General features: G+C 71.9%; 50 protein-coding genes. 39 read left to right on the top strand and 11 right to left on the bottom strand.

The genetic code is table 11. The features are described from left to right. Positions 1-386: 386 nt before the first annotated feature. The 9 genes from leuS (at position 387) to AC07CM_RS04340 (ending at position 11734) form a co-directional block, all read left to right on the top strand. Positions 387-3269 carry a leucine--tRNA ligase gene (gene leuS, locus AC07CM_RS04380; RefSeq protein WP_478874814.1) on the top strand — a complete coding sequence of 961 codons (2883 nt, stop codon included), beginning with the start codon at positions 387-389 and terminating at the stop codon, positions 3267-3269. 160 nt (positions 3270-3429) lie between these two features. Further along, the gene (locus AC07CM_RS04375; protein ID WP_478874813.1) at positions 3430-4170 is read left to right on the top strand and encodes a hypothetical protein; all 741 of its coding nucleotides are present in this window, start codon (positions 3430-3432) and stop codon (positions 4168-4170) included. A 72-nt stretch (positions 4171-4242) separates the two neighbouring features. Continuing rightward, a complete protein-coding gene (locus tag AC07CM_RS04370) occupies positions 4243-5088 on the top strand; it encodes a DegV family protein (RefSeq protein WP_478874812.1) in 846 nt (281 codons plus the stop codon). A 121-nt stretch (positions 5089-5209) separates the two neighbouring features. After that, positions 5210-6385, top strand: a complete 1176-nt coding sequence (locus tag AC07CM_RS04365; RefSeq protein ID WP_478874811.1) for a ComEA family DNA-binding protein — start codon at positions 5210-5212, stop codon at positions 6383-6385. Beyond that, the gene (locus AC07CM_RS04360) at positions 6382-8919 is read left to right on the top strand and encodes a ComEC/Rec2 family competence protein (RefSeq protein ID WP_478874810.1); all 2538 of its coding nucleotides are present in this window, start codon (positions 6382-6384) and stop codon (positions 8917-8919) included. Before AC07CM_RS04365 ends, AC07CM_RS04360 begins: the two co-directional genes overlap by 4 nt. 28 nt (positions 8920-8947) lie before the next feature. Beyond that, positions 8948-9790: an arylamine N-acetyltransferase family protein gene (locus tag AC07CM_RS04355; protein ID WP_478874809.1), complete on the top strand. Its 843-nt coding sequence runs from the start codon at positions 8948-8950 to the stop codon at positions 9788-9790. A 123-nt stretch (positions 9791-9913) separates the two neighbouring features. Next, entirely contained in the window at positions 9914-10159 is a 246-nt protein-coding gene (locus tag AC07CM_RS04350) for a hypothetical protein (protein ID WP_478874808.1), read from the top strand. Positions 10160-10245: 86 nt separating this feature from the next. Further along, complete coding sequence (gene holA, locus AC07CM_RS04345; RefSeq protein WP_478874807.1) at positions 10246-11235, top strand: DNA polymerase III subunit delta; 990 nt, start codon at positions 10246-10248, stop codon at positions 11233-11235. 103 nt (positions 11236-11338) lie between these two features. Beyond that, positions 11339-11734 carry a nuclear transport factor 2 family protein gene (locus AC07CM_RS04340; protein WP_478874806.1) on the top strand — a complete coding sequence of 132 codons (396 nt, stop codon included), beginning with the start codon at positions 11339-11341 and terminating at the stop codon, positions 11732-11734. A 217-nt stretch (positions 11735-11951) separates the two neighbouring features. Here AC07CM_RS04340 and rpsT read toward each other — a convergent pair whose 3' ends face one another. Beyond that, positions 11952-12218 carry a 30S ribosomal protein S20 gene (gene rpsT / locus AC07CM_RS04335; protein WP_478874805.1) on the bottom strand — a complete coding sequence of 89 codons (267 nt, stop codon included), beginning with the start codon at positions 12216-12218 and terminating at the stop codon, positions 11952-11954. Positions 12219-12443: 225 nt separating this feature from the next. Here rpsT and lepA point away from each other — a divergent pair, with 225 nt between their 5' ends. From lepA to AC07CM_RS04310, 5 genes are all read left to right on the top strand, one after another. Beyond that, on the top strand, positions 12444-14318 hold the full coding sequence (gene lepA / locus AC07CM_RS04330) for a translation elongation factor 4 (RefSeq protein ID WP_478874804.1): 1875 nt from the start codon (positions 12444-12446) through the stop codon (positions 14316-14318). Between the two features lie 261 nt (positions 14319-14579). Next, positions 14580-16454, top strand: coding sequence for an AMP-dependent synthetase/ligase (locus AC07CM_RS04325; RefSeq protein ID WP_478874803.1), 1875 nt, complete (start codon positions 14580-14582; stop codon positions 16452-16454). A 165-nt stretch (positions 16455-16619) separates the two neighbouring features. Further along, positions 16620-18527, top strand: coding sequence for a SpoIIE family protein phosphatase (locus AC07CM_RS04320; protein ID WP_478874900.1), 1908 nt, complete (start codon positions 16620-16622; stop codon positions 18525-18527). Positions 18528-18594: 67 nt separating this feature from the next. Beyond that, positions 18595-19827, top strand: coding sequence for a radical SAM family heme chaperone HemW (gene hemW, locus AC07CM_RS04315; RefSeq protein WP_478874802.1), 1233 nt, complete (start codon positions 18595-18597; stop codon positions 19825-19827). 27 nt (positions 19828-19854) lie between these two features. Next, positions 19855-20481: a hypothetical protein gene (locus tag AC07CM_RS04310; protein WP_478874801.1), complete on the top strand. Its 627-nt coding sequence runs from the start codon at positions 19855-19857 to the stop codon at positions 20479-20481. 45 nt (positions 20482-20526) lie between these two features. Here the strand turns inward: AC07CM_RS04310 and AC07CM_RS04305 are convergent, their stop codons facing one another. Both AC07CM_RS04305 and AC07CM_RS04300 read right to left on the bottom strand, forming a co-directional pair. Next, positions 20527-21330 (bottom strand): DUF3097 domain-containing protein, encoded by an 804-nt coding sequence (locus tag AC07CM_RS04305; protein WP_478874800.1) that lies wholly within the window; start codon positions 21328-21330, stop codon positions 20527-20529. Between the two features lie 34 nt (positions 21331-21364). Beyond that, the gene (locus AC07CM_RS04300; protein WP_478874799.1) at positions 21365-22087 is read right to left on the bottom strand and encodes an MBL fold metallo-hydrolase; all 723 of its coding nucleotides are present in this window, start codon (positions 22085-22087) and stop codon (positions 21365-21367) included. 161 nt (positions 22088-22248) lie between these two features. Between AC07CM_RS04300 and hrcA the strand changes: the two genes are divergently transcribed. From hrcA to AC07CM_RS04250, 10 genes are all read left to right on the top strand, one after another. Further along, positions 22249-23265 carry a heat-inducible transcriptional repressor HrcA gene (gene hrcA / locus AC07CM_RS04295; RefSeq protein WP_478874798.1) on the top strand — a complete coding sequence of 339 codons (1017 nt, stop codon included), beginning with the start codon at positions 22249-22251 and terminating at the stop codon, positions 23263-23265. Then, positions 23266-24402, top strand: a complete 1137-nt coding sequence (gene dnaJ, locus AC07CM_RS04290) for a molecular chaperone DnaJ (RefSeq protein ID WP_478874797.1) — start codon at positions 23266-23268, stop codon at positions 24400-24402. Positions 24403-24479: 77 nt separating this feature from the next. After that, the gene (locus tag AC07CM_RS04285) at positions 24480-25568 is read left to right on the top strand and encodes a nitronate monooxygenase (protein WP_478874796.1); all 1089 of its coding nucleotides are present in this window, start codon (positions 24480-24482) and stop codon (positions 25566-25568) included. Further along, the gene (locus AC07CM_RS04280; RefSeq protein ID WP_478874795.1) at positions 25565-26311 is read left to right on the top strand and encodes a 16S rRNA (uracil(1498)-N(3))-methyltransferase; all 747 of its coding nucleotides are present in this window, start codon (positions 25565-25567) and stop codon (positions 26309-26311) included. Before AC07CM_RS04285 ends, AC07CM_RS04280 begins: the two co-directional genes overlap by 4 nt. Before the next feature lie 17 nt (positions 26312-26328). Beyond that, positions 26329-26721, top strand: a complete 393-nt coding sequence (locus AC07CM_RS04275) for a VOC family protein (protein ID WP_478874794.1) — start codon at positions 26329-26331, stop codon at positions 26719-26721. Positions 26722-26826: 105 nt separating this feature from the next. Beyond that, positions 26827-27387, top strand: a complete 561-nt coding sequence (locus AC07CM_RS04270) for a hypothetical protein (RefSeq protein ID WP_478874793.1) — start codon at positions 26827-26829, stop codon at positions 27385-27387. Positions 27388-27432: 45 nt separating this feature from the next. Further along, positions 27433-30639 carry a S41 family peptidase gene (locus AC07CM_RS04265; protein WP_478874792.1) on the top strand — a complete coding sequence of 1069 codons (3207 nt, stop codon included), beginning with the start codon at positions 27433-27435 and terminating at the stop codon, positions 30637-30639. 120 nt (positions 30640-30759) lie between these two features. Next, the gene (locus tag AC07CM_RS04260) at positions 30760-31113 is read left to right on the top strand and encodes a histidine triad nucleotide-binding protein (RefSeq protein ID WP_478874899.1); all 354 of its coding nucleotides are present in this window, start codon (positions 30760-30762) and stop codon (positions 31111-31113) included. Positions 31114-31119: 6 nt separating this feature from the next. Next, positions 31120-32025, top strand: a complete 906-nt coding sequence (locus tag AC07CM_RS04255; RefSeq protein WP_478874791.1) for a ribonuclease Z — start codon at positions 31120-31122, stop codon at positions 32023-32025. Positions 32026-32045: 20 nt separating this feature from the next. Next, positions 32046-33038, top strand: coding sequence for an adenosine deaminase (locus tag AC07CM_RS04250; protein WP_478874790.1), 993 nt, complete (start codon positions 32046-32048; stop codon positions 33036-33038). On the opposite strand, the gene AC07CM_RS04245 is transcribed toward AC07CM_RS04250, so the two are convergent. Continuing rightward, entirely contained in the window at positions 33002-34234 is a 1233-nt protein-coding gene (locus tag AC07CM_RS04245) for an MFS transporter (RefSeq protein ID WP_478874789.1), read from the bottom strand. The genes AC07CM_RS04250 and AC07CM_RS04245 overlap by 37 nt on opposite strands. 538 nt (positions 34235-34772) lie before the next feature. On the opposite strand from AC07CM_RS04245, the gene AC07CM_RS04240 reads away from it, so the two are divergent. The 8 genes from AC07CM_RS04240 to AC07CM_RS04205 all read left to right on the top strand — a co-directional run bounded on the left by AC07CM_RS04240 (position 34773) and on the right by AC07CM_RS04205 (position 42702). After that, the gene (locus tag AC07CM_RS04240) at positions 34773-35669 is read left to right on the top strand and encodes a 5-dehydro-4-deoxyglucarate dehydratase (RefSeq protein ID WP_478874898.1); all 897 of its coding nucleotides are present in this window, start codon (positions 34773-34775) and stop codon (positions 35667-35669) included. Then, positions 35666-36955 carry a glucarate dehydratase family protein gene (locus AC07CM_RS04235; protein WP_478874788.1) on the top strand — a complete coding sequence of 430 codons (1290 nt, stop codon included), beginning with the start codon at positions 35666-35668 and terminating at the stop codon, positions 36953-36955. Before AC07CM_RS04240 ends, AC07CM_RS04235 begins: the two co-directional genes overlap by 4 nt. Positions 36956-37036: 81 nt before the next feature. Further along, positions 37037-38179: a carbohydrate kinase family protein gene (locus AC07CM_RS04230; RefSeq protein WP_478874787.1), complete on the top strand. Its 1143-nt coding sequence runs from the start codon at positions 37037-37039 to the stop codon at positions 38177-38179. A 199-nt stretch (positions 38180-38378) separates the two neighbouring features. Continuing rightward, positions 38379-39458: a PhoH family protein gene (locus AC07CM_RS04225; protein WP_478874786.1), complete on the top strand. Its 1080-nt coding sequence runs from the start codon at positions 38379-38381 to the stop codon at positions 39456-39458. Between the two features lie 12 nt (positions 39459-39470). After that, complete coding sequence (gene ybeY, locus AC07CM_RS04220) at positions 39471-39968, top strand: rRNA maturation RNase YbeY (protein ID WP_478874785.1); 498 nt, start codon at positions 39471-39473, stop codon at positions 39966-39968. A 17-nt stretch (positions 39969-39985) separates the two neighbouring features. Beyond that, the gene (locus AC07CM_RS04215; RefSeq protein WP_478874784.1) at positions 39986-41284 is read left to right on the top strand and encodes a hemolysin family protein; all 1299 of its coding nucleotides are present in this window, start codon (positions 39986-39988) and stop codon (positions 41282-41284) included. Continuing rightward, on the top strand, positions 41281-41640 hold the full coding sequence (locus AC07CM_RS04210; RefSeq protein ID WP_478874783.1) for an MmcQ/YjbR family DNA-binding protein: 360 nt from the start codon (positions 41281-41283) through the stop codon (positions 41638-41640). The genes AC07CM_RS04215 and AC07CM_RS04210 overlap by 4 nt, the downstream gene beginning before the upstream one ends. 42 nt (positions 41641-41682) lie before the next feature. Further along, complete coding sequence (locus AC07CM_RS04205; protein WP_478874782.1) at positions 41683-42702, top strand: S66 family peptidase; 1020 nt, start codon at positions 41683-41685, stop codon at positions 42700-42702. Here AC07CM_RS04205 and AC07CM_RS04200 read toward each other — a convergent pair. Then, a complete protein-coding gene (locus AC07CM_RS04200; protein WP_478874781.1) occupies positions 42687-44108 on the bottom strand; it encodes an MFS transporter in 1422 nt (473 codons plus the stop codon). The genes AC07CM_RS04205 and AC07CM_RS04200 overlap by 16 nt on opposite strands. Before the next feature lie 109 nt (positions 44109-44217). Here AC07CM_RS04200 and AC07CM_RS04195 point away from each other — a divergent pair, with 109 nt between their 5' ends. The 5 genes from AC07CM_RS04195 to AC07CM_RS04175 all read left to right on the top strand — a co-directional run bounded on the left by AC07CM_RS04195 (position 44218) and on the right by AC07CM_RS04175 (position 48819). Next, positions 44218-45078 (top strand): helix-turn-helix transcriptional regulator, encoded by an 861-nt coding sequence (locus AC07CM_RS04195; RefSeq protein WP_478874897.1) that lies wholly within the window; start codon positions 44218-44220, stop codon positions 45076-45078. Between the two features lie 28 nt (positions 45079-45106). Continuing rightward, complete coding sequence (locus AC07CM_RS04190) at positions 45107-45460, top strand: cytidine deaminase (RefSeq protein ID WP_478874780.1); 354 nt, start codon at positions 45107-45109, stop codon at positions 45458-45460. A 268-nt stretch (positions 45461-45728) separates the two neighbouring features. After that, positions 45729-46205, top strand: a complete 477-nt coding sequence (locus tag AC07CM_RS04185) for a hypothetical protein (protein WP_478874779.1) — start codon at positions 45729-45731, stop codon at positions 46203-46205. Positions 46206-46378: 173 nt separating this feature from the next. Then, the gene (locus tag AC07CM_RS04180) at positions 46379-47707 is read left to right on the top strand and encodes a beta-xylosidase (protein WP_478874778.1); all 1329 of its coding nucleotides are present in this window, start codon (positions 46379-46381) and stop codon (positions 47705-47707) included. Between the two features lie 92 nt (positions 47708-47799). Next, positions 47800-48819, top strand: coding sequence for a DUF916 domain-containing protein (locus AC07CM_RS04175; protein WP_478874777.1), 1020 nt, complete (start codon positions 47800-47802; stop codon positions 48817-48819). Here the strand turns inward: AC07CM_RS04175 and AC07CM_RS04170 are convergent. Together AC07CM_RS04170 and AC07CM_RS04165 are read right to left on the bottom strand one after the other, a co-directional pair. Further along, the gene (locus AC07CM_RS04170) at positions 48713-49051 is read right to left on the bottom strand and encodes a P-II family nitrogen regulator (RefSeq protein ID WP_478874776.1); all 339 of its coding nucleotides are present in this window, start codon (positions 49049-49051) and stop codon (positions 48713-48715) included. The genes AC07CM_RS04175 and AC07CM_RS04170 overlap by 107 nt on opposite strands. Then, positions 49048-50361 (bottom strand): ammonium transporter, encoded by a 1314-nt coding sequence (locus tag AC07CM_RS04165; RefSeq protein ID WP_478874775.1) that lies wholly within the window; start codon positions 50359-50361, stop codon positions 49048-49050. Before AC07CM_RS04165 ends, AC07CM_RS04170 begins: the two co-directional genes overlap by 4 nt. 174 nt (positions 50362-50535) lie before the next feature. Here AC07CM_RS04165 and era point away from each other — a divergent pair, with 174 nt between their 5' ends. Next, positions 50536-51489, top strand: coding sequence for a GTPase Era (gene era, locus AC07CM_RS04160; RefSeq protein WP_478874774.1), 954 nt, complete (start codon positions 50536-50538; stop codon positions 51487-51489). 26 nt (positions 51490-51515) lie between these two features. Here the strand turns inward: era and AC07CM_RS04155 are convergent, their stop codons facing one another. The 4 genes from AC07CM_RS04155 to AC07CM_RS04140 form a co-directional block, all read right to left on the bottom strand. Further along, positions 51516-52769: an MFS transporter gene (locus tag AC07CM_RS04155; protein ID WP_478874773.1), complete on the bottom strand. Its 1254-nt coding sequence runs from the start codon at positions 52767-52769 to the stop codon at positions 51516-51518. After that, a complete protein-coding gene (locus AC07CM_RS04150) occupies positions 52766-54106 on the bottom strand; it encodes a GH1 family beta-glucosidase (RefSeq protein WP_478874772.1) in 1341 nt (446 codons plus the stop codon). The genes AC07CM_RS04155 and AC07CM_RS04150 overlap by 4 nt, the downstream gene beginning before the upstream one ends. Before the next feature lie 73 nt (positions 54107-54179). After that, entirely contained in the window at positions 54180-54446 is a 267-nt protein-coding gene (locus AC07CM_RS04145; protein WP_478874771.1) for a protealysin inhibitor emfourin, read from the bottom strand. Positions 54447-54467: 21 nt separating this feature from the next. Next, positions 54468-55538: a M4 family metallopeptidase gene (locus tag AC07CM_RS04140; RefSeq protein WP_478874770.1), complete on the bottom strand. Its 1071-nt coding sequence runs from the start codon at positions 55536-55538 to the stop codon at positions 54468-54470. A 321-nt stretch (positions 55539-55859) separates the two neighbouring features. Between AC07CM_RS04140 and leuA the strand changes: the two genes are divergently transcribed. Further along, positions 55860-57581 carry a 2-isopropylmalate synthase gene (gene leuA, locus AC07CM_RS04135; RefSeq protein ID WP_478874769.1) on the top strand — a complete coding sequence of 574 codons (1722 nt, stop codon included), beginning with the start codon at positions 55860-55862 and terminating at the stop codon, positions 57579-57581. The last annotated feature ends 90 nt before the right edge of the window (positions 57582-57671 follow it).

Here is a 57671-nt window from a genome sequence, read left to right as displayed (position 1 = left end):
AGTTTCGGGAAAGCGGTCCCGCTGCCGAACTCTAAGTGGCGCCATACCGATCAGTACGAGGTTTGAGTTATTGCGTTGTTATCAAAGGACAATGCGACTGAGTCGATGTCCCTTAGTGGCTGTTACGCGAAGTAATCCTTGACCTTCGTTCAGTTCTGGTCGGGTTCGTGGCATGTCCACAAGGCATACGGAAGCGCGTCGCGGCTTGCTCAAGGCCTGCGGTACCCTATCGCCATGCGTGCCGTACGCCTTCTGCTTAGCGGGCCGCGCTGATCAGTACCGACCACCGGTCGAACCGTGTGGTCGGCATCGGCGCGGCGTCCCCTCCTGTGCGAGGGGTTTTTTCATTTCCGCAGGCAGAGACGATCGATGGAGCTTTGAGGATCATGAGCGAGACGAACCCCGCTGCCACCGCTGCGGCGTCGGCGGAGGCCGCGCCGCACCGCTACACGGCGTCTCTGGCCGCCGAGATCGAGGCACGCTGGCAGGACTTCTGGGACGCCGACGGCACGTATGCGGCCCCCAACCCCAAGGGTGACCTGGCCGGCGACGCCGCGCTGGCCGCGAAGCCCAAGAAGTTCATCATGGACATGTTCCCGTACCCCTCGGGTGCGGGCCTGCACGTCGGCCACCCCCTGGGTTACATCGCCACCGACGTCTACGCCCGGTTCCAGCGCATGACCGGCCACAACGTCCTGCACACCCTGGGCTTCGACGCCTTCGGCCTGCCGGCCGAGCAGTACGCCGTGCAGACGGGCACCCACCCGCGCGTGTCCACCGAGGCCAACATCGAGAACATGAAGGCCCAGCTGCGCCGGCTGGGCCTGGGCCACGACAAGCGCCGGTCGTTCGCCACGATCGACCCGGACTACTACAAGTGGACCCAGTGGATCTTCCTGCAGATCTTCGACTCCTGGTACGACGAGGAGGCGCAGAAGGCCCGCCCGATCTCCGAGCTGATCGACGGGTTCGCATCCGGTGAGCGCGCGATTCCGGGCACCACGCGCGCGTGGAGCGAGCTGAGCGAGACCGAGCGCGCCGAGGTCCTGGGCGAGTACCGCCTGGCCTACGCCTCCGACGCGCCGGTCAACTGGTGCCCGGGTCTGGGCACCGTGCTGGCCAACGAGGAGGTCACCGCCGACGGCCGGTCCGAGCGCGGCAACTACCCGGTCTTCAAGGCCAAGCTGCGCCAGTGGAACATGCGCATCACCGCCTACGCCGACCGGCTGCTGGAGGACCTGGAGGAGCTGGACTGGCCGGAGGCCATCAAGCTGCAGCAGCGCAACTGGATCGGCCGCAGCGAGGGCGCCCGCGTCGACTTCCCGATCGACGGCGAGCGCATCACGGTCTTCACCACCCGCCCGGACACCCTGTTCGGCGCCACCTACATGGTGCTGGCGCCCGAGCACCCGCTGGTCGAGAAGTTCACCCCCGAAGCATGGCCCGAGGGCACGCACGGGGTGTGGACCGGCGGCCACGCGACCCCGGCCGAGGCCGTCGCCGCCTACCGTGCGCAGGCCGCCTCCAAGTCGGACGTGGAGCGGCAGGCCGAGGCCAAGGACAAGACCGGCGTCTTCATCGGCGCGTACGCAACCAACCCGGTCAACGGCGAGCAGGTCCCGGTCTTCATCGCCGACTACGTCCTGATGGGCTACGGCACCGGCGCGATCATGGCCGTCCCGGCGGGCGACCAGCGCGACTTCGAGTTCGCGCGCGCCTTCGAGCTGCCGATCCACTGCATCGTCGAGCCGACCGACGGCCGCGGCACGGACACCTCGACGTGGGAGAACGCCTTCGGGTCGTACGACGCGAAGATCATCAACTCCTCCAACGACGAGATCTCCCTGGACGGCCTGGGCGTAGCCGAGGCCAAGGCCCGCATCACCGAATGGCTGGCGGACAAGGGCATCGGCGAGGGCACCGTCAACTTCCGCCTGCGCGACTGGCTGTTCAGCCGCCAGCGCTACTGGGGTGAGCCCTTCCCGATCGTCTACGACGAGGAAGGTGTCGCCCACGCGCTGCCCGAGTCGATGCTGCCGCTGGAGCTGCCGGAGGTCGAGGACTACTCGCCGCGCACCTTCGACCCGGACGACGCGGACACCCAGCCCGAGACGCCGCTGTCGCGCAACGAGGAGTGGGTCGACGTCACCCTGGACCTGGGAGACGGGCCGAAGAAGTACCGGCGCGAGACCAACACCATGCCCAACTGGGCCGGTTCCTGCTGGTACGAGTTCCGCTACCTGGACCCGCACAACGAGCGCAAGCTGGTCGACCCGGAGATCGAGCAGTACTGGATGGGCCCGCGCGAGGGTCTGCCGCACGGTGGCGTCGACCTGTACGTCGGCGGCGCCGAGCACGCCGTGCTGCACCTGCTGTACGCGCGTTTCTGGTCCAAGGTCCTGTACGACCTGGGGCACGTCTCCTCCGCCGAGCCGTTCCACAAGCTGTTCAACCAGGGCATGATCCAGGCCTACGTCTACCGCGACAGCCGTGGCATCGCGGTGCCCGCCGCCGAGGTCGAGGAGCTGGACGGCGAGTACTACTACCAGGGCGAGAAGGTCAGCCGCCTGCTGGGCAAGATGGGCAAGTCCCTGAAGAACGCGGTGACGCCGGACGAGATCGCCGCCGAGTACGGCGCCGACACCCTGCGCCTGTACGAGATGGCCATGGGCCCGCTGGACGTCTCCCGTCCCTGGGACACGCGCGCGGTGGTCGGCCAGTTCCGGCTGCTGCAGCGGCTGTGGCGCAACGTCGTCGACGAGAACACCGGCGAGGTCACCGTCACCGACGCCGAGCCCGACGAGGAGACGCTGCGTGCCCTGCACAAGGCGATCGACGGCGTGCGCCAGGACCTGGAGGGCCTGCGCTTCAACACCGCCATCGCCAAGGTCACCGAGCTGAACAACCACCTGACCAAGGCGGGTGGCGCGGTGCCGCGTCCGGTCGCCGAGCCGCTGGTCCTGATGGTCGCCCCGCTGGCCCCGCACGTCGCCGAGGAGCTGTGGCGCAAGCTGGGCCACACCGACTCGGTCGTCCACCAGGACTTCCCGGTCGCCGACCCGCAGTACGTGGTGGACGAGTCCGTGACCTGCGTCGTCCAGATCAAGGGCAAGGTCAAGGCCCGACTGGAGGTGCCGCCGGCCATCTCCGAGGAGGAGCTGGAGAAGGTGGCGCTGGCCGACGAGGCGGTCGTCCGGGCGCTGGGCGGTGCCGGCATCCGCAAGGTGATCGTGCGGGCGCCGAAGCTGGTGAACATCGTTCCGGCGTGACGGATCCCGTGTGACCGCGTGACAGTACGCCGGGTGCATCCGGTGTCGGGGTAGTCCCCTACGGGCAGGTTCGGGGTTTTTCTGGAACTCCGGGCCTGCCCAAAGCGTTTACCGTGGAGAGCGCGGCGGCTCGCACCGCACCCGCCGGAGGAGGAGCGTCATGGAAACAGTGATCACCGTGTTCGCCCTGCTCTTCCTGGTCTTCATCGGCCTCGGCGCGTACGCCACGGTCAAGGCGGTCGGCGTCGCCAGGCGCGGTGTGGACCGCACGATCGCGCAGGCCAGGCGCACGGTCGAGGACCACACCCTGCGCGCCAGGTCCTTCGCCCAGCCCGGGCCGGCCGGTGAGATCGCCCAGCTGCGGCTCACACTGCGCACCTCGATGCGCGCCACCCAGGACGCGCTGCACGCGGGCGTGTCCGAGGACGAGTCGCTGAAGGAGTCCCTCGGCCTCTTCGAGCGCCTCAGCGCGCACGGGCTCGAGCTGGACGCCGACCTCAAGCGCCTGGAGTCCGAGCCCGACCGGGCCACGCTCGCCGCGCGGCTGCCCGAGCTGCGCCGCCGCACCGAGCGCATCACCCAGTCCGCCGACTCCCTGCGCTGGGCCGCCCGCGACCGGGCCTGCCGCTTCTCCGACGACGACCTGGACGCGTTGAGCGCCCAGATCGACGTCGAGGCAGGCGCCCTTCGGCACTGGACGAAGGCGGAACCCACACCGGCGCCCCCGCCGTGGCCCACCGCCCCGGCCGCCGCCGAGGGGTCGGCTGCGCAGCAGCAGACCTGGCCGGAGACACCTGTGTCCCGCACCGCCGAGGAGCGGCCGGCCCCCGCGATCAACCCGCCGACGCAGCGCCCTGCCTACCCCTGGCAGAAGAAGCCGCGGCCCGAAAGCACCACATGACCGGGCCGCTCCCGGTCCGGCGGACAGGGGCCGGGCTGCCGTGCCCGCACTACGGCAGGTAACCTCCAGCTCATGTCCCGCCATGTCGCGATCGTCACCGATTCAACGGCCTACCTGCCGCCGCGGACGATGGAGCGCCACGGCATCACAGCGGTGCCCCTGACCGTGGTCCTCGGCGACCGGGCACTCGAAGAGGGCACCGAGATCTCGACCCGTTCCCTCGCCCAGGCACTGCAGAAGCGGCGCCCGGTCACCACCTCCCGCCCCAGCCCCCAGGTGTTCGCGGAGACCTATCGCCGGGTCGCCGAGTCCGGGGCGAGCGGCATCGTCTCCCTGCACCTGTCCGCCGAGCTGTCCGGCACCCACGACGCGGCGGTCCTGGCGGCGCGTGAGGCACCGGTGCCCGTACGGGTGGTGGACACCGGGATGGTCGCGATGGCCCTGGGCTTCTGCGCGCTCGCCGCGGCCGAGGCGGCGGAGGCGGGCGGCACGGTGGACGAGGCGGTGACGGCCGCCGAGAAGCGGGCCGCGGGCACCTCCGCCTACTTCTACGTCGACACGCTCGACTATCTGCGCCGCGGCGGCCGGATCGGCGCCGCGCAGGCCCTGCTCGGATCCGCGCTGGCCGTCAAGCCGCTGCTCCAGCTGGACGGTGGGCGCATCGAGCTCCTCGAAAAGGTCCGTACGGCGTCCAGGGCGATCGCCCGCCTCGAGGAGATCGTCGCCGACCGGGCGGGCAGTGCCCAGGTCGACATCGCCGTCCACCACCTCGCCGCTCCCGACCGGGCCTCCGCGCTCGCCGACCGGCTGCGGGAGCGGGTATCCGGACTTGCCGACCTGCATGTCAGCGAGGTCGGAGCGGTGATCGGCGCACACACCGGGCCCGGGCTGCTGGGCGTGGTCGTCTCACCACGCTGACACTCCGCTTCCCGGGCCCGCCGTCACTCGTCCGAGTGGCGGAGTTTTCCACAACTGTGCGGGTATCCCCGGGAATTGACCAAGATCATCGCGAATTGGCGAGATGCCCCATCCTCGTCGCATGGCACTTCGATCACGTTCACGCACAGCCACCCCGACCAGCGGACCGGGTCGCGGTCCCGCCTCCGACGGCCGTATCCGCCGCCCCACCGGCCGCCGCCGCGCCCGCCACCGCGTGCCCGCACCGGCGGAGGAACTGCGCCGGCGTGCGGAACTTCTCTTCGGTGAACGGGCCGTGGAATGGAGGGAGTCGGGCAACGCCCCACCGAACGGGCAGCCGCCCGCGAGCACGACGACGGTGACGGGTGCGGCGCCCGGCCTGAGCACGGCAACGGCCATGGGACCGGCGCCGAGGCGGAGCGCGGCCGACGTCAAGGGGCTGACACCGAGGCGGAGTACGGCTGTCACGGCGCCGCACGGACCGGGCGCGGCACGCACACCGTCCGCCGAGCCCGGATCCGTGCGGGCTCCCGAGGTGCAACAGGTCGGTCCCGAGGGCCGTTCGGAGACGGTGGAACCCCTCGTGCCGAGCCTGTGGGAACGGGCCGGACTCGCTCTGCGGGAGCGGTTGCCCGTCTGGGTACAGGTGCGGTGCGGGGTGGAGCGGCGGGGAGTGGTCGCGCTCGCCGTGGTGCTCGTGGCAGCAGCCGTGTTCGCGGTCCAGCACTTCTGGACCGGCCGGACGCAGACCGTGAGGGCTCCTCAAGTGGTGCGGGCCGAAGCGCCGTTCACCGGGAAGGACGAGGAGGCGAAGTCCGGTCGTGCCGTGAGCGCCTCCCCCACGCCGGGCGGGGAGATCGTCGTGGACGTCGGCGGCAAGGTCCGCAGGCCCGGCGTCCGCCGGCTGCCGGCCGGCTCGCGGGTGGCCGACGCGCTGCGGGCCGCGGGCGGGGTGCGGCCGGGCGTGCGCACCGACGGCCTCAACCGGGCCCGCTTCCTGGTGGACGGCGAGCAGGTCCTGGTCGGCGCCTCCGCACCGGCGGCGCCGGTACCGGCCGGGCCCGGCAACGGCGCGGGTCCCGGACCGGCGGGCGAGGGTCCCGTGGCCCCGGTCTCCCTCAACACGGCAACGGCCGATCAGCTCGACACTCTGCCGGGGGTCGGCCCCGTGTTGGCCCAGCACATCATCGACTACCGAACCCGGCACGGCGGCTTCCGGTCGGTGGAGGAGCTGCGCCAGGTCAACGGCATCGGCGCCCGCCGCTTCGCCGACCTGCGGTCCATGGTGCGGCCATGAGCGGCTCCTCCGGCGACCGGCCGCCGGCCCCGACCGATCTGCGCCTGGTTCCTCCCGCACTCGCCGCCTGGGCGACGGCTGCCCTGGTCCTCGACGCTCCACCGGGCTGGAGCACCGGCATCGCGGTCGCCTGCCTGATCGGCGGAGCGGTCCTGCTGGCGGCCCGGCGGTGGAAGAGGCCGGCCCGCTCGCCCGCCCGGTTCGCATGGGCCCGGGCCCCGGTCGCCGCCGTGCTCCTCTGCGTGGCCGCGTCCGCGGCCTCCGCCGGATTGCACGGGGCGGATGTGCGGCGCGGTCCGGTACCGGAGCTGGCGCGACGGTTCGCGAACGTGACCGCCGAGGTCGAGCTGAGCGGCGATCCGTGGCTGAGCCGGCCGCGGGTGCGGGGCGATCACGCGGCGCCCGTGGCGGTCCTGGCCAGGGCGGAGGTGCGCCGTGTCGAGGAGAGGGGCGGCGCGGATGTGAGGACGCGAACTCCCGTGCTGATGGTTGTCGACGGACACGTTCCGGCGCCACGGGCGCCCCCTGCCGGCGACGCGCCCACCACGTCGGCCACGCACGGCGCGCGTGCGGTCTGGCTCGGGCTGCTGCCGTCCACCCGGCTGCGGGTCGACGCCCGGCTGGCGCCCGCCCTGTCCGGCGGCGACCGTACCGCGGCCGTGCTGCGGGTGCGGAGCGAGCCCGTGCCGGAGGTCGTCGCGGGGCCGAGCGGGCCGCAACGGCTGGCGGGCCGGCTCAGGGCCGGGCTGCGGCAGGCGACCGAGGATCTGCCCGCGGACGCCCGGGCCCTGCTTCCCGGGCTGGTCGTCGGCGACACCTCGCGGATCACGCCCGAACTGGACGACGCGTTCAAGGAGACCGACCTGGCGCACACGCTCGCCGTCTCGGGCAGCAATCTCACGATCCTGCTCGCCCTGCTCATCGGACCGCCCGGCCTGGCCCAGCGCGCCGAGCGCCGCGGACTCGCCCCGCGCCTGGGGCTCTCGCTGCGCGCCACCGCGTTGCTGGCGGGCGCCCTCACGCTCGGCTTCGTGATCGTGTGCCGGCCCGACCCCAGCGTGCTGCGGGCCGCGGCCTGCGGCACGGTCGCCCTGCTCGCCCTGGCGACCGGGCGCCGCAGATCCCTCGTGCCGGCGCTGGCCACGGCCGTACTCCTGCTGGTGCTGTACGACCCCTGGCTGGCCCGCAGTTACGGCTTCCTGCTCTCTGTGCTGGCCACCGGTGCGCTGCTCCTCCTGGCGCCGGGCTGGAGCGAGTCCCTGCGGCGGCGCCGGGTGCCCGCGAGGCTCGCCGAGGCGCTGGCCGCGGCCGCGGCGGCGCAGGCCGTGTGCGCGCCGGTCGTGGCGGTGCTGTCGGCGCGGGTGAGCCTGGTGGCGGTGCCCTGCAACCTGCTGGCGGAGGTGGCGGTCGCTCCGGCCACGGTGCTGGGGTTCGCGGCGCTCGCCACGGCGCCGGTGGCGATGCCGGTGGCCAAGGTGCTCGCCTGGTGCGCAGGTTGGCCCGCCGGATGGATCGCTGGCGTCGCCCGGACCGGGGCCGCGCTGCCCGGCGGGGGAGTGGACTGGCCGGGGAGCTGGTGCGGGGCGCTGCTACTCGCGGCGGTCACCGGGGGCGTCGTCCTGGCCGGACGGCGGCTGCTGCGTCACCCCTGGTGGTGCGCGGTGGCCGGCGTGCTGCTTCTGCTGGTGATGGTGCGGCCGGCGCCGTTGACCCGGGTGGTCACGGGCTGGCCGCCGCCGGGCTGGCGGTACGCGATGTGCGACGTCGGGCAGGGCGACGCGACCGTGCTGGCGGCCGGTGAGGGAGCCGGGGTGGTCGTGGACGCCGGACCCGATCCCGCGCCGGTCGACCGCTGTCTGCGGGAGCTGGGCATCACCCGCATCCCCCTGGTCGTCCTGACCCACTTCCACGCCGACCACGTCGCGGGGCTGCCCGGCGTCCTGCGAGGCCGCTCGGTGGCCGCCATCGAGACCACGGACTTCGACGAACCGGCGGACCAGGCCGAGTTCGTGAGAAAGGAGGCTGCCGAACGGCACATCCCGATCACCCGGGCCGTGGCCGGGGAGGAGCGGCGCGCCGGGCCGCTGGCCTGGCGGGTGCTGTGGCCACCCGCCGCCGGGGCACCGGCCCCGGGGCAGGTCCCGCTGCCGGAGCCGGACGGACCGAACGACGCCAGTGTCGCCCTGCTGGTCCGCACCGGCGGACTGCGGCTGCTGCTGCTCGGGGACCTCGAACCCCCGTCTCAGCAGGCCCTGCTGCACTCCCCGGCCGCGGCCGAGGTGGCGGGAGTGGACGTACTGAAGGTGGCTCACCACGGTTCCGCCTACCAGGATCCGGACCTGATACGGCTGGCGGCCCCGCGGGTGGCGCTCATCTCCTGCGGCGCCGGCAACCCCTACGGCCATCCGGCACCGGCGACCGTGGCCGCGCTGCGAGCGGGTGGAGCGATGGTGCTGCGCACGGACCGGGACGGGGCGCTCGCGGTCGGCGGGGGCGGCGGGACGAACCGGGAGGTGCGGGTGACGAGAGACTGAGACGCGGATGTGCGCCCAGACTGGGCGCATGAACCCAGCACAGGCAGACGCCTATCTCCGCCGCCTCGGAGCCACTCGGCCGCAGCGCCCCACCGCCGAGGCCCTGCGCGAGCTGCACCTGCGTCATCTGCGGACCGTCCCCTTCGAGAACCTGTCGATCCACCTCGGCGAGGAGATCGTGCTGGAGGAGAAGCGGCTGCTGGACAAGGTGGTCGAGGGACGGCGGGGCGGCTTCTGCTACGAACTCAACGGCGCGTTCGGGGCGTTGCTCGCCGCCCTCGGCTACGAGGTGCGCCTGCTCGCCGGGCGGGTGCACGGGGACGAGGGCCGGCTCGGCATCCCGTACGACCATCTCGCGCTGCGGGTGCGGACGGCGGACGGGGGTGACTGGCTCGCCGACGTCGGGTTCGGGGCGCACAGCCACTGGCCGCTGGCGTTCGCGGAACGCGGGGAGCAGACGGACCCCGGCGGGGTGTTCCGGGTGGTGGAGGCCGGTCCGGACCCCGCCGGAGCGCTCGGGGGCGGGGACGGCACGGCCGGGAGCGCGGACCTGGACGTCGTACGGGACGGCAAGCCGCAGTACCGGCTGGAGACGCGGCCGCGCCTGCTCGGGGACTTCGCGGCCGGCGCCTGGTGGCACAGCACCTCGCCGCAGTCGCACTTCACCCGCTCCCTGGTGTGTTCGCGGGTGACGGAGGAAGGAGGGCGGATCACTCTCAGCGGCCGGGCGCTGACGACGACGGCCCCCGACGGGCGGAAGGAGACACGGGAACTGGGCACGGACGAGGAGGTGCTGTCGGTGTACCGGGAGCGGTTCGGGATCGGGCTGTCCGCTGTGCCGACCGTGCGCGACCGGAACCGGAACGGCTGAGGGGCCGGCCGCCGGCGGTGTGTGCGCACCGGGCGGCGGCCCGCGCCCAGCCCCTGCCCCAGCCTGTGTTCCCGGAGTCCGACCTGGCGGTTCGGACTCCACCGGGTGCCGGAGAATGGGGCCGTGAGCGAAGTGAGACACGTGCTGGTGCTGCCCGACCGCGATGCCGCCGAGGAGGCGGCCGAGGCGCTCGGGGCGCGCTTCGGCGTCGACGAGGAGCCCCGGCTCGTACGGGACGCCCTGGCCGGGGAGGACGACGCGGAGGACGCCCAGTGGCTGCTGGTCCTGCACGACGAGGCGGCGAGCCTGGACCCCGCCGAGCTGGACGCGTTCGCGGGGGAGTGGGACGGCTGGCGCGAGGAGCCGTGACCCGGAGGCGGACTCCGGGTGCGGTCGGAGACCGGTCAGGGTGCGGGACCGGTTCGCTGTCAGTGCCTCATGGGATGCTTTAGGCGATGGCCAGGAAGACTGCGAATGACGACCCTCTCGCCCCGGTGACCCTTGCCGTGGGCCAGGAGGACCTCCTGCTCGACCGTGCCGTGCGGGAGGTGGTGGCCGCCGCCAGGGCCGCCGACGCCGACACGGACGTACGGGACCTGACTCCGGACCAGTTGCAGCCCGGCACGCTCGCCGAGCTGACGAGCCCCTCGCTCTTCGCCGAGCGCAAGGTCGTGGTCGTACGCAACGCGCAGGATCTCTCGGCCGACACGATCAAGGACGTGAAGGCGTACCTCGGGTCGCCCGCGGAGGAGATCACCCTCGTGCTGCTGCATGCGGGCGGCGCGAAGGGCAAGGGGCTGCTGGACGCCGCGCGCAAGGCGGGGGCGCGGGAGGTGGCCTGTCCGAAGATGACCAAGCCGGCGGACCGGCTTGCGTTCGTGAGAGGGGAGTTCCGGGGGTTCGGGCGGTCGGCCACGCCCGAGGCGTGCCAGGCTCTGGTCGACGCGATCGGCAGTGACCTGCGCGAGCTGGCCTCGGCGGCGGCGCAGCTCGTCGCCGACGTCGAGGGGACGATCGACGAGGCCGTCGTCGGCCGGTACTACACCGGGCGGGCCGAGGCGTCCAGCTTCACGGTCGCCGACCGGGCGGTGGAGGGCCGCACGGCGGAGGCGCTGGAGGCGCTGCGCTGGTCGCTGGCCACCGGGGTGGCGCCAGTGATGATCACCAGCGCGCTGGCCCAGGGCGTGCGGGCGATCGGGAAGCTGTCGTCGGCGCGCGGCGGCCGGCCCGCCGACCTGGCCCGTGAGCTGGGGATGCCGCCGTGGAAGATCGACCGGGTGCGCCAGCAGATGCGGGGCTGGACGCCGGACGGGGTGGCCGTGGCGCTGCGGGCGGTCGCCGAGGCCGACGCCGGGGTGAAGGGCGGCGGCGACGACCCCGAGTACGCCCTGGAGAAGGCGGTCGTGACCATCGCCAGGGCCGCGCGGTCCAGAGGGCGGGGCTGAGCCGCCAGGCGGGAGCGGTGATCCAGTCGCCCCGCACCCGTCGGCGAGGAGAATCGGATCTGTCAGCCGAACATCGCCGACGCGTGGAAAGGTGGCGATCGCCATGGCTGAACACCCGCATGCGACCCTCGTCCGCAAGGCGTACGACGCCTTTCTCCGCGTCGACATGGCCGCCCTGCGCGGGCTGATGACGGCGGACGTGACGCATCACGTGCCCGGCAGCCACCCGACGTCGGGTGACTTCAAGGGACAGGACGCGGTCATCGGCAGGTACGAGCGGATCTTCCAGGAGACCGGTGGCAGCTTCCGTGCCGACCTGCGCAGTGTGTTCGTCGACGGCCGGGGGCACGCCGTTGCCCTGCACCACATCACTGCGGAGCGCGAGGGCAGGCGCTACCACGAGGACGGGTGCCTGGTCTTCCGGATCGTCGGGGACAAGATCACCGACATCGACCAGTGCGTACCGGACATCGACAAGGACGACCGCTTCTGGTCGTGAAGCGCTCGCGGCCGTGACGCACGGACCGGGGGCGGCCATGCCGAAGGCCCCGTCGTCCGCCCTGGGGAAGGGAGGGCGCCGGGGCCTGCGGATCAAGCTGCTGGATCCGCGCCCGCGTGGCGAACGCAGGCCGCGCACGGATCCGGGGGTGCCGGTCGGGAGCGGATGAGAGAGGGCCCGCTCTGAGTCCTTCCGGCGGTCAGATCAGAAGGAGGTTTCAGCCCTTGAGGGTCACGACCTTGGAAGCAAGCGCCGACTTCTTGTTGGCGGCCTGGTTCTTGTGGATGACGCCCTTCGAGACGGCCTTGTCGAGCGCACGCGCGGCAGCGCGCTGCAGCTCGGTGGCCTTCTCGACGTCACCCGCGGCAGCGGCCTCACGGGCCTTGCGGATCGCGGTCTTCAGGGAGGACTTGACGGCCTTGTTGCGCAGCCGAGCCTTCTCGTTGGTCTTGATCCGCTTGATCTGGGACTTGATGTTCGCCACGAAGGAGCCTTTTCAGGTTCTGGTGCGGGCCGCTCGGGTCCCGTACCGGTGATCCAAAAATTTTCTGTCGCGCCTCGCGCTGAGAGGGCATGAGGCACAGCCATCTACAGTACCAGTGGCCCTGCGAGCGGCCCAAAACGGTCCCCGGTCCCTCCGCGTGGGACCATGGAGACTACGTATCGATCCGACCCGAGGCATAAGGCGCCTCAAGAGACAGGACCCTGCGTGCCCGCGACCCCTAACCATGTGCCCGAGCCGAGCCGTACCGCCCCGGCTCTGATCCGCAATTTCTGCATCATCGCGCACATCGACCACGGCAAGTCCACACTCGCCGACCGGATGCTCCAGCTGACCGGTGTGGTCGAGCAGCGGCAGATGCGTGCTCAGTACCTCGACCGGATGGACATCGAGCGCGAGCGCGGCATCACGATCAAGTCCCAGGCGGTGCGTCTGCCCTGGGCCCCGACCGAGGGCCCCGACCAGGGCACGACCCACATCCTCAACATGATCGACACCCCGGGGCACGTCGACTTCACGTATGAGGTCTCGCGGTCGCTGGCCGCCTGCGAGGGGACCGTCCTCCTCGTCGACGCCGCTCAGGGCATCGAGGCGCAGACCCTCGCCAACCTGTACCTGGCGATGGAGAACGACCTCACGATCATCCCCGTACTGAACAAGATCGACCTGCCGGCCGCGCAGCCGGAGAAGTTCGCCGAGGAGCTGGCGAATCTGGTCGGCTGCGACCCGGCGGACGTGCTCAAGGTCTCCGCGAAGACGGGTCTCGGGGTCGACGCGCTGCTGGACAAGGTCGTCAAGGAGATCCCGGCGCCGGTCGGGGTCGCCGACGCCCCCGCCCGCGCGATGATCTTCGACTCGGTCTACGACTCCTACCGCGGTGTCGTGACGTACGTCCGTGTCATCGACGGCCAGCTCAACAAGCGTGAGCGCATCAGGATGATGTCGACCGGCGCCACCCACGAGCTGCTGGAGATCGGCGTCAACTCGCCCGAGATGCTCCCGGCCGACGGCCTCGGCGTCGGCGAGGTGGGCTACCTCATCACCGGCGTGAAGGACGTCCGGCAGTCCAAGGTCGGTGACACCGTCACCAGCCAGGCCAAGGGCGCCACGGAGGCGCTCGGCGGCTACAAGGACCCGAAGCCCATGGTCTTCTCGGGTCTTTATCCGCTCGACGGCTCCGACTACCCCGAGCTGCGCGAGGCCCTGGACAAGCTGCAGCTCAACGACGCCGCGCTGGTCTACGAGCCGGAGACCTCCGCCGCCCTCGGCTTCGGTTTCCGGGTCGGCTTCCTCGGCCTGCTGCACCTGGACGTGATCCGGGAGCGGCTCGAGCGCGAGTTCGGCCTCGACCTGATCGCCACCGCGCCCAACGTGGTCTACCGCGTGGTCATGGAGGACGCCAGGGAGCACGTCGTCACCAACCCGAGCGAGTTCCCCGAGGGGAAGATCGCCGAGGTGTACGAGCCGGTCGTGCGCGCCACCATCCTGGCGCCCACCGAGTTCATCGGTTCGATCATGGAGCTGTGCCAGACCCGGCGCGGCACCCTGCTCGGCATGGACTACCTCTCCGAGGACCGGGTCGAGATCCGCTACACCCTCCCGCTCGCGGAGATCGTCTTCGACTTCTTCGACCAGCTGAAGTCCAAGACGCGCGGCTACGCGTCCCTGGACTACGAGCCCACCGGCGAGCAGACCTCCAGCCTGGTCAAGGTCGACATCCTGCTGCACGGCGACAAGGTGGACGCCTTCTCGGCGATCACCCACAAGGACGCCGCGTACGCGTACGGGGTGCGGCTCGTCGCCAAGCTGCGCGAGCTGATCCCGCGGCAGGCGTTCGAGGTGCCCATCCAGGCCGCCATCGGCTCCCGGGTGATCGCCCGCGAGACCATCCGGGCCATCCGCAAGGACGTCCTCGCCAAGTGCTACGGCGGTGACATCTCCCGTAAGCGGAAGCTGCTGGAGAAGCAGAAGGAAGGCAAGAAGCGGATGAAGATGGTGGGTTCCGTGGAGGTTCCGCAGGAGGCCTTCATCGCGGTTCTCTCCAGTGATGACAGCGCGGGGTCGGCCAAGGGCAAGAAGTAACCAGAGGTAACAACGGGTTACGTCCGTAAACCGGGCATGTGGGGGCTCGTCGTGCGAAAGTGCGGCGGGCCCCTACGCGTGCGTAGCGTCGCTCTGAGTGGAAAGTGACAGGCCGATGCCCCTTACGCAGCGGCCGGTCGCGCCTTACTCTGATCCCTGCTCGATAGTTACTCGCGAGTTAAACAACAAGCGCGAACCCCACCGTGAGTTAACCCAGCCGCACCGAGTCAGCCGCGCAGTCGCGGGCCCCCGGAGGATGTCGTGAGCGACACACAGACCCTGATCGAGAACCGTCCGCCGTCCGTGGCGGCCCTCTTCCTGGAGCGCGTCGCGGCCACACCGGACGCCGAGGCCTACCGATACCCGGTGCCGCCGGCCTCGGGCCAGGGCCCCGACGACTGGAAGTCGCTGAGCTGGGGTGAGGCGTCGCAGCGGGTGCACGCGATCGCGGCCGGCCTCATCGAGCTGGGCCTCCAGCCGGAGCAGCGGGTGGCGCTCGCCTCCTCCACCCGCGTGGAGTGGATCATCGCCGACCTCGGCATCATGTGCGCGGGCGGCGCCACCACGACCGTCTACCCGCAGACCAACGCCGACGAGTCGGCGTTCATCCTCTCCGACTCCGAGAGCCGGGTGCTGATCGCCGAGGACGCGGCCCAGGTCGCCAAGGCGCTGGAGAAGCGCGCCGAACTGCCCGCACTGACCAAGGTCGTCGTCGTCGACCCGGCCGGTGTCGAGACGAGCGACTGGGTGACCACCCTCACCGACCTGGAGCAGCGCGGCGCCGCCTACCTGGAGAAGCACCCCGAGCTGATCAAGGAGCGGGTCGGCGCGATCACCAGGGACCAGCTCGCCACCCTGATCTACACCTCCGGCACCACCGGCCGCCCCAAGGGCGTGCGCCTGCCGCACGACAACTGGGCGTACATGGCCAAGGCCATCGCCGCGACCGGCCTGGTCAGCGGCGATGACGTGCAGTACCTGTGGCTGCCGCTCGCCCACGTCTTCGGCAAGGTGCTCACCTCGGGTCAGATCGAGGTCGGCCACGTCACCGCCGTCGACGGCCGCGTCGACAAGATCATCGAAAACCTTCCGGTGGTGCAGCCGACGTACATGGCGGCCGTGCCGCGCATCTTCGAGAAGGTCTACAACGGCGTCGCGGCCAAGGCCCGCGATGGCGGCGCGGCCAAGTACAAGATCTTCCAGTGGGCCGCCGAAGTCGCCCGCGAGTACGCCAAGGTCTCGCAGGACAACTTCCGCCGCACCGGCGCCCACGCCGTGCCGTTCGGCCTCGGCGCCAAGCACAAGGTGGCCGACGCCCTCGTCTACTCCAAGCTCCGTGAAGCCTTCGGCGGCCGGCTGCGCGCCTGTGTCTCCGGCGCCTCCGCGCTCTCCCCCGAGATCGGCTACTTCTTCGCCGGCGCCGGCATCCACATCCTGGAGGGCTACGGCCTCACCGAGACCTCCGCGGCCTCCTTCGTCAACCCCGGCGAGGCCTACCGCACCGGCACCGTCGGCAAGCCGCTGCCCGGCTGCGAGGTGCGCATCGCAGACGACGGCGAGATCCTGCTGCGCGGCCCCGGCATCATGGACGGCTACCACCAGCAGCCGGAGAAGACCGCCGAGGTGCTGGAGTCCGACGGCTGGTTCCACACCGGCGACATCGGCGAGCTGTCGCCCGACGGCTACCTGCGCATCACCGACCGCAAGAAGGACCTCATCAAGACCTCCGGCGGCAAGTACGTCGCCCCCGCCGAGGTCGAGGGCCAGTTCAAGGCCGTGTGCCCCTACGTCTCCAACATCCTGGTGCACGGCGCCGACCGGAACTACTGCACCGCCCTCATCGCCCTCGACGAGATCACGATCCTGCAGTGGGCCAAGGAAAACGGCCTGGACGGCAAGTCCTACGCCGAGGTCGTCGCCGCCCCGCAGACCGTCGAGATGGTCGACGGCTATGTCAAGCAGCTCAACGAGGGCCTGCAGCGCTGGCAGACCATCAAGAAGTTCCGGCTGCTGCCGCGCGACCTCGACGTGGAGCACGGCGAGATCACGCCGAGCCTGAAGCTGAAGCGGCCGGTGGTCGAGCGGGAGTACAAGCACCTGATCGACGACATGTACGCCGGTACGCGGGAGGCGTGAGGCAACCGCCCGGCCCCGGAGGGAGCCCCGGAAGGAATTGCCCTTCCGGGGCCGCTTTCCGACCGTGTTCGAGCAAACCCCTAGCACAGTTCTCACGGGTGGCTGTCCACTTCGGTAACTCAACGCTTAGGCGTGAGTTCTTTCTGTCACCCTGGCCGCATGGACATGGCGGCCATACCGACGCAGCGGGAGACGGGCTCCCGGGCCTGTGACGCGCCCGCGTCCCACGGCGCGGGCCCGCGCGCCCGGGGCCGGGCCGCCCTGCCCTGCGGTCCCCTCGCGCCGGGCTCCGCCCGTGCCCTGCTGCGCGCCGCGTTCGCCGAGTGGGCCGAGCAGGGGCTCACCGGGCCCGAGGGGTTCGGCCGGCTGGCCGACGACGCCATGGCCGTCGTCAGCGAACTCGTGACCAATGCCGTCGTGCACGCGGGCACCGAGGTGGAGGTCGACTGGCGCCTGGAGCAGGAGGGCGCGTTCGTCGTCGAGGTGTGCGACCACCACCCGACGCGCGCCCCGCGCGACCCCGCTGGCGCCGAGGCGCCGTACGACATGCTCGAGCACGGGCGCGGCCTGCGTCTGGTCGCCACGCTCGCCGAGTCCTGGGGCGTCACCTACCGCACCGGCGCCAAGACCGTGTGGGCGCGGCTGCCCGCCGGCGGGAAGGAGCACCCGGAGGGGCCCGCCCCGGAGCACACCCTCGAGGCCGCCGAGGCCCTCGCCCCGCAGCCGCGGCGCCCCGGGGACGGCCGGGACTGGCTCGGCCGGGGCGCGCTGTCCTTCCTCGCCGAGGCCTCCGACCTGCTCGCAGGTCAGCTGGACGAGAACCTGGTCACGGCCCTCACCGGCCAGCTGCTCGTGCCCCGGCTCGCCGACTGGTGCGCGGTGTGGCTGGAGGACGAGGCGACGATACGTGGCGGCGACGGCAGTGCTCCCGCCCGCGTCTGGCACACCAGCGAGAACCGCGTCGAGGAGCTGTCCCGCGCCCTGGAGAAGGAACCGCCCTGCCCGCGGGACGGGATGGACGTCCCCCCGTTCGAGCGAAGCCGGGAGTGGGGGAGGTCCGGCCCCGAGCCGTACCCCTGGCCCGGTGACGCGCTCGGCCCGCAGGGCGCCCGCGGCACGGCGCTGGCGTACCGGCTGATCGCGGGCGGACGCCCGCTGGGCACGCTGGTGATCGGGCGCTGCGGGCTGCTCGGCTTTCCCGACGAGGTCACCGGTCTGGTCGAGGACCTCGGCCGCCGGGTGGCCCTCGCCATCGGCGCGGCCCGCCAGTACGCCCGGCAGGCCACCATCAGCGCCGTCCTGCAGCGCGGCCTGCTGCCCGGCGCGGTCGCGGAGATCCCCGGCATGAGCAGCGCGCTCGTCTACGAACCCTGCGACAAGGGCGGCCCGAGCGGCGACTTCTACGACCTGTTCCCGGCGGGCGACGGCCGCTGGTGCTTCGCGATCGGCGACGTGCAGGGCAAGGGCCCCGAGGCCGCGGTCGTGATCGGGCTCGCCCGCCCCTGGCTGCGCCTGCTGGCGCGCGAGGGCTACCGGGTCGCCGACGTCCTCGACCGGCTCAACCAGCTCCTCCTGGACGACGCCACCGAGGCCGCCGACGCGGCGGCCCGCGCGCTGGTCGCCGCCGGCGGCCGGCCGGTGGTCGCCGGTGACGGCCCGCAGACCCGCTTCCTCTCCCTCCTCTACGGCGAGCTGACCCCGCACGACGGCGGTGTCCGCTGCACCCTGGCCTCCGCCGGGCACCCGCTGCCGCTGGTCCTCGGCCCCGACGGCCAGGTGCGTACGGCGGCCCGCCCGCAGACCCTGCTCGGCGTGGTCGAGGACGAGACCTACACCAGTGAGACCATCGAGCTGCGGCCCGGCGACAGCCTGCTGTGCGTCACCGACGGGGTGACCGAGCGCCGCTCCGGCTCGCGCCAGTTCGACGACGGCGACGGGCTCGCCCGCGCCCTGTCCGGCTGTGCGGGCCTGAGCGCCGAACTGATCGCGGAAAGGATCCGCCACCTGGTGCACGACTTCGGCGGCGGTCTCCCCGAGGACGACCTGGCGTTGCTGGTGCTCCAGGCCGAGTGACCGTCGTCGCGGGCGGCGAGTGCGGGACGGACGAGTGCGGGACGACGAGTACGGGACAATGGGAGACATGCCTTCCGCACTTCCCGACGGCGATCCCGTCCCCGACGACGGCGCGCTGCCCGCCGGCGCGCTCGCCGGGGCCGTCGACCGACCCCTCGGGTTCTACCTGCACGTCCCCTACTGCGCGACCCGCTGCGGCTACTGCGACTTCAACACGTACACCGCGACCGAGCTGCGCGGCACGGGAGGAGTGCTGGCGTCCCGGGACAACTACGCGGACACCCTGATCGACGAGATCCGGCTGGCCCGCAAGGTGCTCGGCGACGACCCGCGGGAGATCCGTACGGTCTTCGTCGGCGGCGGGACCCCGACGCTGCTGGCCGCGGGCGACCTGGCACGGATGCTGGGCGCGATCCGCGACGAGTTCGGTCTGGCGCCGGACGCGGAGATCACGACGGAGGCGAACCCGGAGTCGGTCGACCCCGCGTACCTGGCCACCCTCCGGGAGGGCGGCTTCAACCGCGTCTCCTTCGGCATGCAGAGCGCGAAGCAGCACGTGCTGAGGATCCTGGACCGCACGCACACCCCGGGCCGTCCCGAGGCCTGCGTGGCCGAGGCCAGGGCGGCCGGCTTCGAGCACGTCAACCTCGACCTGATCTACGGCACGCCCGGCGAGTCCGACGACGACTGGCGGGCGTCCCTGGACGCGGCGATCGGTGCGGGCCCGGACCACGTCAGCGCGTACGCCCTGATCGTCGAGGAGGGCACCCAGCTCGCCCGCCGGATCCGTCGCGGCGAGGTCCCGATGACGGACGACGACGTGCACGCCGACCGCTACCTGATCGCCGAGGAGACGCTGTCGGCCGCGGGCTTCGACTGGTACGAGGTCTCCAACTGGGCCACCTCCGAGTCCGGGCGCTGCCTGCACAACGAGCTGTACTGGCGGGGCGCGGACTGGTGGGGCGCCGGCCCCGGGGCACACAGCCACGTGGGCGGGGTGCGCTGGTGGAACGTCAAGCATCCGGGCGCGTACGCGGCGGCCCTCGCCTCCGGCCGCTCACCGGGCGCGGGCCGGGAGCTGCTGTCCGACGAGGACCGGCGGGTGGAACGGATCCTCCTGGAACTGCGGCTGCGGGAGGGCGTACCGCTGTCCCTGCTGAAGGACGAAGGGCTCGCGGCCTCCCGGCGGGCGCTGGCGGACGGGCTGCTGCAGGAAGGTCCGTACGCGCGGGGCCGGGGCGTCCTCAGCCTGCGCGGGCGGCTGCTGGCGGACGCGGTGGTCAGGGACCTGGTCGACTGATCGGCGGCCCGGCTACAGTTCCCGGCCATGATCTCTGAGAGACGGCCGGATCCGGACGCGACCGTCCTGCGGTACGGACGGCGGCGCCTGAAGCCCGCGTTGCCCGCTTTCGTGGTGTCCCTCCTCATGGGTGCGCTCGGCCTCGACCTCGTCCTCCAGGGGGGCCGGTGGCCGGGACTGATCCTGCTGCTCCCCGGGGCCCTCCTGATCTGGGTCCTGCGGCACAGATGGAAGGGGCGCGACCTGGTCACCGCGCTCGACTCCCAGGGTTTCTGGTGGATGCGGGGCGAGGAGGTCGCCCTGGTGCGCTGGGACTCACTGGCCGGAGCCGGGATCCACTGGGCGCGCGGCGCCAAGGGAGCACGGGTCTACACGATCGAGCTGTGCCCGAAGGGCGAGATCGACCGCGACGACCCGCTGCTGTGGGAGTTCGTCCGCAGCTGTGAACCCCTGCGGCCCGGCCTGCCGCGCCTGCGCTACCGCGTCGAGATCACTGGCTCCTACAAGGACTACGACGAGGCGCTGCGACGCCGGGCGCCCAGCAAGGTGCGGTTCGGGCCGTTGGAGCGGCCGTTGTCCTACCTGGGCGCCCCGGACCGGGCCGGCCACCGCGAGCGCATGGGCGCCGCCGCCCGGGTCACTCCGGAGCCGTGACGAAGTCGGCCGGGTCACCCCGGAGCCGTCACGCCGCCGCCCCGGTCACTCCGGAGCCGTGACGAAGTCGATCAGCTCCTCGACCCGCCCCAGCAGCTCCGGCTCCAGGTCCTTGTAGGAGCGGACCCGCGACAGGATCCCCTGCCAGGCGGCCCCGGTGTTCTCCGGCCAGCCCAGCGCCCGGCACACGCCCGTCTTCCAGTCCTGCCCGCGCGGCACCCGGGGCCAGCCGGGGATCCCCAGGGACGCCGGCTTCACCGCCTCCCAGATGTCGATGTACGGGTGGCCGACGACGAGCGCGTGCTCACTCGTCACCGACTCGGCGATGCGCCACTCCTTCGTGCCGGGCACCAGGTGGTCGACCAGCACCCCCAGCCGCGCGTCCGGCCCGGGCCCGAACTCCGCCACGATCGACGGCAGGTCGTCCACGCCCGCCAGGTACTCCACGACCACGCCCTCGATGCGCAGGTCGTCGCCCCACACCTTCTCGACCAGCTCGGCGTCGTGCCGGCCCTCCACGTAGATGCGGCCGGCGCGGGCCACGCGCGCGCGTGCGCCGGGAACGGCCACCGAACCGGACGCCGTACGCGTGGGCCGTACCGGACCCGAGGAGGGCCGCACCAGGGTGACCACCCTGCCCTCCAGCAGGAAGCCGCGCGGGTCCATCGGGAACACCCGGTGCCTGCCGAAGCGGTCCTCCAGCGTCACCGTGCCCGCCTCGCAGCGGATCACCGCCCCGCAGAACCCGGTACCCGGCTCCTCCACCACCAGCCCCGGCTCGGCCGGAACCTCCGGCACGGGCTTCGGCTTCTTCCACGGCGGGGTCAGGTCGGCGGAGTACTGGCGCATTCGGATGACGATAGGAGAACCCGCGGACCCCCGCTCACGACACGCCGAAACGCGCCGCCAGCTCGGCGCGTTGACGTCGTACGAAGGCCGCGTCGACCACCGCTCCGTGACCGGGCACGTACACGGCGTCCTCGCCGCCCAGCGCGAGCAGCCGGTCGAGTGCGTCCGGCCAGCGGGACGGGACCGCGTCCGGGCCCGCCTGCGGCTCACCCGACTCCTCGACGAGGTCGCCGCAGAAGACCACCTCGGGGGAGCCGGGGACCAGCACCGCCAGGTCGTGCGCCGTGTGGCCCGGGCCCACGTTGGCCAGCAGCGCCTGGCGGCCGCCGCCGAGATCCAGCGTCCACTCCCCGGAGACCAGATGGCGGGGCGGGGTCAGCGTCTTCGCCGCCTCCTCCGCCTGCGCCGCCGGCAGGCCGTGCCCGATCGCGTCGCGGCGCAGCTCCTCGCGTTCGTACGCGAACACCGCGTCCGTGCCCACCGCCGCGTACACCTCGGCCCCGGCGAACGCGGCCGCGCCGAAGACGTGGTCGAAATGGGGATGGGTCAGCGCGAGATGGGTCACACGGTCGCCGGCCAGTTCCTGCGCCCGCGCCCGCAGCCGCGCCCCCTCGGTCAGGCTCGATCCGGCGTCCACCACCAGCGCCGTGCCCTCGCCGAGGACCAGGCCCACGGTGCAGTCCCAGCCGGGCAGCCGGCACCGCCCCACACCGGGGGCCAGCCGCTCCCACCCCAGGTCTTCCCAAGTCACCGTCATACCGCGACGCTAGCGGTACGGGCGGGTACGACAGGACCGACCTTGCCCAGTGAGTACCCCACGGCCGTACACTGGGCCGGGGAACGCTGGCACTCGGACACGCAGAGTGCCAGGCACACCACCCGAAGGGGCGAGGGACGACATGCTGGAGGTGCGCGCGGATGCTGAGTGAACGCAGGCTTCAGGTGCTGCGCGCCATCGTCCAGGACTACGTGGGCACCGAGGAGCCGGTGGGCTCGAAGGCGCTCACCGAGCGGCACAACCTCGGCGTCTCCCCGGCGACCGTGCGCAACGACATGGCGGCCCTGGAGGACGAGGGGTACATCGCGCAGCCGCACACCAGTGCCGGGCGCATCCCCACCGACAAGGGCTACCGGCTGTTCGTGGACAAGCTCGCGGGCGTCAAGCCGATGACCGCGCCCGAGCGGCGGGCCATCCAGAACTTCCTCGAGGGCGCCGTCGACCTCGACGACGTCGTGGCGCGCACGGTGCGGCTGCTCGCGCAGCTGACCCGGCAGGTCGCCGTCGTGCAGTACCCGTCGCTGACCCGGTCCACGGTGCGGCACGTGGAACTGCTCTCGCTCGCGCCCGCGCGTGTGATGCTCGTGCTGATCACGGACACCGGGCGGGTCGAGCAGCGGATGGTCGACTGCCCCGCGCCCTTCGGCGAGGCGTCCCTGGCGGACCTCAGGGCGCGGCTGAACAGCCGGGTCGCGGGCCGCCGGTTCACCGACGTGCCGCGCCTGGTCGAGGACCTGCCCGAGGGCTTCGAGGCCGAGGACCGCGGTACGGTCTCCACGGTGCTCTCCACACTGCTGGAGACACTGGTCGAAGAGAACGAGGAGCGGCTGATGATCGGCGGCACCGCCAATCTCACCCGCTTCGGACATGACTTCCCCCTCACGATCCGGCCCGTCCTGGAGGCCCTTGAGGAGCAGGTCGTGCTCCTCAAGCTCCTCGGCGAGGCGGGGGATTCGGGCATGACCGTGCGGATCGGGCACGAGAACGCCTATGAGGGACTCAACTCCACCTCCGTCGTGTCGGTCGGCTACGGTTCGGGCGGCGAGGCGGTTGCCAAGCTCGGCGTGGTCGGACCGACCCGCATGGACTACCCGGGAACGATGGGAGCGGTACGCGCAGTGGCACGGTACGTCGGACAGATCCTGGCGGAGTCGTAAGTGGCCACGGACTACTACGCCGTTCTCGGCGTGCGCCGCGACGCGTCGCAGGATGAGATCAAGAAGGCGTTCCGTCGGCTCGCGCGCGAGCTGCACCCGGACGTCAACCCGGACCCGAAGACCCAGGAGCGGTTCAAGGAGATCAACGCCGCTTACGAGGTGCTCTCGGACCCGCAGAAGAAGCAGGTCTACGACCTCGGCGGCGATCCGCTCTCCCAGGCGGGCGGCGCGGGTGCGGGCGGCTTCGGGGCCGGCGGCTTCGGCAACTTCTCCGACATCATGGACGCGTTCTTCGGTACGGCGTCGCAGCGCGGCCCGCGTTCGCGCACCCGGCGCGGCCAGGACGCGATGATCCGCATCGAGGTCGAGCTGGACGAGGCGGCCTTCGGCACGACCAAGGACATCCAGGTCGACACCGCGGTCGTCTGCAACACCTGCAGCGGGGAGGGCGCGGCCCCGGGCACGTCCGCCCAGACGTGTGACATGTGCCGCGGCCGCGGTGAGGTCTCCCAGGTGACCCGGTCCTTCCTGGGCCAGGTCATGACCTCCCGCCCCTGCCCCCAGTGCCAGGGCTTCGGCACGGTCGTGCCGACCCCCTGCCCGGAGTGCGCGGGCGACGGCCGGGTCCGTTCCCGCCGCACCCTGACGGTGAAGATCCCGGCCGGTGTCGACAACGGCACCCGGATCCAGCTCGCCGGCGAGGGTGAGGTCGGCCCCGGCGGCGGTCCGGCCGGTGACCTCTACGTCGAGATCCACGAGCTGCCGCATACGACGTTCCAGCGGCGCGGCGACGATCTGCACTGCACGGTCACCATCCCGATGACCGCGGCGTCCCTCGGCACCAAGGTGCCGCTGGAGACCCTGGACGGCATGGAGGAGGTCGACATCCGGCCCGGCACCCAGTCCGGCCAGTCGATCCCGCTGCACAACCGGGGCGTCACGCACCTGCGCGGCGGCGGCCGGGGCGACCTGATCGTGCACGTCGAGGTCACGACCCCGACGAAGCTCGATCCCGAGCAGGAGCGGCTGCTGCGCGAGCTGGCCAAGCTGCGGGGCGAGGAGCGTCCGCAGGGACAGTTCCAGCCGGGTCAGCAGGGGCTGTTCTCGCGGTTGAAGGACGCTTTCAACGGGCGCTGATTCCGGGCTTTGCCAGTGGTGTATGCCATGGGAAGCCCGGATTCGGACTTGTTCGGAGGACGTGACAACATGCGGTCATGTCCTCCGCACTGACCGATCTCTTCCCCCAGCCGATCGTGCAGGCCCCCATGGCGGGCGGTGTCTCCCTCCCGCAGCTCGCCGCCGCCGTGTCCGAGGCGGGCGGTCTCGGGTTTCTCGCCGCCGGGTACAAGACCGCCGACGGCATGTACCAGGAGATCAAGCAGCTGCGGGGGCTCACCGGCCGTCCCTTCGGCGTGAACCTCTTCATGCCCCAGCCCGAGTACGCGGAGTCGGGGGCCGTGGAGCTGTACGCGCACCAGCTGGCCGGTGAGGCCGCCTGGTACGAGACCGAGCTGGGCGACCCGGACAGCGGCCGGGACGACGGCTACGACGCCAAGCTCGCCGTCCTCCTCGACAACCCGGTGCCGGTGGTCTCCTTCCACTTCGGCGTGCCGAGCCGGGACGTCGTCGACTCCCTCCGCCGGGCCGGGACCCTCACCCTGGTCACCGCCACCACCGCCGAGGAGGCCCTCGCGGTCGAGCGGGCGGGCGCGGACGCGGTGATCGCGCAGGGCGTGGAGGCCGGCGGCCACCAGGGCACGCACCGGGACCTCGCGGAGAGCGACGGCTCCGGCATCGGACTGCTGTCACTGATCGCGCAGGTCCGCGAGGCCGTGAGCATCCCGGTCGTCGCCGCCGGCGGCCTCATGCGCGGCGGCCAGATCGCCGCCGTCCTCGCGGCGGGCGCGAGCGCGGCCCAGCTGGGCACCGCGTTCCTCGCCACCCCCGAGTCCGGCGCGCCCGACCTGCACAAGCAGGCGCTGACCAACCCGCTGTTCGCGCGCACCGAGCTGACCCGCGCCTTCTCCGGCCGCCCGGCGCGCGGACTGGTCAACCGCTTCATGCGCGAGCACGGCCCGTACGCCCCCGCCGCCTACCCCGAGGTGCACCACCTGACCTCCCCGCTGCGCAAGGCCGCCGCCAAGGCCGGTGACGCGCAGGGCATGGCGCTGTGGGCGGGCCAGGGCCACCGGATGGCCCGCGCGCTGCCCGCCGGGGAACTGGTGAAGGCGCTGGCTGCCGAACTCGCGGCCGCCCGGACAGCGTTGTCGGACTTCCCCGGACCCGGAGGTGACGGGCGATGACGGCGCCGGTCTTCGTCGTCGAGCACTTCGACCCGGACGGCCACCGGTACGTCCTGGACGGCCCTGAAGGCCGCCACGCGGTCTCCGTGAAGCGGCTCCAGCCGGGCGAGGAGGTCGTCCTCACCGACGGCGCCGGGCGCTACGCCGTCTGCGAGGTGATCGGTACCGAGGGCAAGGACCGGCTGATCGTCCACATGAGCTCCCTGTCCGAGGAGCCGGAGCCCGCGCCGCGCATCACCGTCGTCCAGGCGCTGCCCAAGGGCGACCGGGGCGAGGTCGCCGTCGAGACCATGACGGAGGTCGGCGTCGACGCCATCGTGCCCTGGCAGGCGGCCCGTTGCATCACCCAGTGGAAGGGCGACCGCGGGCTGAAGGCGCTCGGCAAGTGGCGGGCCACCGCCCGCGAGGCCGGCAAGCAGTCCCGCCGGGTCCGCTTCCCGGAGGTCGCGGACGCGGCGACGACCAAGCAGGTTGCCGCACTTCTCGCCAAAGCCGACTTCGCCGCCGTACTCCACTCCGACTTCGAGCACGGCAGTGCGCCGCTCGCCACCGCCGAACTCCCCGCCGAGGGTGAGATCGTGCTGGTCGTCGGGCCCGAAGGCGGCGTCTCCCGCGACGAGTTGGCGCTCTTCGAGGAGGCGGGGGCACACGCCCACGTGCTCGGCCCCACCGTGCTGCGCACATCCACCGCCGGCACCGCCGCCGCGGCCCTCCTCCTGGGCCGCACCGGCCGCTGGTCCTGACCATCCGGGGGAACACGATGGAACTCGCCCAGGTACGGCTCCTGGTCACCGACTTCGCCGCCTGCTACCGCTTCTACGCCGAGGTCCTCGGCCTCAGGCCGCAGTCGGGCGCGACCGAGGGCCCGTACGAGAAGTTCAGCCCGCACGCCGGTTCCGCCGGGATCGCGCTGCAGGATCGCGCCATGATGGCCGAGATCCTCGACGAACTGGGCGAGACGGCCACCGGGCACCGCTCCCTGGTCGTCCTGCGCGTCGACGACCTCACCGCCTACTGCGAGGAGATCGCCTCCCGCGGCGCGACCGTCCTGCACGGACCGGTCCCCATGACCGACCGCATGCGCGTGGCCCACCTCAAGGACCCGGAGGGCAACCTGGTGGAACTCCAGGAGTGGCTGCTGCTGCGCGGCTGACGGCGACGCGGGGCGGATCACGGCGCCTCGCGGGTGGGGCGCCGAACAGGTGAGTGGCCGTAAGCGGTCTTCCGCCCCGCCCGTACCGGTGGCACGCTGCCCTGCATGGGGGCTTCGGGACGGATTCGGTGGCGGCCGCGGGCCGTGCGCGGGCTGGGCGTGGCCGGGCTCGCGGTGGTGAGCGCGGGTGTGGTGACGGCGTGCCAGCCGGGGGATCTCAGTTCGGCCACGGTGGCGTACACCACCGACAAGACCGCGACCGCCGAGCTGAAGCGGCGGCACTTCGACATCAGTTGGCTCACCTGCACCGGGAGCTACGGCAAGGGTGGGTACACGCCCGGGAGGTCGCCCTCGCCGACCGAGACCACCGTCGTCTCCGTCGACTGCCAGGGGCAGACCAAGGACGGGCGGAAGATCACCGTCACCGGGAAGGTGACGAAGGCCGTCGACGGCGCCTGTGTGCGCGGGGACCTGACGGCCAGGGTCGGCGGCAGGCAGGTGTTCCGCGTCAGCGGGCTCGGCGACTGCGACGCCGCGCCCGGGCCGACGTACAAGCCGCCCGTCACCTACCGGCCCACCGGCGGGCAGCCGACGGTCACCGTCACCGTCACCCGGACCCTGTGGTGCAAGGGCGACCCGACCTGCTGGCCCGTGCAGGGCAAGTGATCGGAACCGGGGGCGAAGGCACCCGACGCTGCGTACAGTGACAAGGTGACTCAGGGCGCATCGACGGGATCCTCCGGCTACCTCCGATTCCCCCATCTCCACGGCGAGTTGGTGACCTTCACCGCCGAGGACGACGTATGGCTGGCGCCCCTGGACGGCGGACGGGCCTGGCGGGCCGGCGCCGACAACATGCCGGTCAACCACCCCCGTATCTCGCCCGACGGCACGACCCTCGCCTGGACCTCCACCCGTGACGGCGCCCCCGAGGTGCACATCGCCCCGGTCACCGGCGGCCCCTCCAAACGGCTCACGCACTGGGGGAGTTGGAAGACCCAGGTGCGCGGCTGGACCCCACGGGGCGAGGTCCTCGCCATCAGCACCCAGGGGCAGGCGAGCCTGCGCCGCACCTGGGCGCGGGCCGTTCCGCTGGACGGCGGACCGGCCACCACACTGCCGTACGGGCCGGTCGGCGACATCGCGTACGGACCGCACACCGTGCTGCTGTCCGCCCCGATGGGCCGCGAGGCCGCCTGGTGGAAGCGCTACCGGGGCGGCACGGCGGGCAGGCTGTGGATCGACCGGGAGGGCGGCGGGGAGTTCGTCCGGCTGCACGAGGAACTCGACGGGAACATCGAGTACCCGCTGTGGGTGGGCGACCGGATCGCGTTCCTGTCCGACCACGAGGGCACCGGCGCCCTCTACTCCTCGCTCGCCGACGGGACGGACCTGCGACGCCACACGCCCCTCGACGGCTTCTACGCCCGGCACGCCGCCACCGACGGCGGCCGGGTCGTCTACTCCAGCGCGGGTGAACTCTGGCTGCTCGACGACCTCGACGGCGCCGCCCCGCGCCGGCTCGACGTCCGGCTCGGCGGCCCGCGCGTGGACCTGCAGCCCTTCCCGGTGAACGCCTCCCGCTGGTTCGGCCACGCCGCACCCGACCACACCGCGCGCGGCAGCGCGGTCGCCGTGCGCGGCGCCGTCCACTGGGTCACCCACCGCTCCGGCCCGGCCCGCGCCCTGGCCGCACAGCCCGGCGTACGGGCCCGGCTGCCGCGCACCTTCCGCGCGGAGGGCGAGCAGCGGGCGGTGTGGGTGACGGACGCCGAGGGCGAGGACGCCCTGGAGTTCGCGCCGGCCACCGGCGTCGCCCTCGGCACGACCCCGCGCAGGATCGCCGCCGGACAGCTCGGCCGCGTCCTGGAGCTCGCCATGGCCCCCGACGGCAGCCGGGCCGCCGTAGCCTCGCACGACGGGCGGCTGCTGCTGGTCGAGCGCGAGACCGGCGAGGTCCGCGAGGTGGACCGCAGCGAACACGGGGACGTCTGCGACCTCGCCTTCTCGCCCGACTCCGGCTGGCTCGCCTGGTCCCACCCCGGCCCCCGACCGCTGTCCCAGCTGCGCATCGCCAACACCACCGACCTGTCGGTCACCGAGGCGACCCCGCTGCGCTTCCAGGACTATGCGCCCGCCTTCACCCTGGACGGCAGGCACCTGGCCTTCCTCTCCAGCCGCTCCTTCGACCCGGTCTACGACGAGCACGTCTTCGACCTGGCCTTCGTGGAGGGCGCGCGCCCGCACCTGATCACCCTCGCCGCGACCACCCCGTCCCCGTTCGGCCCGCAGCGGCACGGCCGCCCCTTCGGCACCCCCGACAAGGACGAGACGCCCGACAGCGAGGGCACCCCGGCCACCCGGATCGACCTCGACGGTCTCGCCGACCGCATCGTGCCCTTCCCGGTCGAGGCGGCCCGCTACTCCAATCTGCGCGCCGCCAGGGACGGCCTGCTCTGGCTGCGCCACCCGGTGCGCGGGGTCCTCGGCGCCTCCCGCGCCACCCCCGACGCCCCCGACCCGAAGACCGAGCTGGAGCGGTACGACCTCGCCCAGCAGCGCCTGGAGCACCTCGCCGCCGACGCCGACCACTTCGAGGTCAGCGGAGACGGCAAGAGGGTGCTGCTGTGGGCCGACGGACGGCTCAAGGTCGTACCCGCCGACCGGCGCGCCTCCGACGACGAGGAAAGCGACTCGCACATCACCGTCGACCTGACCCGGATCCGGCAGACCGTCGACCCGGTCGCCGAATGGCGGCAGATGTACGAGGAGACGGGCCGCGTCATGCGGGACAACTTCTGGCGGCCGGACATGGGCGGCGTCGACTGGGACGGCGTCCTCGACCGCTACCGGCCGGTCCTCGACCGCCTCGCCACCCACGACGACCTCGTGGACCTCCTGTGGGAGGTGCACGGCGAACTCGGCACCTCGCACGCCTACGTCACCCCGCGCGGAGTCGGCGAGGGCGCCCGGCAGGGTCTGCTCGGCGCCGACATCTCCCGCCACGAGGACGGCAGCTGGCGCGTCGACCGCGTCCTGCCCTCGGAGACCTCCGACCCCGATGCCCGCTCCCCGCTCGCCGCACCCGGCGTCGCCGTGCGCCCGGGGGACGCGATCGTCGCGGTCGGCGGACAGCCGGTCGATCCGGTGACCGGGCCGGGCCCGCTGCTGATCGGCACGGCCGGAAAGCCGGTCGAGCTGACCGTCTCGCCCGCAGGCGGCGGCGACCCCCGGCACGCGGTCGTCGTCCCCCTCGCCGACGAGGAGCCCCTGCGCTACCACGCCTGGGTCGCCGACCGCCGCGCCCACGTCCACGAGAGGTCCGGCGGCCGGCTCGGCTACCTCCACGTGCCCGACATGCAGGCGCCCGGCTGGGCCCAGATCCACCGCGACCTGCGCGTCGAGGTGGCCCGCGAGGGCCTCGTCGTCGACGTGCGGGAGAACCGCGGCGGCCACACCTCCCAACTCGTCGTGGAGAAGCTGGCCCGGCGGATCGTCGGCTGGGACCTGCCCCGCGGCATGCGGCCGGAGAGCTATCCGAGGGACGCGCCGCGCGGCCCCGTCGTCGCCGTCGCCAACGAGTTCTCCGGCTCCGACGGCGACATCGTCAACGCGGCGATCCGCGCCCTCGGCATCGGCCCGGTCGTCGGCACCCGCACCTGGGGCGGGGTCATCGGCATCGACAGCCGCTACCGCCTGGTCGACGGCACCCTCATCACCCAGCCCAAGTACGCGTTCTGGCTGGAGGGGTACGGATGGGGCGTGGAGAACCACGGGGTGGACCCGGATGTGGAGGTCGTACAGCGCCCGCAGGACCACGCGGCGGGACGGGACGCCCAGCTCGACGAGGCGATCAGGCTCGCGCTGGAGGCACTGGAGGAGCGGCCCGCGAAGACTCCGCCAGGTCTGCCCACCTGAGGGCGCGGACCCGTGTCGGCAGGCGGCTCCGGCGCCGGGGCGCGCCCAGCCACGTACGGCCCGCACCCGACCGACTACGATGCCCCCAAAGTGATCACCGGCGAAAGCGAGCGCAGCGCTATGGCGGGAGAACCGCAGGACGACTGCCTGTTCTGCAAGATCGTCGCGGGGCACATCCCGGCGACCATCGTCCGTGAGACCGAGACCACCGTCGCGTTCCGCGACATAAACCCCCAGGCGCCGACGCACGTCCTGGTGATCCCCAAGGCGCACTACCGGGACGCCGCCACCCTCGCCGCCGGTGCCCCGGAACTCGCCGCGGACGTCCTGCGCGAGACCCAGGCCGTCGCCGACGAGGACAAGCTGGAGAGCTACCGCGTCGTCTTCAACACCGGCAGCGGCGCCGGGCAGACCGTCTGGCACGCCCACGCGCACGTCCTCGGCGGCCGCGGGCTGGAATGGCCCCCCGGATAGGTCGCCATGTCCGTCCGTGAACTGGTGGTCCTCGGCACCGCGAGCCAGGTCCCGACCCGGCACCGCAACCACAACGGCTATCTGCTGCGCTGGGACGGCGAGGGCATCCTGTTCGACCCCGGCGAGGGCACACAGCGGCAGATGCTCCGCGCCGGGGTCGCCGCCCACGACCTGAACCGGATCTGCGTCACGCACTTCCACGGCGACCACTCCCTCGGCCTCGCCGGAGTCATCCAGCGGATCAACCTCGACCAGGTGCCGCACGAGGTCAGCGCCCACTACCCGCGCTCCGGTCAGCGCTTCTTCGACCGGCTGCGGTACGCGACCGCCTACCGGGAGACCGTCAGCCTCACCGAGGCACCGGTCGCCGCCGACGGCACCCTCGCGGTGACACCGTCGTACACCCTCGAGGCCCGCAAGCTGTCCCACCCCGTCGAGTCGTACGGCTACCGGCTGATCGAACCCGACGGGCGCCGCATGCTGCCCGGCCGGCTCGCCGCGCACGGGATCAAGGGGCCGGACGTCGGCCGGATCCAGCGCGAGGGCCGGCTCGGGGACGTGACCCTGGACGAGGTCAGCGAGGTGCGGCGCGGGCAGCGGTTCGCGTTCGTCATGGACACCCGGCTGTGCGACGGGGTGCACGCCCTCGCCGAGGGCTGCGACCTGCTCGTCATCGAGTCCACCTTCCTCGACGAGGACATCGAACTGGCCGTCGACCACGGTCATCTGACGGCGGGCCAGGCGGCGGCCGTTGCCCGGGACGCGGGGGTGCGCCACCTCGTCCTGACCCATTTCAGCCAGCGCTACTTGGATCCCGACGAGTTCGAGCGGCAGGCACGTGCCGCCGGGTTCGAGGGCGAGCTGACCGTGGCGCACGATCTCCTGCGAGTGCCGGTTCCGAAGCGCGGATAAAACCCGCTTACGATGCTTTGATGCCCCTCCCCAAAGCAGAACTGCACCTCCACATCGAAGGCACCCTGGAGCCCGAGCTGGCGTTCGAGCTGGCCGCCCGCAACGGCGTCGAACTGCCTTACGCCGACACCGACGAGCTGCGCAAGGCCTACCAGTTCGAGGACCTCCAGTCCTTTCTGAACCTGTACTACGAGCTGATGGCCGTCCTGCGCACCGAGCAGGACTTCGCCGATCTGGCCGATGCCTACCTCGCCCGCGCCGCCGCGCAGGGCGTGCGGCACGCGGAGATCTTCTTCGACCCGCAGGCCCACGTCGCGCGGGGCGTGGCCATGGGCACGGTCGTGGAAGGGCTGTGGCGGGCGCTCGGCCGCAGCGGGGAGAACCACGGAGTCTCCACGAAGCTCATCATGTGCTTCCTGCGCGACGAGTCCGCCGACTCGGCGCTCGAGATCCTGGAGGCGGCCAGGCCCTACCTGGACCGGATCACCGGCGTCGGCCTCGACTCGGCCGAGGTCGGCCACCCGCCGGCGAAGTTCCGTGAGGTGTACGAGGCCGCCGCCGCGCTCGGGCTGCGCCGGGTGGCGCACGCCGGCGAGGAGGGTCCGGCCGCGTACATCACCGAGGCGCTGGACGTCCTCGGCGTGGAGCGGATCGACCACGGCCTGCGCTGCATGGAGGACCCGGCACTGGTCGAGCGGCTGGTCCGCGACCGCGTCCCGCTGACCCTGTGCCCGCTGTCCAACGTCCGGCTGCGAACCGTGGACGTCCTGGCGGAGCACCCTCTCCCGGCCATGCTCGACGCCGGCCTGCTGTGCACGATCAACTCCGACGACCCGGCCTACTTCGGCGGCTACGTCGCCGACAACTACCACGCCGTCCGTGACGCCCTCGGGCTGGCCAGGGAGCAGATGCGCGAGCTGGCCCGCAACTCATTCCTCGCCTCCTTCCTGGAGGACGACGAGGAGCGGCGGGCGCGCTACCTGGCCGAGGTGGAGGCGTACGAGTTCGGGTAGGCGGTGTCGTACGTGGGCTGGGCAGGCACGGCCTGGGTGTCCACCTGGATCTCCACCACACGGACCGTTCGCCTGCCCGCCCGCAGTGCCACCACCGTCAGCGGAACCGCCACCGCCAGCAGCACGACGGCCAGAACCTCGCCCATGACCGGGAAGCCCGCCCACGCCGCGAGCGCGCTCCCGGCCAGCGGGCCCGCCGCCGTGCCCAGTGACGACGCCGAGCCGACCAGCACCGCCCAGCGGCCGCGCGGGTCCAGGGAGGCGGCCAGGCCGATGACGTACGACAGCACGACCGGGTAGAGCAGGTTCCAGGAGATCTCGCCCGCCGCGAAGGCCGGCAGGTCGGTCGCCGACGCGCTGAGCGCGATGCAGCCCGCGATGAGCGCCGTACCCGCGCCGATCGGCGCCGCCCGGCCCAGCCGGGACCCGAGCGCCCCGGCGCCCACGACCCCGAACAGCCCGGCGCCGAGCGCGACCGCGAACACCGCGCCGACGCTGACCTCACTGAGGTGCGCCTGTCCGAGACCGATCCGGCCGCTGACGCCCCACAGGGAGTTCTGCGCCAGGGACCAACAGGGCATGGCCACGGCCAGCAGCAGGCCGGCCCGCAGGTGGGGGAGCCTGCCACGTCCGGCGCAGGAGGCGCGGACCGGGGCCGTACGGGCGGGCAGGCGCCCGGTGAGCGGCCACACCGCTACCGCGGTGAGCGCGATCGCGGCGAGCGGCTGCCCATGACCCGGGCCGAGGTGCGGGATCGTCAGGTACAGGGCGCCCGCGAGCGCGGAGACGCCGAGCAGGCCGAGCGTGGTGACCCGGTGCGGATCCCGGTGTGCGGCGATGCCGCCGGCGGCGACCGCCGTGACCGTGCCGGACCCGAACCCGCCGAGCAGCGCGCCCGCCACGACGGCCGGCACGGCCCCGGTCAGCGCGGCCCCGCCGTAGCCGAGGACGGCGAGCGCGAGGCCGACCCGGGCGAGGGTGCGCGCGCCGATCCGTTCCACCCGGGAGGCCAGCAGGAAGCCCGCCGCCGCCGAACTCAGCAGCAGCGCACTGCCGATGGCCCCGGCCTGGGTGGTGGAGAGCGGAAGCCCGGCGTCGAGCCGGCCGACGGTGGTCGGCAGCAGGTAGGGGGCGAGGTACCCGGCCGTGAAAAGGGCGACGAGGGGCCAGGGCATGGTGGAGCGGGGGGCGGACACGGGCGTTCCCAGGGCAGGCGAGAGCAGCGGCTCGGAAAAAGAGGGGGAGGGAGCGACGGCCGTCGACGGACGGGAACGTGCGAGCAAGTTGTATCAAGCACGCGGTTCCGGAAGAAGGTCGGGAGACGTGATCCGGATCACTCTTGCGTTTGCCGTCGGAGAGTCGGGGGTATGAGGTTGCCCCCTGACGGTCCATTGGTCAGGGTGCGGCGGGATGGGTTATGGTTCATCACGTCGCGGTCGCCGGAACTCCCGGTGGCGGACCGTGCGTTGGTGGTCCAAGGAAAGACGCCCCACTTCCTGTGGGGAGATGCAGGTGCAAGGCCTGCCCGGCGCTCCGATGAAGCCCCATCCCGCTTGTGCGGGGTGGGGCTCTTTTTCGTTCCCCTTCACCCTCCCGTCCTCCGGGGCCCATTGACGGCCCCACGTTCGTCTATCTAGCCTCTGTTCTCATACATAGACAATATTCATAAGGGGAGATGGTCAGGTGGCTGGCGATCCGAGTCCGCAGGACGTGGCACGGCGACTGCGGAAGGGCATGGCGCACGGCGTGCTGTCCTTCCCGCTCACCGCCTTCCACGACGACGGCTCCCTCGACCCCGACGGCTTCCGCGCCCATGTCGCCGCGCGGCTCGCCTCCGGCCCCGGGGCAGTCTTCCCGGCCTGCGGCACCGGCGAGTTCTTCTCGCTGGACGAGGACGAGTACCGGCGGGTCGTCGCCGTCACCGTCGAGGAGGCGGCCGGCCGGGTGCCCGTGGTGGCCGGGACCGGGTACGGCTGGGCGCAGGCCGCCCGGTTCGCGCGGATCGCCGAGGAGGCCGGCGCCGACGCCCTGCTCGTGCTGCCGCACTACCTCGTCGCGGCCCCCCAGGACGGCCTCGCCGCCCAGTTGGAGCGGCTCGCCGCCCGCACCCGGCTGCCGCTCGTCGCCTACCAGCGCGGGCAGGTCGCCTATACCGTGGCCTCGTTGCGGCGCATCGCGCGCATCCCGAACGTCATCGGCCTCAAGGACGGCCACAGTGACCTCGACCGCCTCCAGCGCCTCACCCTCGCCGCCCCCGAGGACTTCCTGTTCTTCAACGGCGCCGCCACCGCCGAGATCCAGGCCCGCGCCTACGCCACCGTCGGGGTCCCCGCCTACTCCTCCGCCGTCCACGCCTTCGCCCCCGAGATCGCCGGCGCCTTCTTCACCGCGCTGCGCGGCGGGGACCACGTCACGACCGAGAAACTCCTGCGCGAGTTCTACGTCCCCTTCGTCGAACTGCGCGACAGCACGCCCGGATACGCGGTGTCCCTGGTGAAGGCGGCCGCCCGGCTGCGCGGTGACCGCGTCGGCCCCGTTCGTGCCCCCCTCACGGACCCCTCGCCCGCCGACCTCGCCGACCTGAAGGCCCTCCTCACCACCGGACTCGACCTCGCAGGAGCCTCGCTGTGACCCGTGACCTGACCATCGCCGAGGTGCGGCTGACGCCGATCCTGGTCGCCGACCCGCCGCTGCTCAACACCCAGGGCGTGCACCAGCCGTACACCCCCCGGCTGATCGTCGAGGTCGTGACGGCCGACGGGATCACCGGTCTCGGGGAGACCTACGGCGACACCAAGTACCTGGAACTGGCCCGCCCGCTGGCCGAACACCTCGTCGGGCGCTCGGTCATGGATGTGAACTGGCTGTTCTCCGTGGACCTCGCCGTGGACGAGGACCGGATCAGGGGAGCCGTGGACGCCGGCGGACTGCGCGGGGTGCAGAGCGCGGACAAGCTGCGGCTGTCGGTGCTGTCCGCCTTCGAGGTCGCCTGCCTGGACGCCCAGGGCAGGGTGCTCGGGCTGCCCGTGCACGCGCTGCTCGGCGGCAAGATACGGGACGCGGTCGAGTACAGCGCCTACCTCTTCTACAAGTGGGCCGGCCACCCGGGGGGCGTCGCCGCCGAACCGGACGACTGGGGCGCCGCCCTCGACCCGGCAGGAGTCGTCGGCCAGGCGCGGCGGTTCAAGGAGCGGTACGGGTTCACCTCCTTCAAGCTCAAGGGCGGGGTCTTTCCGCCCGACGAGGAGATCGCGGCCGTACGCGCCCTCGCCGAGGCCTTCCCAGGGCACCCGCTGCGGCTCGACCCCAACGGCGCCTGGTCCGTCGACACGTCGCTGAAGGTGGCGAAGGAACTCGGGGACGTCCTCGAGTACCTGGAGGACCCGACGCTGGGCACCCCCGCGATGGCCGAGGTGTCGGCCGGGACGGAGGTCCCGCTCGCGACCAACATGTGCGTGACCACCTTCGGCGAGATCAAGGAGGCGTTCACCAGGGACGCAGTGCAGGTGGTGCTCTCCGACCACCACTACTGGGGCGGGCTGCGCAACACCCGGCACCTGGCCGCGATCTGCGACGTCTTCGGCGTCGGGGTGTCCATGCACTCCAACACCCACCTCGGGATCAGCCTCGCCGCGATGACCCAGGTGGCGGCCACCGTGCCCAACCTGCACCACGCGTGCGACTCCCACTACCCCTGGCAGTCCGAGGACGTCCTCACCGAGCGGCCGGCCTTCACTGACGGCAGGGTCGTGGTCTCCGACGCGCCCGGTCTCGGCGTCGAGCTGGACCGGGACGAACTCGCCCGGCTGCACCGGCGCTGGGCCGAGGACGACGGCACGCTGCGCGACCGGGACGACGCGGCGGCGATGCGGGTGGCGGAGCCCGAGTGGCGGACCCCGGTGATGCCCCGCTGGTAGTCACGCTGCCGTGCGACGGCCGTGCTCCGGATGGGATGTGGTGCACACTGGCCCAATCCGCATCACGTCAGGGAGCGCACCGTGACCCCGTCGCACACGATCGCCGGAGAGGAACCGGAGCACCTCACCAAGGCAGCGCGCTGTCAGGCCCAGGTCGACCCGCTGGCCGCCCTGCGCGCACCGGACGATCCGCCCTGGGACGTCTACCTCACGGGCACGGTCTTCCTCGACATCGTCTTCACCGGCCTGGACTCGGCGCCCGTGCGCGGCACCGAGTCCTGGGCCCGGGGCATGGGCTCCAGCCCGGGCGGGGTCGCCAACATGGCCACCGCGCTCGCCCGGCTCGGCCTGCGGACCTCCCTCGCGGCGGCCTTCGGGGACGACCACTACGGCGAGTACTGCTGGGACGCGCTGGACCAGGGCGAGGGCATCGACCTCACGCCCTCGCGGACGGTGCCCGGCTGGCACTCGCCGGTGACCGTCTCCATGGCCTACGAGGGCGAGCGGACCATGGTGTCCCACGGCCACGAGCCGCCGCCGGAGAAGCCGGCGCCCGACTTCCCGCCCCGCGCGCGTGCGGCCGTCGCCTCGCTCGTCCCCGGCACGCGCGCCCCCTGGATCGCCGAGGCCGCCCGCGCGGGCACCCGGATCTTCGCCGACGTCGGCTGGGACGACACCGGTACGTGGGATCTGTCCGGACTCGCAGATCTCGAACACTGCGAGGCGTTCCTGCCCAACGCGCAGGAGGCGATGCGGTACACGGGCGCCGAGTGCCCCAGGGCGGCCGCGCACGCCCTGACCGAGCACGTGCCGCTGGCGGTGGTGACGCTGGGTGCGGAGGGGGCGTACGCGGTGGACCGGCGTACCGGGGAGACGGCCGAGGTGCCCGCCATCGCGGTGGAGGCGCTGGACCCGACGGGCGCGGGCGACGTCTTCGTGGCCGGGTTCGTCACGGGCACGCTGGCCGGCTGGCCGCTCGCCGACCGACTTGCCTTCGCGGGACTCACGGCCGCCCTGTCCGTCCAGGAGTTCGGGGGCTCGCTGTCGGCGCCCGGGTGGTCGGAGATCGGGGCGTGGTGGCGGAGGGTGCAGTCGGTGGAGGGGCAGGATCCGGCGGGGCTGCGGCGGTACGCGTTCCTCGACGGCCTGGTCCCGGAGGAACTGGACCGGCCGTGGCCGCTGCGCAGGGCTGTGCCGACGCTCGGATTCCGGCGCTCGGCCTGAGGGACGTGAGGTGTGAGGGATTCCAGGTGTGAGGGACGCTCGGCGCGGGGGACAGGGCCGGGGCCGGGAAGTCGCCGGTCGGCGGCCCGCTGAAAAGCCCTACGGCCTTGTCAGTCCACCGTCGTACCCTGGAATCGCGAGGCCGCCCTCAGCTGTGCGGCCGTGACGAGGAGGAACCGCAGGCCTACAGAGCCGGCCCATGACTCAGACACCCACAGCTCACACCCCCGCGCAGGAGCAGGCGAGAGCGCAGCTGACAGTCCCCGCCCAGCACCCCATGGTGACCGTGCTGGGTTCAGGCGACTCCCTCCTGCGCGTGATCGAGAAGGCCTTCCCGGCAGCCGACATCCATGTCCGGGGCAATGAGATCAGCGCGGTCGGCGACCCTGCGGACGTCGCCCTCATTTCGCGCGTGTTCGACGAGATGATGCTGGTGCTCCGCACCGGGCAGCCGATGACGGAGGACGCAGTGGAACGCTCGATCGCCATGCTCAAGGCGAGCGAGAACGGGACGAGCGACGGCCCGGAGACCCCGGCCGAGGTACTGACGCAGAACATCCTGTCCTCGCGCGGCCGCACGATCCGCCCCAAGACGCTCAACCAGAAGCGGTACGTCGACGCGATCGACAAGCACACGATCGTCTTCGGCATCGGCCCCGCAGGCACCGGCAAGACCTACCTGGCCATGGCCAAGGCCGTACAGGCCCTGCAGTCCAAGCAGGTCAACCGGATCATCCTCACCCGACCCGCTGTGGAGGCGGGGGAGCGGCTCGGCTTTCTGCCCGGCACGCTCTACGAGAAGATCGACCCCTACCTGCGGCCGCTGTACGACGCGCTGCACGACATGCTCGACCCGGACTCGATCCCCCGGCTGATGGCCGCCGGGACGATCGAGGTCGCGCCGCTGGCGTACATGCGTGGACGGACCCTGAACGACGCCTTCATCATTCTCGACGAGGCCCAGAACACGAGCCCCGAACAGATGAAGATGTTCCTCACCCGCCTCGGCTTCGACTCGAAGATCGTGATCACCGGTGACGTGACGCAGGTCGACCTGCCGAACGGCACCAAGAGCGGTCTGCGGCAGGTGCAGGAGATCCTGGAGGGCGTCGAGGACGTCCACTTCTCCCGGCTGTCGTCCCACGATGTCGTACGGCACAAGCTGGTGGGCCGTATCGTCGACGCGTACGAGTTGTACGACAGCCAGCACGGCACCGAGAACGGCACCCACAAGGGCGGCCGTGGCAGGACCGGCGCCAAGGCTCCCAAGGGGAAGTAGACCAGCACGACCATGTCGATCGACGTCAACAACGAGTCCGGCACCGAGGTCGACGAGCAGGCGATCCTCGACATCGCCCGCTACGCACTCGCGCGGATGCGCATCCACCCGCTCTCCGAGCTCTCGGTGATCGTCGTGGACGCCGACGCCATGGAGCAGCTGCACATCCAGTGGATGGACCTGCCGGGTCCGACCGATGTCATGTCGTTCCCGATGGACGAGCTCAGGCCGCCGGCGAAGGACGACGACGAGCCGCCCCAGGGGCTGCTCGGCGACATCGTGCTGTGCCCGGAGGTCGCCGCCAAGCAGGGGGCGGAGGCGCACACGCAGCACTCCATGGACGAGGAGCTCCAGCTGCTCACCGTCCACGGCGTGCTGCACCTCCTCGGGTACGACCACGAGGAGCCGGACGAGAAGGCCGAGATGTTCGGACTCCAGGCCGCCATCGTCGACGGGTGGCGGGGCGAGCGGGGGCTGACCGGGCCGTCCCCGGCGCCGACCGTCTCGTAGGCGGGCCGGCCCTCGTAATGAGTCCGCAGATCGTCATCGGCGCGATCGCGCTGGTCGTCGTGGCCTGGCTCGCCGCCTGCGCGGAGGCGGGCCTCGCGCGCGTCTCCAGCTTCCGCGCGGAGGAGGCCGTACGGACCGGACGGCGCGGCAGCGCCAAGCTGGCCCAGGTCGCCGCCGACCCCACCCGCTACCTGAATGTGGCCCTGCTGGTCCGCGTCGCCTGCGAGATGGCGGCCGCGGCCCTGGTGACGTACGCCTGCCTGCAGGAGTTCGCGGCCACCTGGCAGGCCCTGCTGATCGCCATCGGAGTGATGGTCCTGGTGTCGTACGTCGCCGTCGGCGTCTCCCCGCGCACCATCGGCCGCCAGCACCCGCTGAACACCGCGACGGCGGCGGCGTACGTGCTGCTGCCGCTGGCCCGCATCATGGGCCCGATCCCGTACCTCCTCATCCTCATCGGCAACGCGCTCACCCCCGGCAAGGGCTTCCGGCGCGGCCCATTCGCCTCCGAGGCGGAGCTGCGTGCGCTGGTCGACCTCGCCGAGAAGGAGTCGCTGATCGAGGACGAGGAGCGTCGCATGGTGCACTCGGTCTTCGAGCTCGGCGACACCCTGGTGCGCGAGGTGATGGTCCCGCGCACCGACCTGGTCGTCATCGAGCGGTACAAGACCATCCGTCAGGCCCTCACCCTCGCCCTGCGCTCCGGGTTCTCCCGGATCCCGGTCACCGGCGAGAGCGAGGACGACATCGTCGGGATCGTGTACCTGAAGGACCTGGTCCGCAAGACGCACATCAGCCGCGACGCCGAGAACGACCTGGTGTCCACGGCCATGCGACCGGCCGTCTTCGTGCCCGACACCAAGAACGCCGGCGACCTGCTGCGCGAGATGCAGAAGGACCGCAACCACGTCGCCGTCGTCATCGACGAGTACGGCGGCACCGCCGGGATCGTCACCATCGAGGACATCCTCGAGGAGATCGTCGGCGAGATCACCGACGAGTACGACCGTGAGCTCCCGCCCGTGGAGGACCTCGGCGACGACCGCTACCGGGTCACCGCGCGCCTCGACATCACCGACCTCGGTGAGCTGTACGGCCTGGAGGAGTACGACGACGAGGACGTGGAGACCGTCGGCGGGCTGCTCGCCAAGGCGCTCGGCCGTGTGCCCATCGCCGGTGCCTCGGCCCGGGTCGAACTGCCCGACGAGCGCACGCTGAAGCTGACCGCCGAGGCCGCGGCCGGCCGTCGCAACAAGATCGTGACGGTCCTGGTGGAGCCGGCCGGCGGTCCCGCGGAGCAGGAGAGGCCCGAGTGACCCCCAAGGAGCTGCGCGCCTTCTGCCTGTCCTTCAACGCGGCCGTCGAGGACTTCCCGTTCAACCCGGAGACCTCCGTCTTCAAGGTCCTCGGGAAGATGTTCGCGCTGACGAACCTGGGCGCGCGGCCCCTGACGGTCAACCTCAAGTGCGACCCGGAGGACGCGGTCCGGCTGCGCGGGGAGCACGAGGGCCTGATCGTCCCCGGCTACCACATGAACAAACGCCACTGGAACACCGTCCCGGTGGCGGGCGGCCTGCCGGACCGCCTGGTCAGGGAGCTGATCGAGGACTCGTACGACCTCGTCGTCGCGGGCCTGCCGAGGGCGGAACGGCTGCGGCTGGACCGGCCGTAAATCCCTGTCGGCGGCTGCTGATTGCGTGTCAGAATCCGCCGCATGACCGTTCGATACCCGCGCCCTCTGCGCCCCGGTGACCGTGTCGGTGTGACCTCCCCCTCCAGCGGGGTGGCCAGGGAACTCCGGGGCCGTCTCGACGTCGCGGTCCAGGACCTCGAGGCACGCGGCTACGAGGTGGTCGTCGGCCGGTGCATGGACGGCTCGACGCACATCAGCGCGCCGGCCGCCGAACGCGCCGCCGAGCTGACCGAGATGCTGACCGACCCGACGATCCGGGCGGTGGTGCCGCCGTGGGGCGGGGAGACGGCGATCGACCTGCTGCCGCTGCTCGACTTCGAACGGATCGGGCGGGCCGAGCCGACCTGGGTCGTCGGCTGGTCGGACATGTCCACGGTCATCACCCCGTTGACCCTGCTCACCGGGGTCGCGACCGTGCACGGCAACAACCTCATGGACACGCCCTACCGGACGCCCGAGGGCCTGACGTCCTGGCTGGACATCGTGACCGCGCCGCAGGGCGAGCCGTTCGCACAGACCCCGCCCGGCCGGTACCGGGCGAGCGGCTGGGACGACTGGACCCGCGCCCCGGAGATCCGGGACCTCATCCTGGACACCGAGGGCAGCTGGACGCGGCTCGACGGGGACGGGGACGTCGACGTCGAGGGGCGGTTGATCGGCGGGTGCGTCGAGATCCTCGTCAACCTCGCGGGAACGCCGTACCTCGACACCTCGCGCTTCGCCGGGGACGAGCCGCTCCTCGTCTACGTCGAGGCGTGCGAGGACAACGCCTTCACCATCTGCCGCGCCCTGCACGGCATGCGTCTCGCCGGGTTCTTCGACCGCGCGGCCGCCGTCCTGGTGGGCCGTACCAAGGCCCCCGACGGCCGCACCCTCACCCAGCACGAGGCCGTCCTCGACGCCCTCGGCCCCCTCGGCGTCCCGGTCGTCGCCGACATCGAGTGCGGCCATGTACCGCCCTACATTCCCCTGGTGAACGGCGCGCGCGGCCGCGTACTGCACACGGCCGCGCGAAGCGAGATCGTTCAGACCCTCGACTGACCCCGGCGCAGGCCCAGGGCCACGAAGGCCGCGGTGGTCAGGACGATTGCCGCGTCCAGGGCGAGGACCGTGTGGACGCCCGACAGGAGGTCGGGGGACGTGGTGGCCAGCACGCCCAGCAGGGGGATGCCGACCGTGATGCCCACCTGCTGGGTGGAGGTCACCAGGCCGGTGGCCAGGCCCTGTTCCTCGTCGGGGACGCCCGAGGTGACCGTGATGCCGTACGAGATGATCGCGCCCAGGTGGCACATGCTGGCCAGGGCCACGGCGGCCGTGGCGAGCCAGACCGACCAGGTGTGGGCGTTCAGCGGCAGCAGCGTCGCCACCAGCACGCCCTGGCCGGCCAGGGAGCCGACCAGGGTGCGACGGGCGCCGAAGCGGCCGATGACCTTCGGGGCGAGGGTGCCCGCCACGGCCGACAGCGCGCCCTGGAAGCCGAAGACCAAGCCCGTCTCGAAGGCCGACAGACGCAGGATCTCCTGCAGGTACAGGGTCAGGACGAAGATCACCGTCGACATCATCGAGAAGGTGACCAGACCGCCCACGTTCCCCCACGCCACCGTGCGGCGACGCAGCATGGGCAGGGAGACCAGGGGCGCCGGCGAGCGGGACTCCACGACCGTGAACGCGGCCAGCAGAAGGAGCCCGGCGATCAGAGCCGCGATGACGTCGGTGCGGCCGAAGCCGTGGTCGGCGGCCGTGGACAGGGCGTAGATCAGCGACAGCAGACCCGCCGTGACGGTGATCGCGCCGGGCACGTCCAGGCGCGGGCGGTCCGGCGTGCGCGACTCCGGCAGCAGACCCGGCGCCAGCGGCAGCACGATCAGCGCGAACACCGTGAGCAGGGCCATCGTGGAGCGCCAGCCGAGCGCGTCGGTCAGGACACCGCCCGCGACCATGCCGACCGTGAAGCCCAGCGACAACAGCGTGCCGGAGATGCCGAGAGCGCGGTCCCGGGCCGGTCCCTCCGGGAAGGTGGTGGTCAGCAGGGACATGCCCGTCGGCACGATCGCCGCAGCGCCCAGGCCCTGCAGGGCCCGCCCGGTGAGGAAGGAGGCGGGGTCCCAGGCCAGGGTCGCCAGCAGCGAGGCCGCGCCGAACAGGGCCAGGCCGCCCAGGAACAGCCTCCTGCGGCCGAACAGGTCGCCGGTCCGGCCGAACAGCAGCAGAAAGCCGCCGGACGGGAGCGCGAACGCGGTGACCGCCCACTGCAGCGCCGAGCGGCTCATGCCGAGGTCGCTGCCGAGCTCGGGCAGTGCCACGTTCAGCACGGAGAAGTCCAGCGCGACCATGAACTGGGCCGCGCACAGGATGAACAGGACGAGCTTGTCACGCGTCGACAGCCGTGGGGTGTCGAGCGGTTGGCCTACGGGGGTGGTGGACTGGGAGGTGGTGTCGATCGCCATGGGAAGAGCTTCCGGCGGCCGGAACAATGCTGGGGAGTCGGAACTTATGGTGGTGGTGGCACCACCAGACACGACGGGGGAGGAGCGGTACGTGGCCGCTGCGGAGGCGATGCGCAGTCATCGGCGGGACGAGCTGCGCGAGTTCCTGATGAACCGACGGGCCCGGGTCAGTCCCGAGGAGGCCGGGCTGCCGGGCGGCGGGGGCCGGCGCCGTACGCCCGGGCTGCGCCGGGAGGAGGTCGCCGTGCTCGCCGGGGTGGGCGCTTCCTGGTACCAGTGGCTGGAGCAGGGGCGGGACATCTCCGTCTCCCCGCAGGTCCTCGACGCCGTCGCCCGGGTGCTCCGGCTCAGCGACGCCGAACGCCGGCACCTGTACCTGCTGGCCGGGCTGAACCCGCCGGCGCCTCAAGTGGCGCCCGAGAAGCGGGACATGTGCGACGGGCTGCGGCGGCTGATCGACACCTGGATGCCCTACCCGGCGCACATCATGGACGTGTACTACAACTGCGTGATGTACAACGACGCGGCGGCGCTGGTCCTCGGCATGCGGCCGGACATCACCCAGAACTGCCTCGTCGACTTCTTCGTCGATCCGCTGTACCGGTCGCGCAGCAACAGCTGGGAGCGGAACGCACGGACGGTCGTGGCCCAGTTCCGGGCGGCGTGCGCGGCACGACCGGACGACGAGGGGTTCCAGGCGGTGCTCGCAGAGGCGTCGGCCCGCAGCCCCGAGTTCGTGGCGCTGTGGGCCGAGCGGGACATCGAGGACCAGGGGCAGGTGCGCAAGGAACTGGTCCACCCGCTGGTCGGGCTACTGGTCGTGGAGTCGACGGTGATGAAGGTGCCGGCCAGGCCCGATCTGATGATCGTGCTGCACACTCCGCTGGACGAGGAGAGCACCGCGGCGAAGCTGGAGTGGCTGGCCTCTCCCGAGGGGCGGCGTGACGCCATGCACCCCGTGGCGGGGTGAAACTCCCCGGGCTTCGTATGCTCTGGGCATGACCGAGAGCAACGCGCTTGATCCCGAGGACCGCAAGATCGTCACCCTGGCCCGTTCCGCCCGGGCCCGCAACGGTGTGCCCGAGGGGGCGGCCGTACGGGACGAGACCGGGCGTACGTATGTCGCCGGGTCGGTGGAGCTGACCTCGCTGAAGCTGAGCGCGCTGCGGACGGCGGTGGCGATGGCGGTGGCCTCGGGGGCGCGGTCCTTGGAGGCGGCGGCCGTGGTGAGCGAGGCGGAAGCCGTTGCCGCCGAGGACCGGGCCGCCGTGGCCGACCTGGGTGGGCCCGAGACGCCTGTGCTGCTCGCCTCTCCGGACGGGACTGTGCAGCTGACCGTTTCCGCGGGCTGAGGTGCCGGGGGGCTCCGCTCCCCGGACCTCCGATTCGCCCAGCACGCCCACCCGTCCCGGTCGGCCGGGAAGGCGCAGGCCGAACGAAAGGTCGGCTGGAATTCAACCTTGTTGGGTCTGTGCCCTCGCGCATCAATGGAGCCATACGTTCCGACGGGCCGTCAGATCCGCACCGCCCCGCAGAGTGTCCGCACCCGCCTGCTCCGGCCTCATGTCCGTCGGCGTCCCCCCACACGGCACCCCCCACAGGGAAGGGAAGCGGATCCCCATGAGAGGCACACGCACGGCAACAGGCGCGGCACTGGTCGCCGGGGCCCTCGCGGTCACCGGTCTCACCCTCGCGCCCACCGCGGCCGCCGTCACCCCCCAGTCGGCGACCATCAACGCGAGCTGCGGCTTCTTCGGTGGCGGCGCGGCCACGCTGACCGCCACCCAGAGCGGCACCTCGGCCACCATCACCCTCACCTCCACCGCCATCAGCGCGCCCGTCGCGGTGGCGCAGGACTCCATCACCTCCACGCTCACCCTGGCGAAGGCCGGCGGCGGCAGTGTCGTGTTCAGCGGGACCAAGAACCCGGCCATGAACACCGGCGATCCGGTCAGCGTCGGCCCGCTCCCCGGTACCGTCGCCTCCGGTGACGGCCTGGAGGCCTACGGCGGCTCGCTGAAAATGGTGATCTTCGGGATCACCGTGACCTGCAAGGCCACCGCCAAGCAGTCGCCCGGCCCGTTCGTCTTCGACTGAGCAGACCCCGCTGAACTGAGCGATCTGTTCCGGTTCTCCCCTGGATGCCGCGGAAACTGATACTCCGTCAGCTTTCTGCGGCATCTCCATTGACTTCTCACGCGGGCTCCACATCAATGCCCCCTGTCGGCGCAGATGAGCCGCTGCGCCCGCAACCCTCAGGAGGGGCCCCCATGGGTTCGACACCCCGAAGATCCCGACGGTGGCGCTGGGCGTCACTGTTCGGGGCGACCGCCCTCGCGGTCACCGCGGGCGGCGCGCTGGCCTGTCCGGCCGGCGCCGCCGGTACGAACGTGGACTTCGCCACGCACTGCATCCCGCCCGCCGTCTCAGGCCTTCCGCCGATCGACGGCACCACCACCGCGAACGTGTCGGTGGACAACTCCAGCCCGAAGGTCGGCGACACCGTCACCGTGACCTACACCGTGGTCACGCCCGCCGCCGGCAACCCCACCGACCTGGCCCTGCCGGCCGACATCATGACCCCGACCGGCAAGGTCACCCTCGGCGGCGCCCAGACCGGGGCCGTCACGGTCGCCGGGCCGAAGAAGAACACCCCGGTACCGGGGAAGGCACCCTTCCCGTCCTTCTCCATGACCGGGACGTTCACCGTCACCAAGGCGGGCCAGATCACCCTCTCGCCCGGCGACTACAACATCCACACCAGCTACATCCTCGAGCTGGACACACCGTGCACGGTCACCAACCCGCCCGCCCCGGTGTCGCAGACCGTCACCGCGACCGACGGGACCCCGGCCAACACCCGTGCCATCTCGCTGGGTTCGGCCTCCGGTGACCCGGGCGCCGGCGTCACCGTCAGCGGCAGCAACTTCACGCCGGGCGCCAGCGTGACCCTGGCCGGGCGGGCCGGGGACACCCAGACCGCGGACACGGCGACCGTGACCGCCAACTCCTCGGGTTCCTTCAGCGGTTCCCTCGTCGTCAACGACAAGACGACGACCGGGATCGTGGCCTACGAAGGCGCCTCCTGGAGCGCGGACAAGGGCGCGGGCCCCGCGGCCTACGTCGTCAACGACAACACGCCCGTCCCGGCCGGCAGCCAGAAGCTGACCACCACCGTCAAGGCCGGAACCCTGTCCATGTCCCAGGCCGGGGACGCCGTCGCGCTGTCGGCGGTCGACTTCGGCAAGGGCGGGGCCTCGACCGGAGCCCTGCAGACGGTGACCGTCAAGGACTTCCGCGGCGGGCCCGCGGGCTGGTCCCTGACCGGCAAGGTCACCGACTTCACCGGTCCCGGCGCCAAGATCGACGCGAGCAGGCTGAGCTGGACCCCCGCCTGCGCGACCAAGGCGGGCAGCCCCAGCACCTGCAAGGCCGGTTCGACGGGCGCGGTGGGCATCTCGGGAGCGACCCTCGCGTCGACCCCCGACGGCGCGCTCACCGGTGGCGAGTTCACCGTCGACGCCGGGCTCTCCCTGGACGTACCGGCGTTCACGCCCCCGGGCTCGTACTCCGGCGTCCTGACCCTCACCCTCACCTGATCCGAACACAGCCAGCGGTGGCCGGGCGCCCCCACGCACCAGGGGCCGCATCCGCCCGACCGCCCGACCCGGCCCATGGGAGGTCCGCACCCATGCGCAAGCCGTACGTCCTCCTCCTGACCCTCGTCTGTCTCGTCCTGGGCGGGACCGCCGCCCCCGCGCGGGCCGCCGACAACGGCAGCTGGTCCGTCTACCCGGTCGCCTCGAAGGTCGCCGCGCGCCCCTACTTCTACCTCTCGGCCGACCCCGGGCAGACCGTCACCGACAAGGTCGCCGTCGCCAACAAGACCGGCAGGCCGCTCACCTTCCGGCTCTACGCGGCCGACGCATACAACACCGCGCGCGACGGCGGGTTCGCCGTACGGACCCTGAAGGAACGCATGCGCGGGGTGGGCGCCTGGGCCAAGCCCGCGACCTCGCGGGTCACCGTGCCCGGCCACGGGACCGTGACCGTGCCCTTCACACTCCACGTGCCCCGAGGCGCCGAGCCCGGCGATCACCCGGGCGCGATCGTCGCACTCGACGAGCGCGTCGCCCCCGGCAGCGGCAGGCTCGCGCTCGGTGTCCAGCGGGCCGTCGGCGCCCGGGTCTACCTCCGGGTCAGCGGGCCCACGCTCCCCGCGATCTCCGTCGAGCACGTGCACATCGCCCACCACCAGCCCCTCGTCCCCGGCTTCGGCGACAGCACGGCGACCATCACCTACACGCTGCGCAACACCGGGAACGTCACCCTCGACCCGAGGGTGCGGCTGACGGCACGCGGGCTGTTCGGCCGTACGTTGCTCGACCGCGACCTGACCGGCGTCCCGTCCGAGCTGCTGCCGGGGCAGCGGGTGCGGCTCACCGAGGACTGGCACGGCGCACCCCAGCTCGACCGGGGACACCTCACCCTGACCGCGAGCGCTCAGGACACCCGCCAGTCGGCGAGCGCCTCCTTCCTCGCGCTGCCCTGGCTGTTCGCCGGGCTGCTGTTCGCGGCCGGAGCGGTGAGCGGAGCGCTCCTGGTCAGAGCGCGTCGGGGCCGCGCTCGCCGGTCCGCACGCGTACGACCGTCTCCACGGGCAGCGCCCACACCTTCCCGTCGCCGATCTTCCCCGTCTGCGCGGCCCTGACGATCGCGTCGATCACGTCCTCGGCGACCGCGTCCTCGACCACGACCTCGATGCGGACCTTCGGCACCAGGTCGACCCGGTACTCGGCCCCCCGGTACACCTCGGTGTGGCCGCGCTGGCGGCCGTAGCCGCTCGCCTCGGTCACGGTCAGACCCTGCACGCCCACCTCCTGAAGTGCCGTCTTGACCGCGTCGAGGCGGTACGGCTTGACGATCGCGGTGATGAGCTTCATGCCTGGGACTTGACCTTCTGGGAGGAGCCGGTGACGACGGAGTGGGAGACCGGGGCGCCGTGCCCCAGGACCCCGTGATCGTAAGCCGTCTCGGCGTGCACCGTAAGGTCCAAACCGGTGTGCTCCTGCTCCTCGCTCGCCCGCATGCCCATCGCCTTGTCGAGCAGCTTCCCGAGGCCGTACGTCACCCCGAACGCGTACCCCGCGACGACCACCACGGCCAGCAGCTGCTTGCCGAGCGGGACGAGCCCGCCGCCGTAGAACAGGCCCTGGGCGCCGCCCGTCATCGCCTTCTCGGCGAACAGGCCGATCAGCAGGGTGCCGATGACGCCGCCGACCAGGTGGACGCCGACGACGTCCAGCGAGTCGTCGTAGTTCAGCTTGAACTTCCAGCTCACCGCGAAGGAGCAGACGACGCCGGCGGCGAGGCCCACGACCAGCGCGCCGAGCAGGGAGACCGTGCCGCACGACGGTGTGATGGCGACCAGGCCGGCCACCGCGCCGGAGGCGGCGCCCAGGGTCGTCGGGTGGCCGTCGCGCCTGTGCTCGACGAAGAGCCAGCCGAGCAGGCCGGTGCAGCCGGCGGCGAGGGTGTTGAGGAAGGCGGCCGCGGCGAGCCCGTTCGCGCCGAGCGCGCTGCCCGCGTTGAAGCCGAACCAGCCGAACCACAGCAGACCGGCGCCGAGGATCACCATGGGCAGGTTGTGCGGGCGCATGGCGTCCTTCTTGAAGCCCAGGCGCGGGCCGAGGACCAGGCACAGGGCCAGACCGGAGGCGCCGGAGGTGATCTCGACGGGGAGACCGCCGGCGAAGTCGAGCGCCCCGAGCCGGTCGAGGATCCAGCCGCCCGGGCCCCACACCCAGTGGGCGACCGGAACGTATACCAGCAGCGTCCAGACCGGGACGAAGACCAGCCAGGCCGAGAACTTCGTGCGGTCGGCGACCGCGCCGCTGATCAGGGCGGCCGTGACGATCGCGAAGGTGAGCTGGAAGGTGGCGAACAGAAGGGTGGGGACGGTGCCGTGGACGCTGCCCGGGCCGAGGCCGCTCATGCCGGAGTGCCCGAGCCCGCCGACCAGCCCCGCGAAGGCGTCGTCACCGAAGGCGAGCGAGTAGCCGGCCACCAGCCAGACCACCGTGACCAGGGCGATCGACACGAAGCTCATCATCAGCATGTTGAGGACGCTCTTCGTGCGGACCATGCCGCCGTAGAACAGGGCCAGGCCCGGGGTCATCAGCAGGACCAGGGCGGTGGCCGCGAGCAGCCAGGCGGTGTCGCCGGTGTCGATACGAGCGGCGGCGAAGGTCACGGGCGTCTCCAACGGTGTGGGGGCTCGTCAGAGGGTCACCGGTGGGCGTTTCCGGTTGCGTACAGGTGTGTTTCCGTGACGTTTCGTTGCGTAGGGGTTTCCGGAAGCTCACCGCCGGACGCGGTGGCCGCGACTGGTACGGCGGGGCTTCGTGGATCAGGGACAATGGTCGCCATGAGCGTTCGTACCCAGTCATCCGAGCAGCCGGCCGAGACCGTCCACCGCGCCGGCTTCGCCTGCTTCGTGGGCCGCCCCAACGCGGGCAAGTCCACCCTCACGAACGCTCTCGTCGGGCAGAAGGTGGCGATCACCGCCAACCAGCCGCAGACGACGCGGCACACGGTGCGCGGCATCGTGCACCGGCCCGACGCCCAGCTGATCCTGGTGGACACCCCTGGCCTGCACAAGCCGCGCACCCTGCTCGGCGAGCGCCTCAACGACGTGGTCCGCACCACCTGGGCCGAGGTCGACGTGATCGGCTTCTGCCTTCCCGCGAACGAGAAGATCGGCCCCGGCGACCGCTTCATCGCCAAGGAGCTGGCCGGGATCCGGAAGACCCCGAAGGTCGCCGTCGTCACCAAGACCGACCTGGTCGACTCCAAGACCCTCGCCGAGCAGCTGATCGCCATCGACCAGCTGGGCAAGGAGCTGGGCTTCGAGTGGGCGGAGATCGTGCCGGTGTCGGCGGTCGGCGACAAGCAGGTGGGCCTGCTGGCCGACCTGCTCGTTCCGCTGCTGCCGGAGGGCCCGGCCCTCTACCCCGAGGGCGACCTCACGGACGAGCCCGAGCAGGTCATGATCGCGGAACTGATTCGCGAGGCCGCCCTGGAGGGTGTCCGCGACGAGCTGCCGCACTCCATCGCGGTGGTCGTGGAGGAGATGCTCCCGCGCGAGGACCGCCCCGCGGACCGGCCCCTGCTGGACATCCACGCCAACGTCTACATCGAGCGCCCCAGCCAGAAGGGCATCATCATCGGCCCCAAGGGCAAGCGCCTGAAGGAGGTCGGCATCAAGTCCCGCAAACACATCGAGGCCCTCCTGGGCACGCCGGTCTTCCTGGACCTCCATGTGAAGGTGGCGAAGGACTGGCAGCGGGACCCGAAGCAGCTGCGGAAGCTGGGGTTCTAGCAGCGGGTCGTCGTGCGGCCGGAACCTCATTCCACCCCGCGTATCCGGCCCACCAGCAGCGCCCCGGCCAGCCCGATCGCCGCCGCCACCAGGTACAGCACCCGGTAGCCGCCCAGATACGTCACTATCGGCGCGGCGAGTGCCGGGGCCGCCACCTGCGGCAGGGCGTTGGCCACGTTGATCACGCCGAGGTCCTTGCCCCGGTCCAGCGCCGTCGGCAGGACGTCCGTCATCAGCGCGAAGTCGACCGAGGTGAACACGCCGAAGCCGACCCCCAGCAGCGCCGCCGCCACGATCGCGCCCGGCCAGGTCTGCCAGCCGGACAGGGCCGCCGTGGCCATCGCCATCAGCACCCCCGACCACACCACGAACGGCTTGCGGCGGCCCACCCGGTCCGACCACACCCCGCCGGCCACGACGGTCGCCATCAGGGTGAGGCCGTTGACCGCCGTCAGGATCAGGACGCCCTGCTCGGGGTCGGAGTAGTGGAGGCGGTCCCGCAGGTAGTAGAGCAGGTACAGCAGCACCAGCGAGTTGCTGAGGTTGATCAGGAAGCGGGTCAGCCACGCCCAGCCGAGGTCCGGGTACCGGCGTGGGCTCAGCCAGAAGCCCGCCAGGAAGGCGCGCCCGGACCACGGCGGCCGGTCCTCCGCCGCCAGCCGCAGATCCTCGTGGCGCAGCAGGTACGGCAGCACGCCCACCACCGTGAACAGCGCGCAGGCCGCATACCCGGCACCGATCCCGCCCGCCGCCGTCGCGAGGCCCGTGCCGCCGACCACGCCGAGGATCTGCGCCGCCCCCAACCAGCCGCCCACCACGCCCCGTTGGCGCCGCGGAACCCGGTCCGGCACGGCCGCGGTGACCGCCGCGAAGGCCGCGTTCAGTGTGAGCTGCACCAGACACCAGCCGAGCGTCATCGTCCACGGCCCGGACGCGCCCGCGAGCAGCAGCAGAGCCAGCGCGCCGCCCGCCGTGCCCGCCACGATCCACGGCGCACGGCGGCCACGGCGGGCGGTCGTCCGGTCCGACAGGGCGCCGAAGAAGGGGTTCGCGAGCAACGAGACCACCGCGCCCACGCCCGTCACCCACGCCAGCATCGTTTCCTTGGACATGCCGGAGCCGGGCGCGAAGTCCCCGGCCTGGGAGGCGAGCAGGATCTGCAGCGGGCCGAACCAGCCCACCCAGATCGCCCCGTTGGCCAGCGCCAGCGCCGCGGTCCAGCCCCGGCCGACCGGCTCGACGGGCTCGGTGAGCGCGGCCGAGGCGCGGACGGTGGTCATCTCTGCGCCCGCAGCAGGTCCCGGAACCAGTGGTAAGAGGCCTTCGGGGTGCGCTTCAGCGTGGCGGGATCGTCGGTATCGGCGGGACCATCGAAGTCCACGTGGACCAGGCCGAAGCGGCGCGCATAGCCCTCCGCCCACTCGAAGTTGTCCATCAGGGACCACACGAAGTAGCCGCGCACATCAACCCCGGCCTCCAGGGCCGCGTGCAACGCGCGGACATGACCGTCCAGGTAGGAGATCCGGTCCTGGTCGTCGATGCCCTCGTACGAGCAGCCGTTCTCGGTGATGACGACGGGCGGGAGCCGGTCGCCGTAGCGGTCGCGGAACCCCGTGAGCAGTTCCGTCAGTCCCTCCGGTACGACCGGCCAGCCGAAGTCGGTCACCGGGCGGTCCTCGATCCCCCAGACCGAGAAGGGGAGATCGGCCGGCATCGTCAGGCCGCCGAACTCGATCTCGGTGCCCTGCGGGGCGCCCACCCGGGTCGGCGCGTAGTAGTTGACGCCGTACCAGTCGAGCGGTTCGGAGATGACCTTCAGATCGGACCGCACGTCGCCCGGCATCAACGCGTCGATGCCCTCCGGATACTCGCCCAGGACGATGGGCTCGGCGAACAGCCGGTTGAGCAGGAGGTCGTAGAAGCCCGCCGCCTCCACATCGGCCGGTTCCGGGGAGGCGGGCCAGGTCGGGCCGTGGGAGTTGGCGATGCCGATGTCCGTGGCCCCGGCCGCGCGCAGGGCCCGTACCGCGAGTCCGTGGGCGAGGAGCTGGTGGTGGGCGGCCGGGAGGGCGTCGAAGAGGAGCTGCCGGCCGGGGGCGTGGGCGCCCAGGGCGTGACCCAGCAGGGTGTGCTCGGCGGGTTCGTTGAGGGTGATCCACTTGGTGACGCGGTCGCCGAGGCGTCCGGCCACCACGGAGACGTACTCGGCGAACCGGGCCGCCGTGTCCCGCTCCAGCCAGTCGAGCGAGGCGGGCAGGTCCCAGTGGAACAGGGTGGGCACGGGCCGTACGCCCGCCGCGCACAGCTCGTCCACCAGCCGGTCGTAGAAGTCCAGGCCGCCGGGGGAGTTCACCCGCGGCCAGGAGATCGAGAAGCGGTACGCGTCCACGCCGAGTCCGGCGAGGAGGGCCACGTCCTCCCGGTAACGGTGGAAGTGGTCGCAGGCCACCGCCGCCGTCGAGCCGTCCTTCACCCGCCCCGGCTCGGCCGTGAACACGTCCCACACGGATGCCTCACGCTCATCGACCGCCCCCTCGATCTGATGGGCCGAGGTCGAGACACCCCACAGAAAGCCGGCCGGGAAGCGGGGCATCGGATTGCCTGCATCAGTCGCCATGGCCGGGATCATCCTTACCCGCGGTAACTGAAGTCAACGCCCCGGTGCGAAACGGCAGTTGCGACCCAGAGGCCTACGCCCCCTCCTTCAGCACCCGCGAGATCAGTTCCCGCTGTTCCTCGGACAGCCGAGGATCGGCCGCGTAGGCCGTGCGGCCGTCCACGGTGATCTCGTAGCTGAAGCCGTCCGGAACCCCGGCCGGGGGCGTGCGGTCGCCCGAGGCGATCGCACGCTCGGCCAGGGTGTGCCACTCGGGGGCGTCGGGCCGGCCCGAGGTGTCCACCTCGGCCCGGCGCTCGATGCCCGCGAAACCGCCCGTACGCCGCACTCGAATACGCATGGGGGACTGTCTAGTACGGAACTACAGCGTCCGCACCCCGACCTGTTCCCATGCCTTCTGCACGGCCTGGAGTTCGTCGCCCGCGCCGTACCGCTCGCGGGCCGCCCGCACGGTCAGCGTGGCGAAGTCGGCGAACAGGGCGTCCTGCTTCAGCTCGCCGCCGGTGAGCACGTCGTACCAGATCTGCCCGGCCTTCTCCCAGGCGTGGCCGCCGATGGCCGTGGCGACCAGGTAGAAGGCGTGGTTCGGGATGCCGGAGTTGATGTGCACGCCGCCGTTGTCGCGGCCGGTGCGGACGTAGTGGTCCATCGTCGCCGGCTGCGGGTCCTTGCCGAGGACGTCGTCGTCGTACGCCGTGCCCGGCGCCTTCATCGAGCGCAGGGCGGTGCCGGTGACGCGCGGGGCGAGGAGTCCCGCGCCGATCAGCCAGTCGGCCTCGGCCGCGGTCTGGCCGAGCGTGTACTGCTTGATCAGCGAGCCGAAGACGTCGGAGACGGACTCGTTGAGCGCGCCGGACTGGCCGAAGTAGGCCAGGTTGGCGGTGTGCTGGGTGACGCCGTGGGTCAGCTCGTGGCCGATGACGTCCACCGGGATGGTGAAGTCGAGGAAGATCTCGTTGTCACCGTCGCCGAACACCATCTGCTCGCCGTTCCAGAAGGCGTTGTCGTAGTCGGTGCCGAAGTGGACGCTCGCGTCCAGCGGCAGGCCCTCGCCGTCGATGGAGTTGCGGCCGTACGCCTTCAGGTACAGCTCGAAGGTGGCGCCGAGGCCCGCGTAGGCGCGGTTGACCGTGGCGTCCGGGCCGGGCTCGGAGCCCTCCTCGCGGACCTTCGTGCCGGGCAGGTCCTGCTGGTGCTCGGCGTCGTAGATGGTGCGGTGCGGCCGGTCGGCGGCGGCACCGGCCGGCGGGGCGACGGCGGGTGCGCCGATCACCGTGGTCAGGCGGCGGTGGGTGCGCTGGTAGGCGTCGTGCTCAAGGGACCGGCGGGCGGGGCCGGAGAGCGCGGGGTCCTCGTTCCGGGCGAGCTTGTCGAGGACGTGCGGCGGCACGATCGTGCAGAAGACGGGCTGGAAGCCCCCGTTGGTCGTCATGCCCGGCACCCTTGCACTGAGTTACCCCACTGTCACTACTCGCAACCATGATTGGTGAAATACGGTGACATTGCACTCACTCCCTGTAGTCAAAGTGGTATGGCGCACTTTTTGTCCAATTTGTCCCCGCGGTCCCGCATACTGATACAGGCGCTCGCGGCTCAGCGCGACTCGGCTAGCATGCGGAGCATCATGCTTTTCGGGCTGCTCCTTCTTAGCTGCCGCGGCGAGGGCCTGTAGTCGAGGCCGACCCCCTCCCCGCGGAGCTTGGCGTTGCGTCGTCGGCCGTCCTTCCGGACACCTTCCAAGGAGCCCCGCACCATGGCGAACCGCCAGCAGCCCAGTTCCATGCCGATCCACAAGTACGGCCGGTACGAGCAGGTCGAGATCCCGGACCGCACCTGGCCCGAGAAGCGGATCACCGCCGCCCCCCGCTGGCTCTCCACCGATCTGCGTGACGGCAACCAGGCCCTGATCGACCCCATGTCGCCCGAGCGCAAGCGCCGGATGTTCGACCAGCTGGTCAAGATGGGCTACAAGGAGATCGAGGTCGGCTTCCCCGCCTCCGGCCAGACCGACTTCGACTTCGTACGCTCCATCATCGAGGAAGAGGGCGCGATCCCGGACGACGTCACGATCTCCGTGCTGACCCAGGCCCGCGAGGACCTGATCGAGCGGACCGTGGAGTCCCTGAAGGGCGCCAAGCGGGCCACCGTCCACCTGTACAACGCGACGGCTCCCGTGTTCCGCCGGGTGGTGTTCCGCGGCTCCAAGGACGACATCAAGCAGATCGCCGTCGACGGCACCCGTCTGGTGATGGAGTACGCCGAGAAGCTGCTGGGCCCGGAAACCGAGTTCGGCTACCAGTACAGCCCCGAGATCTTCACCGACACCGAGCTGGACTTCGCGCTGGAGGTCTGCGAGGCGGTCATGGACGTCTACCAGCCGGGCCCGGGCCGCGAGATCATCCTCAACCTGCCCGCCACCGTGGAGCGTTCGACCCCGTCCACGCACGCGGACCGCTTCGAGTGGATGCACCGCAACCTGTCCCGCCGCGAGTACGTCTGCCTGTCCGTCCACCCGCACAACGACCGCGGTACGGCCGTGGCGGCGGCCGAGCTGGCGCTGATGGCCGGCGCCGACCGCGTCGAGGGCTGCCTGTTCGGGCAGGGCGAGCGCACCGGCAACGTCGACCTGGTCACCCTGGGCATGAACCTGTTCTCGCAGGGCGTCGACCCGCAGATCGACTTCTCCGACATCGACGAGATCCGTCGTACGTGGGAGTACTGCAACCAGATGGAGGTCCACCCGCGCCACCCGTACGTGGGCGACCTGGTCTACACGTCCTTCTCCGGCTCCCACCAGGACGCCATCAAGAAGGGCTTCGACGCCATGGAGGCCGAGGCGAAGGCCAAGGGCGTCACGGTCGACGACATCGAGTGGGCGGTGCCGTACCTGCCGATCGACCCGAAGGACGTCGGCCGCTCCTACGAGGCCGTCATCCGCGTCAACTCGCAGTCCGGCAAGGGCGGTGTCTCCTACGTCCTGAAGAACGACCACAAGCTGGAACTGCCGCGCCGGATGCAGATCGAGTTCTCGAAGCTCATCCAGGCCAAGACGGACGCCGAGGGCGGCGAGATCACGCCGAAGGAGATCTGGGCGGTCTTCCAGGACGAGTACCTGCCGAACCCGGACAACCCGTGGGGCCGCATCCAGGTCCGCACGGGCCAGTCGACCACCGACACCGACGGCGTCGACACCCTGACCGTCGAGGCCACCGTCGACGGCGAGGACACCGTCCTGACCGGTTCCGGCAACGGTCCGATCTCGGCCTTCTTCGACGCCCTGCAGTCCATCGGCATCGACGTACGCCTGCTGGACTACCAGGAGCACACGATGAGCGAGGGCGCCTCCGCGCAGGCCGCCTCCTACATCGAATGCGCGATCGACGACAAGGTTCTGTGGGGGATCGGCATCGACGCGAATACGACGCGTGCGTCGCTGAAGGCGGTCGTCTCCGCGGTCAACCGCGCGACGCGCTGACCCTGGCCGACCAGCACTTTCGGGGGCCCGGGGGGGGGGGGGGGGGGGGGGGGGGGGGGGATGCCCGTCCTCACGATCCGGATAGCGTTC

The organism is Streptomyces sp. NPDC044061, assembly GCF_056434305.1.
The sequence above is the reverse complement of the archived record's forward strand: the minus strand, read 5'-3'. Positions and strand labels throughout refer to the sequence as shown.

What these genes read in the sequence shown, in the direction of transcription:
- AC07CM_RS04190 (WP_478874780.1), top strand. Translation starts at nt 45,107, where the DNA reads ATGACCGAGAGCAACGCGCTTGATCCCGAGGACCGCAAGATCGTCACC.
- AC07CM_RS04170 (WP_478874776.1), bottom strand. Translation starts at nt 49,051, where the DNA reads ATGAAGCTCATCACCGCGATCGTCAAGCCGTACCGCCTCGACGCGGTC.
- AC07CM_RS04180 (WP_478874778.1), top strand. Translation starts at nt 46,379, where the DNA reads ATGGGTTCGACACCCCGAAGATCCCGACGGTGGCGCTGGGCGTCACTG.
- AC07CM_RS04150 (WP_478874772.1), bottom strand. Translation starts at nt 54,106, where the DNA reads ATGGCGACTGATGCAGGCAATCCGATGCCCCGCTTCCCGGCCGGCTTT.
- AC07CM_RS04270 (WP_478874793.1), top strand. Translation starts at nt 26,827, where the DNA reads ATGGGGGCTTCGGGACGGATTCGGTGGCGGCCGCGGGCCGTGCGCGGG.
- AC07CM_RS04225 (WP_478874786.1), top strand. Translation starts at nt 38,379, where the DNA reads ATGACTCAGACACCCACAGCTCACACCCCCGCGCAGGAGCAGGCGAGA.
- era (WP_478874774.1), top strand. Translation starts at nt 50,536, where the DNA reads ATGAGCGTTCGTACCCAGTCATCCGAGCAGCCGGCCGAGACCGTCCAC.
- AC07CM_RS04340 (WP_478874806.1), top strand. Translation starts at nt 11,339, where the DNA reads ATGGCTGAACACCCGCATGCGACCCTCGTCCGCAAGGCGTACGACGCC.
- AC07CM_RS04250 (WP_478874790.1), top strand. Translation starts at nt 32,046, where the DNA reads ATGCCCCTCCCCAAAGCAGAACTGCACCTCCACATCGAAGGCACCCTG.
- AC07CM_RS04255 (WP_478874791.1), top strand. Translation starts at nt 31,120, where the DNA reads ATGTCCGTCCGTGAACTGGTGGTCCTCGGCACCGCGAGCCAGGTCCCG.
- leuS (WP_478874814.1), top strand. Translation starts at nt 387, where the DNA reads ATGAGCGAGACGAACCCCGCTGCCACCGCTGCGGCGTCGGCGGAGGCC.
- AC07CM_RS04375 (WP_478874813.1), top strand. Translation starts at nt 3,430, where the DNA reads ATGGAAACAGTGATCACCGTGTTCGCCCTGCTCTTCCTGGTCTTCATC.
- AC07CM_RS04240 (WP_478874898.1), top strand. Translation starts at nt 34,773, where the DNA reads ATGGCGCACGGCGTGCTGTCCTTCCCGCTCACCGCCTTCCACGACGAC.
- AC07CM_RS04195 (WP_478874897.1), top strand. Translation starts at nt 44,218, where the DNA reads ATGCGCAGTCATCGGCGGGACGAGCTGCGCGAGTTCCTGATGAACCGA.
- AC07CM_RS04200 (WP_478874781.1), bottom strand. Translation starts at nt 44,108, where the DNA reads ATGGCGATCGACACCACCTCCCAGTCCACCACCCCCGTAGGCCAACCG.
- AC07CM_RS04275 (WP_478874794.1), top strand. Translation starts at nt 26,329, where the DNA reads ATGGAACTCGCCCAGGTACGGCTCCTGGTCACCGACTTCGCCGCCTGC.
- AC07CM_RS04215 (WP_478874784.1), top strand. Translation starts at nt 39,986, where the DNA reads ATGAGTCCGCAGATCGTCATCGGCGCGATCGCGCTGGTCGTCGTGGCC.
- AC07CM_RS04305 (WP_478874800.1), bottom strand. Translation starts at nt 21,330, where the DNA reads ATGCGCCAGTACTCCGCCGACCTGACCCCGCCGTGGAAGAAGCCGAAG.
- AC07CM_RS04360 (WP_478874810.1), top strand. Translation starts at nt 6,382, where the DNA reads ATGAGCGGCTCCTCCGGCGACCGGCCGCCGGCCCCGACCGATCTGCGC.
- AC07CM_RS04355 (WP_478874809.1), top strand. Translation starts at nt 8,948, where the DNA reads ATGAACCCAGCACAGGCAGACGCCTATCTCCGCCGCCTCGGAGCCACT.
- holA (WP_478874807.1), top strand. Translation starts at nt 10,246, where the DNA reads ATGGCCAGGAAGACTGCGAATGACGACCCTCTCGCCCCGGTGACCCTT.
- AC07CM_RS04370 (WP_478874812.1), top strand. Translation starts at nt 4,243, where the DNA reads ATGTCCCGCCATGTCGCGATCGTCACCGATTCAACGGCCTACCTGCCG.
- AC07CM_RS04365 (WP_478874811.1), top strand. Translation starts at nt 5,210, where the DNA reads ATGGCACTTCGATCACGTTCACGCACAGCCACCCCGACCAGCGGACCG.
- ybeY (WP_478874785.1), top strand. Translation starts at nt 39,471, where the DNA reads ATGTCGATCGACGTCAACAACGAGTCCGGCACCGAGGTCGACGAGCAG.
- AC07CM_RS04310 (WP_478874801.1), top strand. Translation starts at nt 19,855, where the DNA reads ATGATCTCTGAGAGACGGCCGGATCCGGACGCGACCGTCCTGCGGTAC.
- AC07CM_RS04140 (WP_478874770.1), bottom strand. Translation starts at nt 55,538, where the DNA reads ATGACGACCAACGGGGGCTTCCAGCCCGTCTTCTGCACGATCGTGCCG.
- AC07CM_RS04320 (WP_478874900.1), top strand. Translation starts at nt 16,620, where the DNA reads ATGGCGGCCATACCGACGCAGCGGGAGACGGGCTCCCGGGCCTGTGAC.
- AC07CM_RS04155 (WP_478874773.1), bottom strand. Translation starts at nt 52,769, where the DNA reads ATGACCACCGTCCGCGCCTCGGCCGCGCTCACCGAGCCCGTCGAGCCG.
- AC07CM_RS04300 (WP_478874799.1), bottom strand. Translation starts at nt 22,087, where the DNA reads ATGACGGTGACTTGGGAAGACCTGGGGTGGGAGCGGCTGGCCCCCGGT.
- AC07CM_RS04205 (WP_478874782.1), top strand. Translation starts at nt 41,683, where the DNA reads ATGACCGTTCGATACCCGCGCCCTCTGCGCCCCGGTGACCGTGTCGGT.
- AC07CM_RS04185 (WP_478874779.1), top strand. Translation starts at nt 45,729, where the DNA reads ATGAGAGGCACACGCACGGCAACAGGCGCGGCACTGGTCGCCGGGGCC.
- AC07CM_RS04260 (WP_478874899.1), top strand. Translation starts at nt 30,760, where the DNA reads ATGGCGGGAGAACCGCAGGACGACTGCCTGTTCTGCAAGATCGTCGCG.
- AC07CM_RS04145 (WP_478874771.1), bottom strand. Translation starts at nt 54,446, where the DNA reads ATGCGTATTCGAGTGCGGCGTACGGGCGGTTTCGCGGGCATCGAGCGC.
- AC07CM_RS04175 (WP_478874777.1), top strand. Translation starts at nt 47,800, where the DNA reads ATGCGCAAGCCGTACGTCCTCCTCCTGACCCTCGTCTGTCTCGTCCTG.
- AC07CM_RS04285 (WP_478874796.1), top strand. Translation starts at nt 24,480, where the DNA reads ATGTCCTCCGCACTGACCGATCTCTTCCCCCAGCCGATCGTGCAGGCC.
- hemW (WP_478874802.1), top strand. Translation starts at nt 18,595, where the DNA reads ATGCCTTCCGCACTTCCCGACGGCGATCCCGTCCCCGACGACGGCGCG.
- hrcA (WP_478874798.1), top strand. Translation starts at nt 22,249, where the DNA reads ATGCTGAGTGAACGCAGGCTTCAGGTGCTGCGCGCCATCGTCCAGGAC.
- AC07CM_RS04280 (WP_478874795.1), top strand. Translation starts at nt 25,565, where the DNA reads ATGACGGCGCCGGTCTTCGTCGTCGAGCACTTCGACCCGGACGGCCAC.
- leuA (WP_478874769.1), top strand. Translation starts at nt 55,860, where the DNA reads ATGGCGAACCGCCAGCAGCCCAGTTCCATGCCGATCCACAAGTACGGC.